Annotated in this window: 56 protein-coding genes (2 of these 56 running past the window's edge); 27 read left to right on the forward strand and 29 right to left on the reverse strand. The window is 75.4% G+C overall.

The annotated features are described in order from the left end of the window. Positions 1-170, forward strand: partial view of a heme ABC transporter ATP-binding protein gene (locus tag B9L22_RS04475; RefSeq protein ID WP_086149341.1) — the 3' end only. The gene continues 703 nt to the left of window position 1, outside the view; 170 of the gene's 873 nt are visible here — the last part of the coding sequence; the start codon falls outside the window, past its left edge; it ends in the stop codon at positions 168-170. A 116-nt stretch (positions 171-286) separates the two neighbouring features. On the opposite strand, the gene B9L22_RS04480 is transcribed toward B9L22_RS04475, so the two are convergent. The 8 genes from B9L22_RS04480 to B9L22_RS04510 form a co-directional block, all read right to left on the reverse strand. Further along, positions 287-2,383: an elongation factor G gene (locus B9L22_RS04480; protein WP_086149342.1), complete on the reverse strand. Its 2,097-nt coding sequence runs from the start codon at positions 2,381-2,383 to the stop codon at positions 287-289. Between the two features lie 105 nt (positions 2,384-2,488). Further along, positions 2,489-3,313, reverse strand: coding sequence for a MerR family transcriptional regulator (locus B9L22_RS04485; protein WP_086149673.1), 825 nt, complete (start codon positions 3,311-3,313; stop codon positions 2,489-2,491). A gap of 65 nt (positions 3,314-3,378) precedes the next feature. Further along, positions 3,379-4,533, reverse strand: a complete 1,155-nt coding sequence (locus tag B9L22_RS04490) for a glycosyltransferase family 2 protein (RefSeq protein WP_158097145.1) — start codon at positions 4,531-4,533, stop codon at positions 3,379-3,381. Beyond that, entirely contained in the window at positions 4,530-4,688 is a 159-nt protein-coding gene (locus tag B9L22_RS19915) for a hypothetical protein (RefSeq protein WP_009861736.1), read from the reverse strand. Before B9L22_RS19915 ends, B9L22_RS04490 begins: the two co-directional genes overlap by 4 nt. Positions 4,689-4,891: 203 nt before the next feature. Beyond that, positions 4,892-5,275 (reverse strand): hypothetical protein, encoded by a 384-nt coding sequence (locus tag B9L22_RS04495; RefSeq protein WP_143317070.1) that lies wholly within the window; start codon positions 5,273-5,275, stop codon positions 4,892-4,894. A gap of 47 nt (positions 5,276-5,322) precedes the next feature. Beyond that, the gene (locus B9L22_RS04500) at positions 5,323-5,853 is read right to left on the reverse strand and encodes a DinB family protein (protein WP_043652923.1); all 531 of its coding nucleotides are present in this window, start codon (positions 5,851-5,853) and stop codon (positions 5,323-5,325) included. A gap of 34 nt (positions 5,854-5,887) precedes the next feature. Then, entirely contained in the window at positions 5,888-6,232 is a 345-nt protein-coding gene (locus B9L22_RS04505) for a MazG nucleotide pyrophosphohydrolase domain-containing protein (RefSeq protein ID WP_198947197.1), read from the reverse strand. A gap of 101 nt (positions 6,233-6,333) precedes the next feature. After that, the gene (locus B9L22_RS04510; RefSeq protein WP_233139724.1) at positions 6,334-7,107 is read right to left on the reverse strand and encodes a YwiC-like family protein; all 774 of its coding nucleotides are present in this window, start codon (positions 7,105-7,107) and stop codon (positions 6,334-6,336) included. A gap of 256 nt (positions 7,108-7,363) precedes the next feature. Here B9L22_RS04510 and nrdD point away from each other — a divergent pair, with 256 nt between their 5' ends. Continuing rightward, entirely contained in the window at positions 7,364-9,562 is a 2,199-nt protein-coding gene (nrdD, locus tag B9L22_RS04515) for an anaerobic ribonucleoside-triphosphate reductase (protein WP_086149345.1), read from the forward strand. 2 nt (positions 9,563-9,564) lie between these two features. Next, the gene (nrdG, locus tag B9L22_RS04520; RefSeq protein ID WP_086149676.1) at positions 9,565-10,137 is read left to right on the forward strand and encodes an anaerobic ribonucleoside-triphosphate reductase activating protein; all 573 of its coding nucleotides are present in this window, start codon (positions 9,565-9,567) and stop codon (positions 10,135-10,137) included. 25 nt (positions 10,138-10,162) lie between these two features. Here the strand turns inward: nrdG and B9L22_RS04525 are convergent, their stop codons facing one another. Then, complete coding sequence (locus B9L22_RS04525; RefSeq protein WP_086149346.1) at positions 10,163-10,465, reverse strand: hypothetical protein; 303 nt, start codon at positions 10,463-10,465, stop codon at positions 10,163-10,165. Between the two features lie 245 nt (positions 10,466-10,710). Between B9L22_RS04525 and B9L22_RS04530 the strand changes: the two genes are divergently transcribed. Then, on the forward strand, positions 10,711-11,445 hold the full coding sequence (locus B9L22_RS04530; RefSeq protein WP_086149347.1) for a glutamine amidotransferase: 735 nt from the start codon (positions 10,711-10,713) through the stop codon (positions 11,443-11,445). Between the two features lie 4 nt (positions 11,446-11,449). Here the strand turns inward: B9L22_RS04530 and B9L22_RS04535 are convergent, their stop codons facing one another. Next, the gene (locus B9L22_RS04535) at positions 11,450-12,313 is read right to left on the reverse strand and encodes an ABC transporter permease (protein WP_369824794.1); all 864 of its coding nucleotides are present in this window, start codon (positions 12,311-12,313) and stop codon (positions 11,450-11,452) included. Beyond that, positions 12,310-13,320 (reverse strand): ABC transporter ATP-binding protein, encoded by a 1,011-nt coding sequence (locus B9L22_RS04540; RefSeq protein WP_198947237.1) that lies wholly within the window; start codon positions 13,318-13,320, stop codon positions 12,310-12,312. The genes B9L22_RS04535 and B9L22_RS04540 overlap by 4 nt, the downstream gene beginning before the upstream one ends. Before the next feature lie 133 nt (positions 13,321-13,453). Between B9L22_RS04540 and B9L22_RS04545 the strand changes: the two genes are divergently transcribed. Beyond that, positions 13,454-14,440 carry a TetR/AcrR family transcriptional regulator gene (locus tag B9L22_RS04545; RefSeq protein WP_086149349.1) on the forward strand — a complete coding sequence of 329 codons (987 nt, stop codon included), beginning with the start codon at positions 13,454-13,456 and terminating at the stop codon, positions 14,438-14,440. A 78-nt stretch (positions 14,441-14,518) separates the two neighbouring features. Next, a complete protein-coding gene (gene pgm / locus B9L22_RS04550; RefSeq protein ID WP_021482574.1) occupies positions 14,519-16,213 on the forward strand; it encodes a phosphoglucomutase (alpha-D-glucose-1,6-bisphosphate-dependent) in 1,695 nt (564 codons plus the stop codon). A 120-nt stretch (positions 16,214-16,333) separates the two neighbouring features. Here pgm and B9L22_RS19920 read toward each other — a convergent pair whose 3' ends face one another. Together B9L22_RS19920 and B9L22_RS04560 are read right to left on the reverse strand one after the other, a co-directional pair. Beyond that, positions 16,334-17,212, reverse strand: coding sequence for a 2Fe-2S iron-sulfur cluster-binding protein (locus B9L22_RS19920; protein ID WP_086149350.1), 879 nt, complete (start codon positions 17,210-17,212; stop codon positions 16,334-16,336). After that, positions 17,209-19,077, reverse strand: a complete 1,869-nt coding sequence (locus B9L22_RS04560) for an FAD-binding protein (RefSeq protein WP_198947199.1) — start codon at positions 19,075-19,077, stop codon at positions 17,209-17,211. The genes B9L22_RS19920 and B9L22_RS04560 overlap by 4 nt, the downstream gene beginning before the upstream one ends. A gap of 226 nt (positions 19,078-19,303) precedes the next feature. Between B9L22_RS04560 and B9L22_RS04565 the strand changes: the two genes are divergently transcribed. After that, on the forward strand, positions 19,304-20,032 hold the full coding sequence (locus tag B9L22_RS04565; protein ID WP_086149352.1) for a hypothetical protein: 729 nt from the start codon (positions 19,304-19,306) through the stop codon (positions 20,030-20,032). A 57-nt stretch (positions 20,033-20,089) separates the two neighbouring features. On the opposite strand, the gene B9L22_RS04570 is transcribed toward B9L22_RS04565, so the two are convergent. After that, positions 20,090-20,395, reverse strand: a complete 306-nt coding sequence (locus tag B9L22_RS04570) for a GNAT family N-acetyltransferase (RefSeq protein ID WP_061266992.1) — start codon at positions 20,393-20,395, stop codon at positions 20,090-20,092. A 127-nt stretch (positions 20,396-20,522) separates the two neighbouring features. On the opposite strand from B9L22_RS04570, the gene B9L22_RS04575 reads away from it, so the two are divergent. Then, positions 20,523-21,863 carry an MFS transporter gene (locus B9L22_RS04575; protein WP_369824795.1) on the forward strand — a complete coding sequence of 447 codons (1,341 nt, stop codon included), beginning with the start codon at positions 20,523-20,525 and terminating at the stop codon, positions 21,861-21,863. Between the two features lie 66 nt (positions 21,864-21,929). On the opposite strand, the gene B9L22_RS04580 is transcribed toward B9L22_RS04575, so the two are convergent. The 3 genes from B9L22_RS04580 to B9L22_RS04590 are packed head-to-tail and all read right to left on the reverse strand — an operon-like array spanning position 21,930 to position 23,194. Further along, positions 21,930-22,247, reverse strand: a complete 318-nt coding sequence (locus tag B9L22_RS04580; RefSeq protein WP_086149354.1) for a type II toxin-antitoxin system PemK/MazF family toxin — start codon at positions 22,245-22,247, stop codon at positions 21,930-21,932. Continuing rightward, complete coding sequence (locus B9L22_RS04585; protein ID WP_233139826.1) at positions 22,244-22,570, reverse strand: hypothetical protein; 327 nt, start codon at positions 22,568-22,570, stop codon at positions 22,244-22,246. The genes B9L22_RS04580 and B9L22_RS04585 overlap by 4 nt, the downstream gene beginning before the upstream one ends. 33 nt (positions 22,571-22,603) lie before the next feature. Beyond that, a complete protein-coding gene (locus tag B9L22_RS04590; protein WP_034655013.1) occupies positions 22,604-23,194 on the reverse strand; it encodes a helix-turn-helix domain-containing protein in 591 nt (196 codons plus the stop codon). 47 nt (positions 23,195-23,241) lie between these two features. Here B9L22_RS04590 and B9L22_RS04595 point away from each other — a divergent pair, with 47 nt between their 5' ends. The 7 genes from B9L22_RS04595 (at position 23,242) to B9L22_RS04625 (ending at position 31,991) form a co-directional block, all read left to right on the forward strand. Beyond that, complete coding sequence (locus B9L22_RS04595; protein WP_086149356.1) at positions 23,242-24,123, forward strand: trans-aconitate 2-methyltransferase; 882 nt, start codon at positions 23,242-23,244, stop codon at positions 24,121-24,123. A gap of 8 nt (positions 24,124-24,131) precedes the next feature. Then, positions 24,132-25,118, forward strand: a complete 987-nt coding sequence (locus B9L22_RS04600; protein ID WP_086149357.1) for an NAD(P)/FAD-dependent oxidoreductase — start codon at positions 24,132-24,134, stop codon at positions 25,116-25,118. 155 nt (positions 25,119-25,273) lie between these two features. Beyond that, on the forward strand, positions 25,274-27,082 hold the full coding sequence (locus B9L22_RS04605) for a pyruvate dehydrogenase (protein ID WP_086149358.1): 1,809 nt from the start codon (positions 25,274-25,276) through the stop codon (positions 27,080-27,082). Further along, complete coding sequence (locus B9L22_RS04610; protein WP_086149359.1) at positions 27,079-28,701, forward strand: ATP-dependent DNA helicase RecQ; 1,623 nt, start codon at positions 27,079-27,081, stop codon at positions 28,699-28,701. Before B9L22_RS04605 ends, B9L22_RS04610 begins: the two co-directional genes overlap by 4 nt. 65 nt (positions 28,702-28,766) lie before the next feature. Continuing rightward, positions 28,767-29,786, forward strand: a complete 1,020-nt coding sequence (locus tag B9L22_RS04615; RefSeq protein ID WP_086149360.1) for a phosphotransferase family protein — start codon at positions 28,767-28,769, stop codon at positions 29,784-29,786. A 144-nt stretch (positions 29,787-29,930) separates the two neighbouring features. After that, positions 29,931-30,401, forward strand: coding sequence for an NfeD family protein (locus B9L22_RS04620; RefSeq protein WP_021482495.1), 471 nt, complete (start codon positions 29,931-29,933; stop codon positions 30,399-30,401). A 120-nt stretch (positions 30,402-30,521) separates the two neighbouring features. Continuing rightward, complete coding sequence (locus tag B9L22_RS04625; protein ID WP_034652746.1) at positions 30,522-31,991, forward strand: flotillin family protein; 1,470 nt, start codon at positions 30,522-30,524, stop codon at positions 31,989-31,991. Between the two features lie 95 nt (positions 31,992-32,086). Here B9L22_RS04625 and B9L22_RS04630 read toward each other — a convergent pair whose 3' ends face one another. Then, entirely contained in the window at positions 32,087-32,995 is a 909-nt protein-coding gene (locus B9L22_RS04630; protein ID WP_086149361.1) for a GAP family protein, read from the reverse strand. 171 nt (positions 32,996-33,166) lie between these two features. On the opposite strand from B9L22_RS04630, the gene B9L22_RS04635 reads away from it, so the two are divergent. Together B9L22_RS04635 and B9L22_RS04640 are read left to right on the forward strand one after the other, a co-directional pair. Then, positions 33,167-34,543 (forward strand): sensor histidine kinase, encoded by a 1,377-nt coding sequence (locus tag B9L22_RS04635; RefSeq protein WP_086149362.1) that lies wholly within the window; start codon positions 33,167-33,169, stop codon positions 34,541-34,543. Next, on the forward strand, positions 34,540-35,283 hold the full coding sequence (locus B9L22_RS04640) for a response regulator transcription factor (RefSeq protein WP_086149363.1): 744 nt from the start codon (positions 34,540-34,542) through the stop codon (positions 35,281-35,283). The genes B9L22_RS04635 and B9L22_RS04640 overlap by 4 nt, the downstream gene beginning before the upstream one ends. Before the next feature lie 180 nt (positions 35,284-35,463). Here B9L22_RS04640 and B9L22_RS04645 read toward each other — a convergent pair whose 3' ends face one another. The 4 genes from B9L22_RS04645 to B9L22_RS04660 are packed head-to-tail and all read right to left on the reverse strand — an operon-like array spanning position 35,464 to position 39,349. Beyond that, positions 35,464-36,327: a carbohydrate kinase family protein gene (locus tag B9L22_RS04645; RefSeq protein WP_086149364.1), complete on the reverse strand. Its 864-nt coding sequence runs from the start codon at positions 36,325-36,327 to the stop codon at positions 35,464-35,466. Beyond that, positions 36,324-36,992, reverse strand: a complete 669-nt coding sequence (locus B9L22_RS04650) for a pentapeptide repeat-containing protein (RefSeq protein ID WP_086149365.1) — start codon at positions 36,990-36,992, stop codon at positions 36,324-36,326. The genes B9L22_RS04645 and B9L22_RS04650 overlap by 4 nt, the downstream gene beginning before the upstream one ends. A gap of 40 nt (positions 36,993-37,032) precedes the next feature. Beyond that, entirely contained in the window at positions 37,033-38,364 is a 1,332-nt protein-coding gene (locus B9L22_RS04655; RefSeq protein ID WP_086149366.1) for an MFS transporter, read from the reverse strand. A 16-nt stretch (positions 38,365-38,380) separates the two neighbouring features. Then, positions 38,381-39,349 carry a sugar phosphate isomerase/epimerase gene (locus B9L22_RS04660; RefSeq protein ID WP_086149678.1) on the reverse strand — a complete coding sequence of 323 codons (969 nt, stop codon included), beginning with the start codon at positions 39,347-39,349 and terminating at the stop codon, positions 38,381-38,383. 154 nt (positions 39,350-39,503) lie between these two features. Here B9L22_RS04660 and B9L22_RS04665 point away from each other — a divergent pair, with 154 nt between their 5' ends. Beyond that, entirely contained in the window at positions 39,504-39,773 is a 270-nt protein-coding gene (locus tag B9L22_RS04665; protein WP_034650738.1) for an HPr family phosphocarrier protein, read from the forward strand. A 44-nt stretch (positions 39,774-39,817) separates the two neighbouring features. Here the strand turns inward: B9L22_RS04665 and ptsP are convergent, their stop codons facing one another. Both ptsP and B9L22_RS04675 read right to left on the reverse strand, forming a co-directional pair. Then, positions 39,818-41,551 carry a phosphoenolpyruvate--protein phosphotransferase gene (gene ptsP / locus B9L22_RS04670; RefSeq protein ID WP_255376872.1) on the reverse strand — a complete coding sequence of 578 codons (1,734 nt, stop codon included), beginning with the start codon at positions 41,549-41,551 and terminating at the stop codon, positions 39,818-39,820. Continuing rightward, positions 41,548-42,942, reverse strand: a complete 1,395-nt coding sequence (locus tag B9L22_RS04675) for a PTS transporter subunit EIIC (RefSeq protein ID WP_086149367.1) — start codon at positions 42,940-42,942, stop codon at positions 41,548-41,550. Before B9L22_RS04675 ends, ptsP begins: the two co-directional genes overlap by 4 nt. A 360-nt stretch (positions 42,943-43,302) precedes the next feature. On the opposite strand from B9L22_RS04675, the gene B9L22_RS04680 reads away from it, so the two are divergent. The 5 genes from B9L22_RS04680 to B9L22_RS04700 all read left to right on the forward strand — a co-directional run bounded on the left by B9L22_RS04680 (position 43,303) and on the right by B9L22_RS04700 (position 45,619). Continuing rightward, on the forward strand, positions 43,303-44,157 hold the full coding sequence (locus B9L22_RS04680) for a GntR family transcriptional regulator (protein WP_086149368.1): 855 nt from the start codon (positions 43,303-43,305) through the stop codon (positions 44,155-44,157). Then, on the forward strand, positions 44,154-44,399 hold the full coding sequence (locus B9L22_RS04685) for a glucose PTS transporter subunit EIIB (protein ID WP_021482555.1): 246 nt from the start codon (positions 44,154-44,156) through the stop codon (positions 44,397-44,399). Before B9L22_RS04680 ends, B9L22_RS04685 begins: the two co-directional genes overlap by 4 nt. Positions 44,400-44,526: 127 nt before the next feature. Next, a complete protein-coding gene (locus B9L22_RS04690; protein WP_061267010.1) occupies positions 44,527-44,757 on the forward strand; it encodes a PTS transporter subunit EIIB in 231 nt (76 codons plus the stop codon). Then, positions 44,757-45,221 carry a PTS glucose transporter subunit IIA gene (locus B9L22_RS04695; RefSeq protein WP_086149369.1) on the forward strand — a complete coding sequence of 155 codons (465 nt, stop codon included), beginning with the start codon at positions 44,757-44,759 and terminating at the stop codon, positions 45,219-45,221. The genes B9L22_RS04690 and B9L22_RS04695 overlap by 1 nt, the downstream gene beginning before the upstream one ends. A gap of 149 nt (positions 45,222-45,370) precedes the next feature. Further along, positions 45,371-45,619 (forward strand): hypothetical protein, encoded by a 249-nt coding sequence (locus B9L22_RS04700; protein WP_086149370.1) that lies wholly within the window; start codon positions 45,371-45,373, stop codon positions 45,617-45,619. An 81-nt stretch (positions 45,620-45,700) separates the two neighbouring features. On the opposite strand, the gene B9L22_RS04705 is transcribed toward B9L22_RS04700, so the two are convergent. Together B9L22_RS04705 and B9L22_RS04710 are read right to left on the reverse strand one after the other, a co-directional pair. Continuing rightward, positions 45,701-47,731 (reverse strand): NHL domain-containing thioredoxin family protein, encoded by a 2,031-nt coding sequence (locus tag B9L22_RS04705; protein WP_086149371.1) that lies wholly within the window; start codon positions 47,729-47,731, stop codon positions 45,701-45,703. Between the two features lie 43 nt (positions 47,732-47,774). Continuing rightward, positions 47,775-48,953, reverse strand: coding sequence for an FAD-dependent oxidoreductase (locus B9L22_RS04710; RefSeq protein ID WP_086149372.1), 1,179 nt, complete (start codon positions 48,951-48,953; stop codon positions 47,775-47,777). Between the two features lie 124 nt (positions 48,954-49,077). Between B9L22_RS04710 and B9L22_RS04715 the strand changes: the two genes are divergently transcribed. The 4 genes from B9L22_RS04715 to B9L22_RS04730 are packed head-to-tail and all read left to right on the forward strand — an operon-like array spanning position 49,078 to position 52,924. Next, the gene (locus tag B9L22_RS04715; protein ID WP_034650939.1) at positions 49,078-49,260 is read left to right on the forward strand and encodes a heavy-metal-associated domain-containing protein; all 183 of its coding nucleotides are present in this window, start codon (positions 49,078-49,080) and stop codon (positions 49,258-49,260) included. Beyond that, positions 49,257-50,216 (forward strand): heavy metal-binding domain-containing protein, encoded by a 960-nt coding sequence (locus B9L22_RS04720; protein WP_086149373.1) that lies wholly within the window; start codon positions 49,257-49,259, stop codon positions 50,214-50,216. The genes B9L22_RS04715 and B9L22_RS04720 overlap by 4 nt, the downstream gene beginning before the upstream one ends. Before the next feature lie 46 nt (positions 50,217-50,262). Next, a complete protein-coding gene (locus tag B9L22_RS04725) occupies positions 50,263-52,581 on the forward strand; it encodes a cation-translocating P-type ATPase (protein WP_086149374.1) in 2,319 nt (772 codons plus the stop codon). Between the two features lie 31 nt (positions 52,582-52,612). Beyond that, entirely contained in the window at positions 52,613-52,924 is a 312-nt protein-coding gene (locus B9L22_RS04730; RefSeq protein WP_086149375.1) for a hypothetical protein, read from the forward strand. 112 nt (positions 52,925-53,036) lie between these two features. Here the strand turns inward: B9L22_RS04730 and B9L22_RS04735 are convergent, their stop codons facing one another. The 3 genes from B9L22_RS04735 to B9L22_RS04745 form a co-directional block, all read right to left on the reverse strand. Next, entirely contained in the window at positions 53,037-53,297 is a 261-nt protein-coding gene (locus tag B9L22_RS04735; RefSeq protein ID WP_228485195.1) for a hypothetical protein, read from the reverse strand. Between the two features lie 122 nt (positions 53,298-53,419). Then, positions 53,420-54,508 (reverse strand): hypothetical protein, encoded by a 1,089-nt coding sequence (locus B9L22_RS04740; RefSeq protein WP_086149376.1) that lies wholly within the window; start codon positions 54,506-54,508, stop codon positions 53,420-53,422. A 106-nt stretch (positions 54,509-54,614) separates the two neighbouring features. Further along, positions 54,615-55,978, reverse strand: the 3' portion of a protein-coding gene (locus B9L22_RS04745) for a YhgE/Pip domain-containing protein (RefSeq protein ID WP_086149377.1). The gene runs 1,054 nt beyond the window's last position; 1,364 of the gene's 2,418 nt are visible here — the last part of the coding sequence; the start codon falls outside the window, past its right edge; it ends in the stop codon at positions 54,615-54,617.

The raw sequence follows: 55,978 nt of genomic DNA on the forward strand, positions 1-55,978 counted from the left end.
CGGCCGCGTACGCCGACCAGGTCACCGTCCTCGCGGGCGGGCGCGTCGTCGCCGACGGCGGTCCGCGCGACGTCCTCACCGCCGAGCTGCTGAGCGGCGTCTACGACTATCCCGTCGAGGTCGTCGACCACCCCGGCGGCGGTGCGCCGATCGTCGTGCCGCGCCGCTGAGGACGACAGGGTCGTGAGCACGACATCCCCCACGCCTCTCCACGATGCGCAACCCGGGGGATCTTCTCTGCGCGGGGTCGAAGACCGTGGAGCACCGCCCGTCGAGAGGGCCCGGCCTAGCGACTCGCCCCGACGCCGCCCGGGAGCACCTCGTAGCGGTCGGGCGCGGCCGTGAACGACCCTCGCCCGCCGGTGATCGAGCGCAGGTCGAGGACGTAGCGGGTCAGCTCGGCCTCGGGCACGAGCGCGTCGACGCGCACGCGGCCGTCGGGCAGGGAGTCGGTCGCGGTGATGTGGCCGCGCCGCGCGGAGAGGTCGCCCATGACGTCGCCCTGCGCGTCGGGCGGGACGGTCACGGTCACCGCGGAGACGGGCTCGAGCACGACCGTCCCGGCCGTGGCGAGCGCCTCGCGCACCCCCACGCCGCCCGCGGTGCGGAACGCCATGTCGGACGAGTCGACGGAGTGCGCCTTGCCGTCGAGGACCTCGACGCGCAGGTCCACGACGGGGTAGCCGTGCGGCCCGCCGCTCTCCATGGCCTCGCGCGCGCCCCGCTCGACCGCGGGCAGGTACTGGCGCGGCACCGACCCGCCGACGACAGAGCTGACGAACGCGAACCCCTCGCCGCGCGGGAGCGGGGAGACGCGCAGCTGCACGACGGCGAACTGCCCGTGCCCGCCGGACTGCTTCTTCACGCGGCCCTCGACCTCGACGGCGCGCGTGATCGTCTCCCGGTACGCGACCTCGACGGGCTCGGTCGTGACGCGGACGCCGAAGGACCGTTCGAGCCGTTCGACGGCGACGGCGAGGTGCGTGTCCCCGAGGCCGCCGAGGACCGCCTGGGAGCCCGTGAGGTCGACGTGCAGCGTCGCGTCCTCGGCGCGCAGCCGGGTGAGCGCGGCGGACAGCTTGTCGTCGTCGGACTGCGACACGGGCCGCAGCGCGAGCGTGTACACCGGTGGCCGGGGTGGCAGGTCTCGCGCCGCGACGGGCATCCGGCGGCCCGCGAGGAGCGTGCCGGTCGACGCGGCGGAGAGCTTCGCGACGGCGGCGACGTCGCCCGCGACGACCCGGTCGACGGCCAGGTGCTCGCGGCCGCGCAGCCGGAAGAGGCCGTGGACGCGGTCGTCCGCGCCGGTCGCGGTGCTCACGAGCCGGTCGCCCGTCGCGACGGTCCCGGACAGCACCTTGAACACGGACACCTGCCCGACGAACGGGTCGACGACGGTCCGGAAGACGTGGACGAGCGCGTCGCCCGCGGGGTCGGCCACGATCTCGGACGTCACGGCCTCGCCCGACCCGGCGGCGTCGGGCAGCGCGACGACGGCCGGGCGGTCCGCGGGCGACGGCCCGAGCTCGCACACGAGGTCGAGGACGCGGTCCACCCCGACGCCGGTGACGGCGGACGCGAGCAGCACCGGCACGGCCTCGCCCGTCAGCACCTCGTGCGCGAGCGTGCGCTCCAGGTCGGCCGGGCCCGGTTCGTCGCCCCCGAGGTAGGCCTCGAGCTGGTCGTCGTCGTGCGTGACGATCTCCTCGACGACCTCGTCGTGCAGCGCGTGCTCCTCGTCGCGGACGTCGGCGGGGACCTCCTCGTCGTGGCCCTGCCAGACCCCCTGACCGCCGCCGCCGTACTCGCGGGCGCGCTCGGTGAGGACGTCAGCGACGCCGTGCAGCGTCTGCTCCTCCCCGAGCGGGAGCTCGAGCGGCGCGAACGGCGCGTCGAACGCGGCCCGGAGCGCGGCGAGGACGGTGCGGAAGCTCGCCCGCGCGCGGTCCTCCTGGGAGACGACGACGAGGCGGGGGATCCCCGCCTCGTCGCACCGTCGCCAGACCTCCTCCGTGCCCGACTGCACCCCGTCGACGGCGCTCACCACCACGACCGCGAGGTCCGCCACCGCGAGCGCCGCGTCCACGGACCCCGCGAAGTCGGGCGAGCCGGGGGTGTCGAGCAGCGTGACCTGGTAGGTCGCGCCGTCGGGCGCGCGCCAGTCGAGGTGCGCGACGCCGAGGCTCACGGAGATGCCGCGCGCGACCTCCTCGGGCTCGTGGTCGCACACGGTCGTGCCCTCCGCGACGGAGCCCGGGCGCGGGACGGCACCCGCACGGTGGAGGAACGCCTCGGCGAGCGTGGTCTTGCCCGATCCGCTGTGCCCGACGAGGGCGACGTTGCGGGTCGTGGCCGGGCCGGTGGACGTCGACGTCGTGGCCATGGCTGCCTCCTGGCGGGCGGCGGGGCGCCGTGTCCCGCCGGGGTTCCAGGCTAGTGACGTCGAACGGATCGTGCCCGGGCCGGAGGTCCCGGCCCGGGCCCGGGGCTACAGGTGGGCGTCCGCGTAGACGCGCAGGGCGTCGCGCACGAGCGTCGCACCCTCGACGCCGCCGTAGTTCTTCGCGAACCGCTCGTCCGCGACGTACATCTCGCCGAGGCCGACGACGTACTCCTTGACCGGCGCCGCGCCGGCACCCGGGGTGCCGGGGATGCCGCCGAGCCACTCGACGTGGCGGCGCGCGAGCTCCTGCGCCGCGTCGGACGTCGGGTCGACGCCCCGGGCGGCCGCGGCGGCCCAGTCCGCGCCGAGCGCGCGCGTGCGGTCCTGCCAGGCGGCGCGGTCGTCGTCGGACATCCCGCGCCACCAGGTGCCGCTCCGCGCGTACGCGTCCTTCCCCCAGCGGGCCTCGACCTCGTCGCGGTGCTGCGTGTGGTCGAACCCGTCGAACATGTCGTCCGCCATGAGCTCGCCGCCTCCTTCCATCGTGGTGATCGTCCGTTCGACCGACGCGATCTGCCGCGCCAGCCGCTGCCGCTCCGCCCGCAACCACTCGAGGTGGCCGCGCAGCGCCCGCACCTGGGCCTCGCGCCGCGCGGTGCCCGACGGCGGCCCGTCACCCTGCCGGGCGGGCGGGCCGTCGAGCGCCTCGCGGATCGCGGGGAGGCCGAGACCGAGGTCGCGCAGGAGCAGGATCCGCTGGAGCCGGACGAGCGCGTCGGCGTCGTAGTGGCGGTAGCCGTTCGCCGCGACGCGGCTCGGGGGCAGGAGCCCGACCGCGTCGTAGTGACGCAGCGTGCGGCTCGTCGTCCCGGCCAGGCGCGCGACCTCCTGGATGGACCAGTCGGCCGTGCGGGCGCCCGTCGCGCTCATCTCCCGCTCCTCCCGTGCGTCGGTGGTGCTCTCGTGCGGCACCGGGACCACGGTAGAAGTTGACGTCACGTCAAGGTCAACTGCTTCCGGCTCTCGGTGTTCTCGATGCCGCTCGCGGGGCCGGTCTCGGAGGTGTCCTCGGCCGCGCTCCCGGCGGCGGTCGCGTGCGCCACGTGGTGCCACCCGGCGTCGCGCGACGTCGCGGCGAGGAAGCACGCCCGGACGAACGCCGCCTGGAGGAACAGGTCGTAGAGCAGCTCGGGCAGCACGAGCACGGCGAGCAGCCGACCCCGCGGCCCGTTCCGCCACACGGTCACGACCCGTTCGAGCACGAGGACCGCGCCCACGGCGAGCCACGCCGGGACCACCCGGAACGTGCCCGCGACGACCGTCAGCGCGGTGAGCACGAGGAGGCTCGCGAGCATCAGCGTGCTCAGCACGAGCATCGCCTGCTGCCCGACGTACCGGGCGGTGACCCGCGTGAACCCGTACGCGCGCAGGTTGTCGAGCATCCCCTTGTACCAGCGGACGCGCTGGCGGTGCAGGTCGCGGCACGTCGGCATGAGTTCCGTCGTGCAGGACATCCGCACCGGCGACGCGAGCTCGTACCCGAGCGTGCGCAGCGCGAGGGTGAGCTCCGAGTCCTCGGTGATGGCGCCGACGTCGTACACGTCGCCGCGCCGCCCCGGGAGCCGGTCCCCGCGCGCGGCGGCGACCGCCCGCAGCGCCTCGGTCCGCACGAGCGCGGCCGTGCCCGTGAGGACGGACGTCCGCCCGGTCACGTCGATCTGCACGCCGTACCGCTCGTACTCGTCGGACTGGAGCTGCTCCAGCACCGAGCGCGGCGGGGTGCCGCGGAAGACGCCACCGACCGCGCCGAGCTCCGGGCGCGCGTCGAGCAGTGCGAGGCCGTCCTCGACGAACGTCGGGGCGATGGTCGTGTCCGCGTCGAGCACGAGGACGTTCTCCGCCTCCACCCCGCGCAGCGCCTGGTTCAGCGCCCCGGCCTTGCGGCCGGTGTTGCCCACCGTCTCGACGACGTCGGCGCCCAGGCGGCGCGCGGTCTCGACCGTCGCGTCGGTGCTGCGGTCGGACACGACGACGACCCGGTCGACCGGGCGCGTCTGCGCCCGGACCGACGCGAGCGTCGTCGGCAGGGCCGCGGCCTCGTCGTGCGCCGGGACCACGACCACCACCCGTGGGAGCGTCGCCGCGCTCATCGGTGCTCCGCGAGCCGCTTGCGCAGGACGCGCGCCGTCATGACGAGCGCGAGCCCCGCCACGACGAGCGTCCAGGCTCCCACCACGTAGAAGCCCGCGATCGCTCCCGTCGTCGCGAGCACGGTCCCTGCCTGAGTCGTACCGAGCTGGTACACGATCCACCTCCTGTCGTCGTCGGTGGTTCCACCGTCCGGCGCGGAGGCAGGTACCCATCCGGGCCCGGGCCGCGGTGGAGCACCGACCGGGACGTCGGGTGAGCACGCGGGGACCGCGGAGGAGTGCCCGGCCGTCGGGCGGTGGGTACACGACGACGCCCGGCCCCCGCGGCGTGCGGGGACCGGGCGTCGGAGGTGGCGCGTCAGGCGGTCGGCGCCGTCCCGCCGTCGGACGGGGCGGAGCCGGGGCCGGGGCCGGGGCCGTCGGACGGTGCCGGTGAGGGCGCGGAGCTCTGCTGCGCCGGGGCGCCGCGGCGCCGTCCGAGGACGAACCCGACCGCCCCTCCCACCAGCAGGGCGCCGGCTCCCGCGAGGAGCGCCGCGGCACCCGGCGGGTACGCGCCCACGGGGACGAACGTGGTCCCGGAGACCGGCGCGTACGCGAACCAGCCGAACGACGTCGGGCCGCTCGCGACCCAGAGCGCGGCGAGCAGCAGGCCCACCCCCAGCACGACGAGCGCCACCAGGACGACGGCGGCGCCGCGCGGACGGACCGGACGGGGCGCGGGCTGCTCGGGGGCGGTCACGTCCGCCATCGTCCCGGGCGACGGCGCCCGCGGCAACCGACGCCGGGCTACTCCCCCACGGTCCCGTCGATCGCCTCGCGCAGCAGGTCGGCGTGACCGTTGTGCCGCGCGTACTCCTCGACCAGGTGCACGAGGATCCAGCGCAGCGTCCAGCGCTCGCCCGTGTGCCGGTCGGCACGGGCGCTCAGCCGGTCGAGCCCACCGTCCGCGAGCGCCGCGTCGAGCACCGCGTCCGACGCCGCGACCGCGCGGTCGAACAGCATGCGCAGCTCCTCCGGCGAGTCGCCCGCCGCGGAGGTCCAGTCCCAGTCGCGGTCGTCGGCCCAGTCCGCCGTGTCGAACGGGGGCATGAGCTCCTCGCCGCGGAACACCTGCGAGAACCACTGCGACTCGACGAACGCGAGGTGCTTGAGCAGCCCGCCCAGCGTCATCGACGACGGCCGCAGCCGGTGCGCGAGCTCCGCGGCGTCGAGCCCGGCCGTCTTCCAGCGGAGCGTGTCGCGGTGAAAGTCGAGGAAGCCGCGCAGCGTGGTCACCTCGTCGGCGGCGACGGGCGGGTCGGTGCGGTGGTCGGTCACGGCGCCACCCTAGCGACCGCGCCGCTGCGCCCGCTCAGGGCAGGTCGGCCTCCCACGCGAGCCACTTCCGCCGTACCGCCGCCTCGACGTCGACGCCGTGGGAGCGCGCGAGCAGCAGCAGGTGCGCCAGGACGTCGGCGACCTCGTCCGCGAGCGGTGAGGCTCCGCCGTCGGGCCCGGGCGTCCCTGCGCCTCCGCGCGGGCGGGTGCGCCCCGTCGCGGCGAGGAACGCCTGGGTCAGCTCGCCGACCTCCTCGGTGAGCTTGAGCATGAACCAGTCCGGGTCGCGGTCGACGCCGAACTTGCGCGCGTACAGCGCCGATACCGCCTCGACGCGCTCGCCGAGCGCGGGCAGGGTGAGGGGTGCGTCGTCGTCCATCGCGCCAGTGAACCACCCGGCGCCCTCGACCGTTCGGCACCCACCGTCCCCGTTCGGCAACACGAGGTGCCGAACCCTGCACGACCTGCCGAACAGCGGACCTACCGCACGACGAGCGCGACGACGAGCAGCAGCACCGTCGCGACGATCTCCCCGATCCCGACGGCCCGCGGGCTCAGCCGTCGGCCCGGCAGCACCGCCGCCCGGACGGTCGCGGCGGCGAGGAACGCCGTCGCCCACCACCACGTGGGGTCGTGCACGACGGCGACGACGCCCGCCGCGACGGTGACCGCCGCGTGGTACGCGACCGAGGCGACGACGTACGACCGCACGCCGCGCTCGCGGATCATCGTCTTGACGTAGAGCACCGTGCCGAACAGGTACGCGAGGAGCAGCGCGGCGACCAGCCAGACGACGGCCGGGACGGCGAGCACGGACGCACACGCGGGCCGGCACGCGGCGTACGCGACGACCGTCATGAGCGACGCCGCGACCGTCAGGGCGCCGCCCGCGGCGACCGACCGCTCGGTGCGCCGCGCCGACGCCCACAGCCCGAGCGCGAGGAACGGCACGAACGCGGGCGCCCAGGCCGCGAGCGTCGGGTCGAGCGCGAGCACGACCGTCCCGAGCACGGCCGCAGCCGCGCCGTACGTGAGCATCGGGCGCCGGTAGCGCGGTCGGCGGCGGGACTTCAGCCACAGCCCGGCCGCGGAGTAGGCGAGGTACCCGACGAGCCAGAGCGCGCCGAGCGCGAGGGTCACCGGACGGAACCCGGCGTCCTGCACGCCGCGCACCGTGCCGACCACGAACGGCAGCAGGAGCATGGGCCACGCGCCGTGCTGGTTCGGCACCCAGCCGGGCGGACGTCGGGCCACCTCCCGAGGCTAGCGCCGCAGGGGCCGGCTCCGGCCGCGCGGAGTCCCCCGTGCGCGCGGCCGCACGTCCCGGCCGCGCGGGACCTTCGTCCTGACCTTCGACGGCGTCGCGCGGCGCGCCGTCGTCCGCCGTCACGCGCGGTCGTCGGACTAGATATGGTGGCGCAGCCGTGATTCACACCCCACATGTTGGGGTACGGTCCGTCGCGCAACCCCTGCGTGCCGGCGAGAACCCGGTGGGCAGAGGGGACGAGCGATGACCGCCATCGAGCTCGACCAGGCAGCACCGCACCGCACGACCGCCACGCTGGAGGTCCTCAAGCGCGACGGCCGGCGACGGCCGTTCGACGACGCCCGCATCCGCGCCGCCGTGACGAAGGCGTTCGCGGAGGTGCACGGCGACCTCACGGCGACGCACCGCCGCCGCGTGGCGGAGATCGTCGACCGGGTCGACGCGGAGATCGCCGCGCGGTTCGAGGCGACCGTGAAGATCTACGAGATCCAGGGCGTCGTCGAGCACGTGCTCCTCGAGTCGCACGAGTACGACGTCGCGCGCGCCTACATCGACTACCGCGTGCAGCGCGACTTCGCGCGCAGCCGGGCGACGGACCTCAACCACTCGATCGTGCGGCTGCTCGACAAGGACTCGACGGTCGTCAACGAGAACGCGAACAAGGACAGCGAGGTCTTCAACACCCAGCGCGACCTCACGGCCGGGACCGTGGGCAAGGCGATCGGGCTGCGGATGCTGCCGCCGCACGTCGCGAACGCGCACCAGAAGGGCGACCTGCACTACCACGACCTCGACTACCACCCCTACGCGCCCATGACGAACTGCTGCCTCATCGACTTCCGGTCGATGCTGTCGAGCGGCTTCCGGATCGGGAACGCGCAGGTGGAGCCGCCGCGCTCGATCCAGACCGCGACGGCGCAGATCAGCCAGATCATCGCGAACGTGTCCTCCAGCCAGTACGGCGGGTGCTCGGTCAACCGCATCGACGAGCTCCTCGCCCCGTACGCCGAGCGCAACCTGGAGAAGCACCTCGCGGACGCGCGCCGGTGGATCGCCGACGAGTCCGCGCACGAGGAGTACGCGCGCGAGAAGACGCGCAAGGACATCTACGACGCGATGCAGTCGCTGGAGTACGAGATCAACACCCTGTTCACGTCGAACGGGCAGACGCCGTTCACGTCGGTCGGGTTCGGGCTCGGCACGGGCTGGCTGGAGCGCGAGATCCAGCGCGCGATCCTCCAGATCCGCATCCGCGGTCTCGGCAGCGAGGGGCGCACCGCGATCTTCCCCAAGCTCATCTTCACGCTGCGCCGCGGGCTGAACCTCGACCCCGGCGACCCCAACCACGACCTCAAGCAGCTCGCGGTCGAGTGCGCGACGAAGCGCATGTACCCGGACGTGCTGTCGTACGACAAGATCGTCGAGCTCACCGGGTCGTTCAAGGTGCCCATGGGCTGCCGGTCGTTTCTTCAGGGCTGGCAGGACGAGCACGGCCGGGACGTCTCGGAGGGGCGCATGAACCTCGGCGTCGTGACGCTCAACCTCCCACGCATCGCGCTCGAGGCGGACGGCGACCTCGACGCGTTCTGGCGCCTGCTCGACGAGCGCCTGGAGACCGTGCACGACGCGCTCGTCTTCCGCATCGAGCGCTGCAAGGAGGCGACGCCGGGCAACGCGCCGATCCTCTACGTCCACGGCGCGTTCGGGGAGCGCCTCGCGCCGGGAGACGACGTCGACCGGCTCTTCCGCGACGGCCGCGCCACGGTGTCGCTCGGGTACATCGGGCTGTACGAGGTCGCCGCCGCGTTCTTCGGCGGCGCCTGGGAGCACGACCCGCGGGCGAAGGAGCTGACGCTCGACGTGCTGCGGTCCCTGCACGCGCACGCCGCCGGGTGGACGGCGCGGCTCGGCTACCGGATCAGCGTCTACGCGACGCCGAGCGAGAGCCTCACCGACCGGTTCTGCCGCCTCGACCGGGAGCGGTTCGGCGCGGTGCCCGACATCACCGACAAGGACTACTACACGAACAGCTTCCACTACGACGTCCGCAAGAGCCCGACGCCGTTCGAGAAGCTCGACTTCGAGGCCGAGTACGCGCGGTACACGTCGGGCGGGTTCATCCACTACTGCGAGTACCCCGTGCTCCAGCAGAACCCGCGGGCGCTGGAGGCCGTCTGGGACTACGCGTACGACCGGGTGGGCTACCTCGGCACGAACACGCCCATCGACCGCTGCTACGCGTGCGGGTTCACGGGCGACTTCGACCCGACCGCGCGCGGCTTCGCGTGCCCGTCGTGCGGCAACGCCGACCCGCGCACGTGCGACGTCGTGAAGCGCACGTGCGGGTACCTCGGCAACCCGCAGCAGCGCCCCATGGTGCACGGCCGCCACGCGGAGATCTCCGCGCGCGTGAAGCACCTGCCGGACCCGGCGTCGGCGTGACCGTGGCGCGCACCCCCGGCCCCGGCTGGCGCTCGGACCGCGTCAGCCGGGGGTACGTCGCGGACTACAAGCCGTTCGTCATGGTCGACGGCGAGGGCGTGCGCTGCTCCCTCTACGTGAGCGGGTGCCTGTTCGCGTGCGAGGGCTGCTTCAACGAGGCCGCGTGGAGCTTCCGCTACGGCCGCCCGTACGACGACGCCCTGGAGGACCGCGTCCTCGCCGACCTCGCGCACCCCGCCGTGCAGGGCCTGTCCCTGCTCGGCGGGGAGCCGTTCCTCAACACGGGCGTGTGCCTACGGCTCGTGCGCCGCCTGCGCGCCGAGCACGGCGACCGCCGGGACGTGTGGTGCTGGACGGGCTACACGTTCGAGGAGCTGCGTGCGGGGACCGCGGACCAGCGCGCGCTGCTCGCCGAGGTCGACGTGCTCGTCGACGGCCGGTTCGAGCTCGCGCGCCGCGACCTCACGCTCGCGTTCCGCGGCAGCACCAACCAGCGCGTGCTCGACGCGCGGGCCTCGCTCGCGACGGGGCGCGCCGTCCCGTGGGTGTCGGACCGCGCGACGACGAGCGCCTGACGACGGCAGCCCCGGGGCCACCGGGTCACCGGGACGCGCGGCGCCGGGGAGCAGGGTCGGGCTCGGCGGGGCGGCGGATGCTCCCGATCATCTCCCACGTCGCCGTCGTCATCCGGAAGGTTCCCCAGAGGAAGAGGACGAACCCGCAGACGTAGAGGGCGTTGAGCGCGCCGCGCGGGACAGGTGTGGTGACGTCGGGAGCGTCCGGGGCGACGACGACGGCGGTGAGGAAGGAACCCACGGCGGCGGCACTGAAGAAGATCACGCAGGCGATCACCGCGAGCACGAGCCCGGAGACCGCCTTCTTCGCCGGCGTGGTCCACGACATGTCGTCCTCCTGGTGGTCGGTTGCGCTCGACGATCTCATGGACGCCCCCGCCCCACCACGACGACCCGTGCGGCGCGGCGCGTCCGGCCCGGCGTCGGTCACCGCCCGTCAGGAGAGCGGACGATCGGGTACGTCTCCCGGACGATCGGGCACCCGCGGGCCGACGTCCGCGAGGAGGCTGGGCACGACTGCTGCTCGACCGCCCTCCCCCCGCCTCGCACCACCCACCCGAGAGGAGACGACCCGTGCCGTCGTCCCGGCCCCACGCCGCCCCGGCCTCGCGCCAGGCCGTCGCCGTCCGTCACGTGCACTTCGAGGACCTCGGGGTGCTCGCCCCGCTGCTCGAACGGCGCGGCTACCGGGTCTCGTACGTCGATGCCCCGAGCGACCCCCTCGCCGGGTCGCTCGACGACGCGGACCTCGTCGTCGTCCTCGGCGGCCCCGTCGGCGTCGGCGACGCACCCGCCTACCCGTTCCTCGCCCGCGAGATCGCCGCCGTGCAGGCGCGTCTCGCGACCGGCCGCCCGACGCTCGGCGTCTGCCTCGGCGCGCAGGTCCTCGCCACGGCGCTCGGCGCCGACGTCGCACCCACCGGGCGCACGGAGATCGGCTACGCACCGCTCGACCTCACCGACGACGGCCAGCGGTCCGTGCTGGCGCCCCTCGCGGGCGTCCCCGTCCTGCACTGGCACGGTGACGCCTTCGCGATACCGCAGGGCGCGAGGCGGCTGGCCGCGACGCCGGGGTTTCCGCACCAGGCCTTCTCCCACGGCCGCTCGACCCTCGCCCTCCAGTTCCACGTCGAGGCCGACCCCGCGCGGATCGAGCAGTGGCTCGTGGGCCACGCCCACGAGCTCGCCGGCGCGGGGATCGACCCGCGAGCGCTCCGCGAGGACGCCCGCCGGCACGGTGCGGCGCTCACGGCGGCGGCCACCGCCGTCCTCACGTCCTGGCTGGACGAGGTGGAGGACGACCGGTGAGGCGTCAGACGGTCTTGCGGGTGCGGCGGATGCCGACCCACAGCCCGACGGCGCACGTCACCGCCGCGGCGACGAATCCCCACAGCACGTCGGGGTCGGCGAACGACCCGGCGAGCAGCGCGCGCTCCGCGTCGACGATGTAGGTCAGCGGGTTGAAGAGCGCCGCGGTGCGCATCCACGCCGGCCCGGCCTCGAGCGGCAGCATCATGCCGGAGAGGATGAGCAGCGGGAACAGCAGCGACTGCTGCACTCCCCAGAACAGCCACTCGCGGTTCTTCGCGGCGAGCGCGAGCGCGATCGACAGCGCGCCCACCCCGATGCCGAACAGCCCGAGCAGCAGCAGCCCGACGAGCAGGTGCAGCGGGTAGAGCGTGAAGCCGAACGGGACGCACACGAGCGCGATGAGCAGCCCCTGCACGACGAGCGGCGCGAACTCCTTGAGCGAGCGCCCGACGAGGATCGCGGAGCGGTCGAGCGGCGTCGCGAGCACGCGCTCGTAGGAGCCGGTCATCATCTCGTAGAGCAGGTTCGACCCGCTCATGGACGTGCCGAACAGCGAGATCATGACGATCACGCCCGGGACGAACCACTGCAGCGTCTCGGCCGTCGACCCGCCGCCCCCGGGGGCCCCGCCGCCGAACCCGCCGACCGCGCCCGTGAGGAGCGGACCGAACAGGCCGAGGAAGATCAGCGGCTGCAGCAGCGAGAAGATCAGCGTGAACGGGTCGCGCAGCACGAGCAGGATCTCGCGCGTGAAGACGGCCCACGTGTCGCCGACGAACTTCGCGACGCCGGTCCGCATCGCCGTGTCGGCACCGGCGGCCGGTGCCCCGACGCGCGCGCCCGCCAGGTCGGTCCGCGTGCTCATGCGGCCTCCTCTCGCAGGCTGCGACCGGTGAGGTTGAGGAAGACGTCGTCGAGGCTCGCCTGCTTGAGCTCCGCCGAGCGCACGGCCAGCCCCGCGACGCGCAGCGCCTCGATGGCCTCCGGGAGCCGGTCGGCGCCGTGCGTCGTCGAGATGCGGACCGTCACGACGCCGTCCGGGCCGGTCGTGGTCGCGACCTCGCCCGCGTCCTCGGCGAGGGACGCGCGGACGCGGCCGACGACGTCGGGCACCGCTCCCGGAGACGACTCCCCCGGGGCGCCGCCACCGGGTGCCGGGACCACGGCGAGCGTGATGACGTCGTCCGCGTGGTCGTGCTTGAGGGAGTCCGGCGTGGCGTCGGCGATGATCTCGCCGTGGTCGATGACGACGACGCGCTCCGCCATGCTGTCGGCCTCGTCGAGGTAGTGGGTCGTGAGCACGATCGTCATGCCGTAGCGCTCGCGCATCGCCGCGATGTGCTCCCAGAGGTTCGCGCGGGCGTGGGGGTCGAGGCCCGTCGTCGGCTCGTCGAGGAAGAGCAGCGGCGGGTGGTTCATCAGCCCCAGCGCGACGTCGAGGCGGCGGCGCTGGCCGCCGGACAGCGACTGGACGGTCCGCTTCTCGAGCCCACCGAGGTCGAGGGCGTCGAGGAGCTCGGCGGCGCGCCGCGTGTACTCGGAGGGCGGCAGCCCGTAGAAGCGGCCCTGGTTGTGGAGCTCGTCGAGCACGCGGTAGGAGAACCCGCCGCCGTTGCCCTGGCCGATGAAGCCGATGCGCGAGCGGACCCGCGCCGGGTCGCGCGCGACGTCGTACCCGGCGACCTCCGCGGTCCCCGCGGTCGGTGCGAGGAGGCTCGTCAGCATCCTCAGGGTCGTGGACTTGCCGGCCCCGTTCGGGCCGAGGAAGGCGACGAGCTCGCCCTCCCGGACGTCGACGTCGATGCCCTTGACGGCCTCGACGGTCTCTTTCTTGCGGTGGAAGGTCTTGGTCAGGCCGCGGGCTCGGATCACCGGAGCCACCCTCTCGTACGCCGTACCGAAATGGAGCGACCACGCTAGCATACGGTGTACGGGAAAAGGCAAGCCTTCGTCGCACGCTCGCACCGGAGGCGAGATCCCGCGGGAAGTCGGGGAGGATACGCACGTGACGACCGACCCGACCGACGCCCGCGCGGCCGACCGTGCGCCGTCGGCCACCGCGCCGACCCCGCCCGCGACCCCGGACCCCGAGGACGCCGCGGGCAACGACGACGCCGTGCGTCCGCGCGGCGTCGCGGCCGCCGCGGACGCCGGGGTCGCCTCCGCGGTGCAGGCGGCCGAGCACGCGCGCGCGCAGTTCACCGAGATCGTCCGCACCCCCGAGATCACGCGCCGCCTCGCGCTCCTGTGGGACCCGCCGGCCCCCGCGACGCGCGGCCGCAAGCCGCGCCTCACGCTCGACGACGTCGTGCGGGCGGGGATCGCCGTCGCGCAGGAGGGCGGCCTCGACGCGCTGTCCATGCGCCGCGTCGCGACCGAGCTCGGCGTCGGGGCGATGTCGCTCTACACCTACGTGCCCGGCCGCACCGAGCTCGTGGACCTCATGATCGACCGCGCGTACGCCGAGCTCGACCTGCCCGCCGCGGGAGCCCCGTGGCGCCCCGCGCTCGCGCAGTACGCGCACGAGCTGTGGAACCTCTACCTGCGCCACCCGTGGATCCTGCAGACCAACATGTGGCGCGCCCCGCTCGCGCCGCACGTGCTCGACGCCCAGGAGGCCGGGCTGCGGACCATCGTCGACACCGGTCTCTCCGAGCTCCAGGTCGTCGACACGCTCGGCCTCGTCGACAACTACGTCCAGGGCCTCGCGCGCGCCACGATCGCCGAGCGGACCGAGCGCGACGCGACCGGCGTGGGCAACGACGAGTACTGGACGACGCTCGGCAGCTTCTGGGAGGACTGGTTCGACGTCGAGCGCTACCCCGTCATGACGCGCGTCTACGTCGCGGGCGGCTTCGACGCGCCGCAGGGGCCCTTCGACGCGAGCCTCGACCGCCTGCTCGACGCCGTCGAGCTGGCCATCGACAGCGCGAGCGCCGACCGGTCCGACGACCCCGCCGCCGCGCCGGAGGACCCCGACCCCGCAGGCTAGGGAGGTCGTGCCGAAGGTCCCGCGGCACGACGTCCGTCCCGGCTGACGTGCGGGCGCCACCCCTGGCAGGATCGACCCATGGATCCCCGCGCCGGCACGCCCGCCCAGCCCAGCGACCTCATCGACGTCGACGCCGTGGTCGGCGCCTACTACGACCTCGCGCCCGACGTCGACGACCCCGCCCAGAAGGTCGTGTTCGGCACGTCGGGCCACCGGGGGTCGAGCCTGGACCACGCGTTCAACGAGGCGCACATCATCGCGATCACGGCCGCGATCGTCGAGTACCGGCGCTCGCAGGGCACCGACGGGCCGCTGTTCATCGGGCGCGACACCCACGCGCTGTCGCTCCCGGCGTGGCAGACCGCGCTCGAGGTCCTCGTCGCGGCGGGCGTCCAGACGTACGTCGACGCGCGCGACTCGTTCACCCCGACCCCCGCCGTCTCGCAGTCGATCCTCCTGCACAACGAGGCGACGACGGTCGACGGCGTCCGCACCACCGGCCCCGGCCTCGCGGACGGGATCGTCGTCACGCCGTCGCACAACCCCCCGCGCGACGGCGGCTTCAAGTACAACCCGCCGCACGGCGGCCCCGCCGGGTCCGAGGCGACCGGCTGGATCGCGGACCGTGCGAACGAGATCCTGCGCACCGGCGTCGGCAGCGTGCCGCGCGTGCCGCTGACCCAGGCGCTCACGTCCGAGCACGTGCACAAGCACGACTTCCTCACCACGTACGTCGACGACCTGGCGAACGTCCTCGACCTCGACGCGATCCGCGACTCCGGCGTGCGGATCGGCGCCGACCCGCTGGGCGGCGCGTCGGTCGAGTACTGGGGCGAGATCGGCGAGCGGTACGGGCTCGACCTCACGGTCGTCAACCCGCAGGTCGACCCCCGCTGGGCGTTCATGACCCTCGACTGGGACGGCAAGATCCGCATGGACTGCTCCTCGCCGTACGCGATGGCGTCCCTCGTCGCGGGCATGACCGGGGAGTCCGGGAACGCCGAGGGCGGCGCACCGTTCGACGTCGCCACCGGGAACGACGCCGACTCCGACCGCCACGGGATCGTCACGCCCGACGCCGGGCTCATGAACCCCAACCACTACCTCGCCGTCGCGATCCAGTACCTCTACGGCGGCGCGCGCGCGGGCTGGCGCGACGACGCCGCGATCGGCAAGACGCTCGTGTCGTCCGCGCTCATCGACCGTGTCGCGGGCGGGCTGGGCCGTCGGCTCGTCGAGGTCCCCGTCGGGTTCAAGTGGTTCGTGCCCGGGCTGCTCGACGGCTCGGTCGGGTTCGGCGGCGAGGAGTCCGCGGGGGCGTCGTTCCTCCGCAAGGACGGCCGCGTCTGGTCCACGGACAAGGACGGCCTGCTCCTCGCGCTGCTCGCGTCGGAGATCATCGCGACCACGGGCCGCACGCCGTCCGAGCACCACCGCGACCTCGTCGAGCGCTACGGCGAGTCCTGGTACGCGCGCGTCGACGCGCCCGCGACGCTCGAGGAGAAGGCGACGCTCGGCAAGCTCTCGCCCGAGCAGGTCACCGCCACCGAGCTCGCGGGCGAGCCGATCACCGCGAAGCTCACGAACGCGCCCGGCAACGACGCCCCGATCGGAGGGCTCAAGGTGACGACCGAGAACGCGTGGTTCGCGGCCCGGCCGTCGGGCACGGAGAACGTCTACAAGATCTACGCCGAGTCGTTCGTCTCCGCGGAGCACCTGACCCAGGTCCAGGCCGAGGCGAAGGACGTCGTCTCCGCGGCCCTCGGGAGCTGACGACCCCGCCGAGGTAGAGGCGTGGTCACGACCACGCCTCTACCTCGCGAAACCGGGGCTCGACCTCGCGGGACCACGCCTCTACCTCGCGGGACCAGGGCTCTACCTCGCGAGAAGGGGCTACGTCGTCCGACGGCGCTCGCGGGCGTCCCACGTGTCCGTCGCGACGCGCTGGGCGTCGCGGAGCGCGCGGGCCGGGTCGACGCCCTTGGGGCAGACCTGCGTGCACGCACCGACCTGGATGCACGGCCAGGCGCCGAACTCGGTGTCGAGGACGTCGGCGCGGTCGAGCTCGCCCGCGTCGCGCGAGTCCTCGTCCCAGCGGCGCGCGGTCGCGACGACGGCCGGGCCGAGGAAGTCGGGCGCGACGTCGAGCTGCGGGCACGCCGCGTAGCAGAGCATGCAGTCGATGCACTCGGCGAAGCCCTTGAACGCGGCGAGCTCGCCCGGCGTCTGCCGGTGGCCCGACGCCGGCCCGACCGCCCGCAGCACGTCGTCGCCGGCCGGCGTCCGCGAGCCGTCGACGTCCTCGCCCCCCTCGACCCCGACGCCGGCCCCCGCCCCGGCTCCGGCTTCGGCCCCGAGTCCGGCCGAGGGAGGGTCGGCGAGCGGGAGGCGCGTGGCGCCGTCGGGCACGAGCCAGGGCTGCACGGTGGCGAGCTTGCCGAGGAACGTGTCGGTGTCCACGACGAGGTCGCGGAGCACCTCGGCGTGCGCGAGCGGCTCGACGACGAGGCCGGACGTGCGGTAGCCGCGCACGAACGTCTCGCACCCGAGCGCCGGGCGGCCGTTGACCATGACGCCGCAGCTCCCGCAGACCGCCATCTTGCACGACCACCGGAACGTCAGCGTGGGGTCGGCGTGGTCCTTGACCCACTGGAGCGCGTCGAGCACGGACGTGCGGTCGTCGTAGGGCACGTCGAACACGTCCCGCCTGCCGGTGGCCGCGCCGTCGGGCGACGTGCGCGCGACCTCCAGCCGCACCGTCTGCTCGCTCACGCGCCCTCTCCCTCCTCCGCCGAGAACGACGTTGTCGTCGTCTCCGAGCCCTTCCCGACAGCAACCTCGTGCTCGGCGGGGGTCCCGGCGCCCACCGGGACGTGCGCCACCTCGATGGTGCCGCCAGCGCCGAGGCGGACCTCGGAGTGGCGCGCCACCCCGTCCGGCGCCGGGAAGTCCAGCCGCTGGTGGGCGCCGCGCGACTCCTCGCGCGCGAGCGCGGCGGCGACGGTCGCGTGCGCGACGAGCAGCGTCGCGCCGAGCTCGACCGTGGTCGCCCAGTCGGTGTTGAGCACGGCGCTCGTGTCGGCGACGCGCACGTCGTCGTACCGGGCCCGCAGGTCCTCGACGGCCGCGAGCGCCCGCCGCAGGCCGTCGGCGTCGCGGTAGATCCCGGCGTCTGCGTCGAGCAAGCGCCCGAGCTCGGCCCGGATCGCGGCGGGCGGCTCGGTCCCCCGGCCGCGCATCGCGAGGTAGCCGTCGGCGATCTCGGCGGCCCGGTCCACGACCGCGGGACCCGTCCGGACGGCCGGGGGCCCGCCGTCGGCCCCGGGCGGGCCCATCTCCCGCGACCACGCGAGCGCCGCCTCGCCCGCCGCGCGCCCGACGACGAGCGTCTCGACGAGCGAGTTGGACCCGAGCCGGTTGGCGCCGTGCAGGCCGGTGGAGGCGCACTCCCCCGCGGCGAACAGCCCGGCGACGCCGGTCGTGCCGCGCGCGTCGGTGCGGATGCCGCCCATCGTGTAGTGCGCCGTCGGGCGGACGGGGACGGGCTCCGCCGCCGGGTCGACGCCCGCGAACTGCTTGGCCAGGCCGGTCACGAGCGGCAGGCGCTCGGCGAGCCGCTCCTTGCCGAGGTGGCGCAGGTCGAGCAGGACGACGCCGCCGTCGGGCGTGGCGATCGTGCGGCCGTCGCGGTCGGCGTGCCAGAACGCCTGCGACAGGCGGTCGCGCGGCCCGAGCTCCATGGTGCGCGGCACGGGCGCCCCGACGGGCGACTCGGGCCCGAGGCCGTAGTCGGCGAGGTAGCGACGGCCGTCAGCGTCGAGCAGCACCCCGCCCTCGCCGCGCGCGGCCTCGGTGAGGAGGATGCCGCTGCCCGGGAGGCCGGTCGGGTGGAACTGGAGGAACTCCATGTCGCGCAGCGGCACGCCCGCCCGCAGCGCCATCGCGGTGCCGTCGCCCGTGCAGATGCCCGCGTTCGTGCTGGTCCCCCACGCGCGCGCCGAGCCACCCGTCGCGAGGACCACGGCAGGCGCCTCCAGGAGCAGCGGCTCGCCGCGGTGCTGATCGTGCACGACGACGCCGCGCACCCGCGCGTCCGGCCCGCTCGGGTCGTCGACCAGGAGGTCGAGCACGTGGTGCTCGTCGTACCGGCGGACAGGACCGTCGGGGCCGGAGTGCCGCAGCGACGTCTGGAACAGGGTGTGCAGGAGGTGGAAGCCGGTCTTGTCGGCGGCGAACCAGGTGCGCGCGCGGCTCATGCCGCCGAACCGGCGGACGGCCACGTCGCCGGCGTCGGTGCGCGACCACGGCAGTCCCCACCGCTCGAGCCGGTAGAGCTCGCCGGCCGCCCGCTCCACGACGAACCGGACGGCGTCGTCCTCGCACAGCCCGGCGCCGCCCGCGAGGGTGTCGCCGACGTGCTGCTCGAGCGAGTCGTCGTCCCCGACGACGCCCGCCGCCCCGCCCTCGGCGGCGACCGTGTGCGAGCGCATCGGGTACACCTTCGACACGAGCGCGACCACGGGGGCGCGACCGTCGTCGCGGGCCGCCGCCTCGGCGACGGCGAGCGCCGCGCTCAGCCCGGCGGCGCCGCCCCCGACCACGACCACGTCGGCGCGCTCGACGCGCAGCGCGGTCACCGGCGTCCTCGGGGCGTGCGGGAGGGGGCGGCCGGTGCCGGGGGTGCAGGGCGGAGCGGGGGGGAGAGCGTGCCGAGGCATAGGGGAAGGGTCCCCGCGCCGCCGGGGCAGCGCAACAGGCGAAGGTCCCGGTCCGGGGCCCCATGGGCACCGCTCCCCATCGAGCCCGCGGCCCGTCTGTGGGTAGGGTCCGTGCGGAACCCCTCCCCGAACCACCGGAGCACTCATGCGTCCCGCCCGTACCGCCGCCCGCCTGACCGTCGCCGCCGCGCTCGCGCTCGGCCTCACCGCGTGCACCGTCGCCGTCGACGGCGGGGACGCCCCGAAGACGTCGGCCCCCGAGGAGACGACGACGGAGGAGTCCGCGCCCGCCGAGGACGCCGAGGAGACCGACGACGCGGCGGCGGAGACCGGCTCGGACGGCGAGCTCCCCGACTGGGCCAACCCCGTCGCGACGCCGGGCGAGCAGATCTCGACGTTCACGGTCGGCGACGTGCGCGTCGACGTCTACCAGGTGGGCGTCACGCAGGCCTCGAAGGACGGCCTGTTCGTCGACCCCGACACCAACCAGCCGCTCATCGCCGCGGGCGACGACATCGTCTTCATCAACTACGTCATCACGAACGAGGGTGCCCCGATCGACCTCGGCTCGAGCCTCGTGAGCATCGACGAGCGCTACGACGACTGGCCGTACATGCAGGGCATGGACACGATCGTCGACGACACGCTGTACGAGGCGCAGGGCGTGCACGACGACGCGATGCACAACCAGGCGTACCGCGAGCCGTCGGTGTACCCGTTCGCGACGGGCCAGTCGTACTCGTACGCCACGAACTTCCGCTACCAGCCCGGCTCGCCGATCACGTTCGACGCCGTGATCACGCCCGTGGACGCGGAGGGCGAGCTCCTGCACGACGAGCGCATCGAGGGCGAGGGCACCGGCACGATCTCCTGACGCCGCCCGCGCCTGCCGCGAGAGCCCCGGTCCCGACGGACCGGGGCTCTCGTGCGCTCAGCGCCGGGTCAGGTCCTCGTACTCCGGGTGCCGCTCGACGTACGCGCGGATGAAGGGGCACAGCGCGACGACGCGCTCGCCCGACTCCCGCACGCTGTCGAGCGCGCCCGCGGCGAGCGCGGACCCGACCCCGCGCCCCTCGAACGCGGGGTCGACCTCGGTGTGCGTGAAGATCACCGCGCCCGGCTCCCGCACGTAGGCGGCGAAGCCGGCGACGACGCCGTCGTCGGTGCGGGCCTCGAAGCGGTCGCCCTCGTCGGTGACGGTGACGGTGGGCGTGCGGGGTGCGGGGCTGTCGGTCATGCCGCCATCGTCGTCGGCCCGGCGCCCCCGGACAACCGCGGCGCGACGCCTGAGACGGCCGTCACGTCGGGCGTCGCGACGCGAATTCGCTACCGGCCGGACGGCTTCCGGGTGCGACACTGGGACGGTGGTCCAGGATTCCCCGTCGCGCGCTGACGACCCCGAGAACCCCGAGCACCGGCGGGACGACCTGACGACCGAGGGGACGACGTCGGGCACCGCGCCCGAGGCCACCGTCCGGGCCTCGCGCAACCCCTACCGCGCCGTGCTCACGCTGCCCGGCGCGTGGCGGTTCTCCGCCGCGGCGCTCGTCGCGCGCCTGCCGATGTCGATGGTCGGCATCGGCACGATCCTCATGATCCAGGGCATCTACGGCGAGTACGCGCTCGCGGGACGCGTCGCGGCCGCGCTCGTCGTCGCGCAGGCGGTCGTGTCGCCGCAGATCGCGCGCCTCGTGGACCGCACGGGGCAGCGCGTCGTCATGCTGCCGCTGCTCGCCGCCGCGACGCTCGGGCTCGGCGGGCTCATCCTGTGCGCCGTGCTCCGCGCGCCCGAGTGGACGCTCTACGTGTTCGCCGCCGTCTCCGGCGCGACGCAGGGGTCGTACGGCTCGATGGTCCGCGCGCGCTGGACGCACGTCGTGCCCGACGCGCGGCGCCTGCACACCGCCTACTCGCTCGAGTCCGCGCTCGACGAGCTCGTGTTCGTCGTCGGGCCCGTGCTCGCGACCGTGCTCGCCACGAGCGTGTCGCCGTCGGCCGGTCTGGTCGTCCCCCTGGTCGCGGCGGTCGTGGGCGGCCTGTGGTTCCTGTCCCAGCGCGCGACCGAGCCGCCCGTCGTCGTGCCCGAGGCCGGCGTCAAGCAGCGCTCGGCCATGCGGTCGACGGGCATGATCGTGCTCGCCGTGATCTTCGTGGCGATGGGCATCGTGTTCGGCGCGACCGACGTCTCGACCATCGCGTTCGCCGAGGAGGAGGGCCAGAAGGGCGCCGCCGGCGTCATCCTCGCCGTGTTCGCCCTGGGGTCGCTCATCTCCGGCCTCGTCTACGGCGCCCGCCACTGGGTGTCCCCGCTGTGGCGCCGGTTCGTCATCGGGATCGTCGCGCTCGCCGCGGGCGTCTCGCTGTTCTTCTTCGTCACGTCGATCCCCGTCCTCGCGGCGGTCATGTTCGTCACCGGGTTCGCCATCGCCCCGACGCTCATCAACGGCAACAACCTCGTGCAGAACCTCGTGGCGCCGACCCAGCTCACCGAGGGCCTCGCGTGGGTCGGGACGTCGCTCGGCGTCGGGGTGTCGATCGGGTCGTCCGTCGCCGGGTCGCGCATCGACGCGGGCGGCGCGCACGCCGGGTTCGAGGTCGTCGTCGCGGCGGCCGCGCTCGCCGTCGTGCTGGTGCTCGTGGCCCTGCGGTCGCTGCGGCGCAGCGCCGACCGCGAGGACGTCGCGGACGGCACGCCGGCCCACTGACGCGGGGCACGCCGCGCGACGGTCGACGTCGAGCCGCTTGAGGACGACGGACGGGACGGCTCGGCGTCAGATGATGCCGAGGTAGCTCTGCACGGCCCGCTCGAGCGCGTCCAGGTCGTCTCGAAGAAGGAAGTCGACCGGCTCCCCGACGACGTCGTCGGTGTCGATCACACGGAGCTGGTCGACGAGGAGCACGGTCTCCTGGCCGACGATCTCGAGGACGGGCCGGAAGATCGCACGCTGCGCGCTCGTCGAGGTCGGCACGATCGTCGCGACGGACCACGGCATGTTCGTCGGGGACAGAACCACCCCGTACCGCCGACCGCCCTGCTCGTGGCCCCGGGGGTCACCGAGGTCGACGCGGTAGACGGCGCCGCGGATCACCAGGCGTCCGGCTCGTCGTCGAGGTGCTCGTGGGCGAGACTCTCCGCATCGAGGCGGGCCTGGTCGACCCACTTCTCGTGCGCGACCAGGTGCAGGCCACGGCGGACGGCATCGCTGGCGGTGACGCCTTCGTCGCGGAGGCGGTCGAGGATCCGGCGCTCCTCGGGGGTGGGTCGGAACGTGACGGAGTCGCGCTTCGTCGAGGCGCCCTCGCCCTTCTCGCCCCGAGGGGTCCCCCCGGCAGGCACGTCCTTCCCGCCCCGCGAGGTCGAGCCTCGGGGGGTCGTTCTCTCGTGCGTGGTGCTGCGGGTTCTCGTCGCCATGGTCACGACACTACGCCGCGTGTCCCACATTTGTCAGACACGGCCCGGCGCGGCTGACGCCGCGCCCGAGAGGTGGGCCCGCTCGCCCTCCTGGTCGAAGATCGTGAGGATCTCGACCGGGCCGTCGTGCGCGCCGAACGAGTGCGGCACCATCGTCGAGAACTCCGCCGCCTGGCCCTCGTGGACGAGGATCCGGCGGTCCGCGAGGTAGACGACGGCCGTCCCGGACAGCACGGTGAACCACTCGTGCCCCGGGTGGACGCGCTGGTGCTCCGGCCCGACGGCGCGCTCGGGCGTGAGGCGCATCTTCGCGACCATCGTCCCGGTCCGCTCGCGCGACAGCAGCCATGTGGTCTCCCCGGGGCGACGCTGCGGCTCGGGCCGGATCACGACGTCCTCGTCGTCGACGGGCTCGACGAGCTGGTCGAGGGTCGTGCCGAGCGCGCGGGCGATCGGCACGAGCTGGTCGAGCGCGATGCGCCGGTGCCCGGTCTCGATCCGGCTGAGCGTGGACGGGCTGAGGAAGCAGCGCGCGGCGAGCGCGTCGAGCGTCCAGCCGCGCGCGAGCCGCAGCCCGCGGATGCGCTGCCGCACGACGGCGTCGAGATCCGGTTCTTGCGTCATGAGCAAGATCCTATGCTCAGCGCGCACGGTCGTCCTACGGTGGAGTCATGGACCTCCCCGCCCCCGGGCACCCCGCGCCCACCCCCGCCGACGCGCCCGGGCACGGCCACACTCACACCCACGGCCACGCCCACGGCCCGCACGACGGCGCCGGGCTGGCCGAGCTGCTCGAGCTCGACGCGCTGGTCTTCGACGGTCTCCTCGACGAGGCCGTCGCGGTCGCCGTCGGGCACGCCCCGGCCCCGACGCGCGCCGTCGTCGACCTCGGCGCGGGGACCGGCACCGGCACCCGGGCGCTCGCGCGGGCGTTCCCGGACGCCGAGGTCGTCGCGGTCGACGCGGACGCCGCGATGCTCGACCGCCTGCGCGCCCGGCTCGCCGGGACCGGTCTCGCGGACCGCGTGCGCGCCGTCGAGGCCGACCTCGACGCCGGCTGGCCTCCGGTCGGCGTCGCGGACGTCGTGTGGGCGTCGGCCTCGCTGCACCACGTCGCCGACCCGGCGCGCGTCCTGCACGACGCCCGCGACGCGCTCGCCCCGGGCGGCCTGCTCGTCGTCGTCGAGATGACCGCGACGTCGCCGGTCCTGCCCGACGACGCGGACCACGCCGACCTCGCCGCGCACCTCGAGCGCGCCATGGCGCACGCCGGCTGGAACCGCTACCCCGACTGGACCTCGTACCTGACCGACGCCGGGCTGGAGGTGGTGGACCGGCGCGAGCCGACCGCCGTCGTGCCGCCGGGGCCGGACACGTCCCGCTGGGCGCACGCGACCGCGCTGCGCCAGCGCGAGCACCTGGCGGACCGGCTGGAGCCCGCCGACCTCGCCGCGCTCGACGCCGTGCTCGCGGCGACCGCGCCCGGCACCCCCGACCACACCGTCCGCGCCCGGGGCGGCCGCGTCGTCTGGGCCGCCCGCCGCCCCCGCTGAGGAGAGTCATGGACACCACCACCGAGAAGAACGCCCCCTACGACGTCGCGATCGTCGGCGGCGGCCCCGCCGGGCTGAGCGCCGCGGTGACGCTCGCGCGGTCGCTGCGGTCCGTCGTCGTGCTCGACGCCGGCGAGCCGCGCAACGCGCCCGCGGAGGGCGCGCACAACCTGCTCGGGCGCGAGGGCGTGCCGCCGCGCGAGCTGCTGGCCACCGGCCGCGCCGAGGCCGAGGGCTACGGCGCCGAGGTCCGCGACGCGCGCGTCGCCCGCGCCGACGGCGACGCCGGGTCCGGCTTCACGCTCACGCTCGACGACGGCGGGACGGTCCGCGCGCGCCGCGTGCTGCTCGCGACCGGCCTCGTCGACGAGCTGCCCGACGTCCCCGGGGTCCGCGAGGGCTGGGGGTCGAGCGTGCTGCACTGCCCGTTCTGCCACGGGTGGGAGGTGCGGGGGCAGCGGATCGCGGTGCTCGCGACCGGGCCCGCCGCGGCGCACCAGGTGCTGCTGTTCCGCCAGCTCACCCCGCACGTCACGCTGTTCCAGCACACCGCCCCCGAGCCCGACGACGCCACGTGGGAGCAGCTCTCGGCGCTCGGCGTGCGCGTGGTCGAGGGGGAGGTCGCGCGGCTCGACGTCGACGGCCGGTCGGTGCGGTCGGTCGTGCTCGCCGACGAGACGTCGTTCCCGGTGGACGCGGTCGTCGTCGGGCCGCGGTTCGTCGCGCGCGGCGAGCTGTTCGAGCAGCTCGGCGGGACGCTCGAGGAGCACCCGGCGGGCCGGTTCGTGCCCGCCGACCCGCGCGGCGCGACCGCCGTGCCGGGCGTGTGGGCCGCGGGCAACTCGAGCGACCTCATGGCGCAGGTCGGCGCGTCGGCGGCGGCCGGGGTCATGGCCGGCGCGGGGATCCACGGGGAGCTCGCGCAGGCCGACGCGGCGGCGGCCGTCGCACGACGCCGGACGCCGTTCGCGGCGCACGCCGAGCCCGCGGTCTGAGGCGGCGGCCCGAGACACCGGGCCGGGCCCGCGGCCGGGAACGACCGCGGGCCCGGCCGCGCGGAGGGTGACGCACGAGACGCCCGCTCGCGCTGCGCGGCCGGGCGGCCCGTCGCACGATGGAGGACGACCCCAGCCCACCGTGGAGGTACGTCATGCCGTTCGGAATCGGTCGCTCCCCGCAGGACAAGCGCAACCGCACGGTCGCCGACCTGCTCGTCGCGCAGCTCATCGAGGCGGGGGTGCGCCGGATCTACGGCATCGTCGGCGACAGCCTCAACCCCGTGGTCGACGCCGTGCACCGGTCCAACGCGGGCGAGAACGCCGGCAAGGGGATCGAGTGGATCCACGTGCGCCACGAGGAGGCCGCCGCGTTCGCCGCGGCTGCCGAGGCCGAGGTCACGGGCAGCCTCGCGGTGTGCGCGGGGTCGTGCGGGCCGGGCAACCTCCACCTCATCAACGGCCTGTACGACGCCAACCGGTCGCGCGTGCCCGTGCTCGCCATCGCGAGCCACATCCCGAGCAAGCAGATCGGCACCGGGTTCTTCCAGGAGACCCACCCCGACCGCCTGTTCACCGAGTGCTCCGTCTACTCGGAGATGATCTCGAGCGCCGAGCAGGCGCCGCGCGTCATCAACTCCGCGATCCACCACGCGTACGGCGCCCGCGGCGTCTCCGTCCTCACGCTCCCGGGCGACGTCGCCGACCTCGACGCCCCGGCCGCCGTGCCCGACGTCGCGTGCCGACCCGCGCCCCCGCGCGTCGTCCCCGACGCGACCGCCGTCCAGCAGCTCGCGGACGCGATCGACGCCGCGAAGAAGGTCACGATCTTCGCCGGCGCGGGCGTGCGCGGCGCGCACGACGACGTGATCGCGCTCGCCGACAAGATCGCCGCGCCCGTGGGCCACTCGCTGCGCGGCAAGGAGTTCATCCAGTACGACAACCCGTTCGACGTCGGCATGTCCGGCCTCCTCGGCTACGGCGCCGCGTTCGACGCCATGCACGACTGCGACCTCCTCGTGCTGCTCGGCACCGACTTCCCGTACGACCAGTTCCTCCCGGAGTCGGTCCGTACGGCGCAGGTCGACGTCGACCCGACCCACCTCGGGCGGCGCACGCGCCTGGACCTCGCCGTCGTGGGTGACGTCGGCGAGACGGTGCGCGCGCTCCTGCCGCTCGTGAAGAAGGCGCGGTCCCGCAAGTTCCTCGACTCGATGGTTGCCAAGCACGAGAAGGCGATGACCGGCGTCGTCGGGGCGTACACGAAGAAGGTCGAGCGCACGACGCCGATCCACCCCGAGTTCGTCGCCGACACGCTCGACCAGGTCGCCGCCGACGACGCGGTGTTCACCGTCGACACGGGCATGTGCAACGTGTGGGCCGCGCGGTACATCACGCCCAACGGGAAGCGCCGCGTCATCGGGTCGTTCATCCACGGGTCGATGGCCAACGCGCTCCCCCACGCCATCGGCGCCGCGGCCGCCGGGCGTGACGGGGGCCGTGAACGCCAGGTCGTCGCCATGGCCGGTGACGGCGGCCTCTCGATGCTGCTCGGCGAGCTCGTGACGCTCAAGCACTACGACCTGCCGGTCAAGGTCGTCCTGTTCGACAACGCGAGCCTCGGCATGGTGCGCCTCGAGATGCTCGTCGACGGCCTGCCGATGTTCGGCACCGAGTCGCCGCACGTGGACTACGCCGCGGTCGCGAACGCGATCGGCATCCCGGCGGTGCGCGTCGAGAAGCCGAAGGACCTGCGCCGCGCGCTCCAGGAGGCGCTGAACCGGCCCGGCCCGGCGCTCGTCGACGTCGTCACCGACCCCCGGGCGCTCTCGATCCCGCCGAACATCACCGCGGGCCAGGTCCGCGGGTTCGCGGTCGCGATGAGCAAGGAGGTCCTCGGCGGCGGCATGGGCGAGGTCGTCTCGATGGCCCGCGCCAACCTGCGCAACGTGCCCCGCCCGTGACCGACGAGCCCACCCTCGCCGACGTCCGCGACACCGCCCGGGAGGTCTTCGGCTACCGCGACCTGCGCCCCGGGCAGCGCGAGGCGATCACCGCGCTCCTCGACGGCCGCGACGTCCTGCTCGTGCTGCCCACGGGTGCCGGCAAGTCCGCGGTCTACCAGCTCCCCGGCCTCGAGCTGCCCGGGCCGACGCTCGTCGTCTCGCCGCTCATCGCGCTCCAGCAGGACCAGGTGCGCTCCCTCCTCGAGCTCGGCGACGACGACGCGCGGGCCGCCGCCGTGAGCTCGGCCGTCCCCGCGGCCGAGCGCCGCGCCGCGCTCGAGGCCGCCGCGGCGGGCGAGCTGGAGTTCCTCTTCCTCTCGCCCGAGCAGCTCGCCAACGAGGAGGTGCTCGACGCCGTCCGCGCGGCCCGGCCCAGCCTCGTCGCGGTCGACGAGGCGCACTGCGTCTCGACCTGGGGGCACGACTTCCGGCCCGAGTACCTGCGCGTCGGCGAGCGCCTCGACACGCTCGACCCGCGACCGCCCGTGCTCGCGCTCACCGCGACGGCGTCCCCGCCCGTGCGCGAGGACGTCGCCGAGCGCCTGCACCTGCGCGACGCCGCGGTGATCGTCCGCGGGTTCGCCCGCCCGGGGATCGCGCTGGAGGTCGTGCGCACCGTCGAGGCGGCGGACAAGGACCGCGCGGTCGTCGAGCGCGTGCGCGCGGAGGCCGAGCACGGCGTCGGGATCGTCTACGTGGGCACGCGGCGCCGCACGACCGAGGTCGCCGACGCGCTCGCGGAGGCGGGCCTGCGCACCGCGGCCTACCACGGCGGGCTGCGGCGGGCCGAGCGCGACGAGGCCCAGCGGCGGTTCACGGACGACGAGGTGGACGTGGTCGTCGCGACGTCCGCGTTCGGCATGGGCATCGACAAGCCGGACGTGCGGTTCGTCGTGCACGCGGACGTCCCCGGTTCCCCGGACTCCTACTACCAGGAGGTCGGCCGCGCGGGCCGCGACGGTGAGCCCGCCGTCGCGGTGCTGTTCTACCGGCCGGAGGACCTGGGCCTGCAGCGCTACTTCGCGGTCGGCGTGCCCGACCGCGACGACCTCCGCGAGGTCGCGCGCGCCCTGGGCCGGGGCGGCCCGGCGTCGGGCTCGTCGTCGTCAGGAGGGCGGGCCCGGTTGCCCCGGCGCCTCGCACGCCTGCGCGCTCTCGTGGAGGACGCGCGGGCTCTCGCCGGCGAGGACGCGCGCCCGGGTGCGGTGGCCGACGTCGCGCACGAGCTCGCGGAGGCCCGACGCCGGGTCGACGACTCGCGCCTGCAGATGATGCGCGCGTACGCCGAGACCCCGCAGTGCCGCCGCCAGTTCCTGCTCGCCTACCTCGGCGAAGAGCTGCCCGAGCCGTGCGGGCGCTGCGACACCTGCTGGGCTGGCACCGCGGAGGAGAGGGTGGCCGACGACGCGTCCGCGCCGTGGTCGACGGGCACGACGGTGCGGCACCCGGAGTTCGGCGAGGGGACCGTCATGGGCTACGAGGGCGACGACCGCGTGACGGTGCTCTTCGAGACGCACGGGTACCGGACCCTGAGCCTCGACGCGGTGACGGACCAGGGCCTGCTCACGGCGTCCTGACCCGCCGCCGGCGGCCGGCGCGGGCGCGCGTCCGGCGCCGCCGCCCCGGCCGGTAGCATCGCCGCGTGCTCACCAGGACGACGGTCACGGACGACCAGCTCGCGGCGCTCGTGGCGCCGCTCGGCGAGGCGCTGCGGTCCGAGCCGCTGAGCGGCGGGATGTTCGCGAGCGTCTTCGCGGTCGACCTCGCCCCGCGGCCCGGCGCGACGCCCGACGACGTCCCGGGCCGCGTCGTCGTCAAGGTCACGGGCGCCGACACGTCCCGGCTCCTGCGCTACGAGCACGGCATCCCCGGCACCGAGGCGGCGGCCTACCGGGCCGCCCACGCCGCGGGCCTGCCCGTCCCGGAGGTGCTGCACGCCGACCTCACGCGCGAGCACGTGGACGGCGACGCGCTCGTCGTGACGTTCCTCGACGGGACCCTGTGGAGCGCGCGCGAGGCCGACGCGGCGGAGTCCGCCGCCGTCCGCCGCGGGCTCGGGTCGTTCATGGCGCGGCTGCACCGGATCGCGGGCGACCGGTTCGGCTACCCGGCGCCCGCGTCGGGCCTCGCGGCGGCGACCTGGCCCGACGCGCTCACGCGCATGGTCGACGCCGTGCTCGACGACGCGCGCACGTGGGAGGTCGAGCTCCCGGAGGCCCGGGTGCGTGACGCCGTCGCGCGGCACCGCGACGTCCTCGCCCGCGTCGAGGTCCCCCGGCTCGTGCACGCGGACCTGTGGCCGGGGAACGTGCTGCTCGCCCCGGACGCCCCGCGGATCGTCGGCGTGCTCGACGCCGAGCGGTCCCTCTGGGGCGACCCGCTGTTCGAGCTCGCGGGGGCCGACCAGCTCGGGTCCGGCCCCGTCGACGCGGACCTCCTCGCGGGCTACGCCGCCGAGGGCGGCGACCTGGGGCTCGGCGACGGCACGCCCGGCAGCGGTGACCCCGCCGCGTGGACGCGCCTGCGCCTGTACCGCACCTACCTGTCGTGCCTCCTCGCCGTCGAGGTGGTGCCGCGGGGGTACGAGGGCGACTGGGTCGAGGGGTACGCCGGCACCGCCCGCGCCAACCTGCTGCGGATGCTGGACGAGCTGGGCGTCTGAGACTCCCGCGTGGGGAGTCCTCCCCATGTGACGTACCTCCTGATCGCCCCACGGCATGGTCGAGTCACGGTAAGGTGTGCGTACGTTCACGACAACTCCACACGCCACTCCCGCGCCGTGGCCACCCGTCCGAGGGGACCTCGCATGATCGCGTTCATCGTCATCGGCATCGCCGGACTCGCCCTCCTGCTCCTCTCGCTGCTCGTCGGCGAGATCGTCGACCTGGGTGACGGCGCGGTGTCGGGGACGACGCTCGGCGTCGGTGGCGTGGTGTTCGGCGCCGTCGGCGTGATCGTGGCGTCCAACGACCTGCCGACGTGGCTCGCGTACGTCGGGTCCCTCGTCGTGGCGCTCGTCGTCATGGTGCTCGTCCAGCTGCTGGTCAAGAACCTGCGCGCGTCGGAGGACGGCGTCCCCGTGTCCCTCGTGGGCGTCCAGGGCACCGCGACCACCGCGATCGACCCCGCGCGCGGCGAGGTCTCGCTCGACGCGGCGCACGAGCTCGAGCGCCGCCTCGCGTGGTCCGACGAACCGATCCCGGAGGGCGCGCGCGTCGTCGTGCTCGAGCAGTCCGGGAGCCGCGTGCGCGTCCAGCGGCACTACCCCAACGACTGAGGTCCGACGGACCGACCACGACGCCCCGCGCGTCGTCCCGTGGGTGCCGCGCACCCGCACGACTGCCGCACGTCCTGACCTGCCCGCACCCACGGAAGGAGACGCGCCCCGGCGCGGACCATGTTCGACGACACGAACCTCATCACGACCCTGGCGATCGTCGCCCTGGTCATCGCGTTCTTCGCGGTGGTCATCTTCATCAGCAAGCGCATCCGCCGCGTCCCGCCGAACGAGGCCCTGGTCATCGTCGGCCGCGGCGCAGGCCGCAAGGAGGCCGGGGGCAGCGGGCAGAAGGTCGTCGTCGGCGGCCGCACGTTCGTCTGGCCGATCCTCCAGCAGGGCTTCTCCATCTCGCTCGAGCAGCGCCAGATCGGCATCACGGTCGAGGGCGTGGACAAGAACCGCATCAAGATCGCCATCAAGGCGTCGATCAACTTCAAGGTGCGGGGCGACGAGGAGGGCGTGCGCCGCGCGGCCCAGCGCTTCCTCTCCCAGCAGGGCACGCTCACCGAGATCATCAAGGAGTCGCTCGAGGGCTCGCTGCGCTCCATCGTCGGCGACATGACGATCGAGCAGATCATCTCCGACCGCAAGGGCCTGTCCGACCGCGTCGTCGAGTCCACGAAGGCCGACCTCTCGGAGCAGGGCCTCCAGGTCGACCTGCTCAACATCTCCGACATCTCGACGCCCGGGTCGGACTACCTCGCGAACCTCGGCCGCGCCGAGTCGGCCCGCGCCCGCCAGGTCGCCGAGGTCTCCGAGGCCGAGGCACAGCGCGCGTCGGAGTTCGCCGTCATCGAGGCGGCCGAGCAGATCGCCGAGCGCCAGAAGGCCCTCGACCTCAAGCGCGCCGCGATCAAGGCCGACACCGACCGCGCCAACGCCGAGGCCGAGGCCGCGGGCCAGCTCGCGCGCGCCGAGCAGGACCGCCTCGTCGCGCAGCAGGAGCGCGAGGCGCTCGCCGAGCAGGCGCGCGTGACGCAGGAGCGCCTCGACATCGAGGTCCGCAAGCCCGCCGAGGCCAAGGCGTACGCGGAGGTCCAGGAGGCCAACGCGCGTCGTGACGCCGCGAACGCCGCCACCGAGGCCGACGCGTACAAGCGCACCGTCATCGCCGAGGCGAACAAGACCGCGGCCATCCAGGACGCCGAGGCGTCCGCGCAGGCCGTGCGTCGTGCCGGTGAGGCCGAGCGCGACCGCCAGGTCGCCCTCGCGGCCGGTATCCGGGCCGAGGGTGAGGCCCGCGCCGCGGCGATCGAGGCCGAGGGTCGCGCCGAGGCGGCGGCGACCGACGCCAAGGCCGACGCGCTCCAGAAGTACGGCGAGGCGGCCCTGGTGCAGGAGCTCATCGAGCGCCTGCCCGAGATCGTGCGGGCCGCGGCCGAGCCGATCGGCAACATCCAGGGCATGACCGTCGTCTCGACCGACGGCGCGTCCGCGCTCACGAAGAACGTCGCGTCCGTCCTGGGCGAGGGCCAGGGCGTCATCAAGCAGCTCACCGGCGTCGACATCAACCAGCTCATCGCCAACCTCGCGGGCACGCAGCTCGCGGGCTCGGGCGACGCGCCGACCAACGGCACGTCGCACTGACCCACCCCGCCGAGCATGCGGCCGTGGCCCGTCCGGACCTCCGGGCGGGCCACAGCCGCATGGTCGGCGAGCCGGCCGGCAGAACCGGGGGCCGGTCAGGCCCAGCCGAGGCGGCCGAACGCGTTGAGCGCGAGCAGCACGCCCAGCGCCCCGAGCACCCAGCCCGTCATGTCCGTCGCGTTCTTCGTGAGCCACCGGTCGAGACGGTGCAGCACCGGGTCGACGGCGCGCGCCGCGACGAGCCGGCCGAGCAGCAGCAGGAGCGCGGGCGCGACCATGACGACGCAGTACGCGGCGAGGATCGCACCGTTCCCGGGCCAGCCGACGTCCGACGTCGTGACGATCCCGATCGCGGCGAGGTACGGCAGCATCGTCCCCACCTCGATCGCGACGGCCCCGAGGGCCAGCCCCATGAGCGGCAGCACCGACGAGCGCGTCCGGACCACCCCGGTCCCGACGGCGTCCGCCTCGATCCCGAGCGCACGCTCGCGCCACCGCGAGAGCCTCCCCGGGCGCGGGGGCGACGACGGCGCGCCCGGCCCGGCGGTCTCGGCACCGGCACCGGCACCGGCACCGGTCCACGGGCTGACCCCCACGGCGTCGGCCCGGCCGGCGGCGGACGGGGCGGCATCGGACTGCGCGGCCTTGCGCGCCGCGCGCTTGCTGTCGAACCGGAAGCTCAGCGCGAAGAGCCCGATGCCCAGGAGCAGCTGCACGATCGCGGCGGCGCGTGTGTCGAGCGCGTCGCCGAACCGGTCGAGGAACGCGCCCGCGCCGAGCAGCACGACGATCCCGACGGCGAGGTAGAACCCCGCCACCGTGCCGAGGTACACGAGCACGCGCCCCGCGCGCAGCCGCCCGGGCGCGAGCAGGAGCCACACGGGGATGAGCAGCGTGCCGAAGCTCGTGGAGTCGATGAGCGCCAGCACGACGAGCACGCCGGCCATCGCGGCCAGGCCGAGGCCCGGACCGCCGACGGCGTCGAGGTCGAGAGGGAGGTCCATGCCCCCGAGCCTCCCGTCCGGCGACCGGCGCGTCGTCCGGCGAACGACCGATCCGTGCGCCCCGTCGCGGGGCCGCGGAGGCGCGAGGGGGGCGTGGTGCCGGAGGCGGGCGCGGGCGTCGTACACCGTTCGACCGATCCGTCTCCGGGCGCGCTGTGCTGGGATGGAGGCGTGAGCACGCACGACGGCGGGACGCAGGACGCGCGCGCGGCCGCGCCCGGGCGCACCGGGCGCTGGCGCGCGGCGGCCGGTTCCCTGCGCGGGGTGTGGCGCATCGAGGACCGGCGCAACGACCTGTTCTCCGCCGTGACGACGTTCGTCCTCGGGTGGGTGCTCCTCGAGGTCGGGCTCGTCGGCATCGTCCGCGCGTCGTTCGTCGTCGAGCCCCCGCACGCCTGGTGGCGGGTCGCGCTGCTCGGCGTCGGGTGCCTCCTCATCCTCGTCAAGCGCGCGCACCCGATCCTCGCGCTCCTCGGCGGGGTCGTCGTCACCGCCGTCGACCTGCGGTGGGGCGGGAGCCTCGCCCTCATGCTCGTCCTGTGGGACCTGCTCTACGCCGCGGCCCTCTGGTCGCGGCCCCGGGCGCGCGCGTGGCTCTGGGGCGTCGCGGCGACGGTCGTGGCGGTGGGCGCCGTCGGGGCGGGCGAGGCCGCGCGCGACGTGCGGGAGTTCGTCTACATGGGGCTCCAGCTCAGCGCGCTGCTCCTCGTGCCGATGTGGTGGGCCACCAACGTGCGCACCACGAGCGAGCTCGCCGAGGTCGCGAGCGAGCGCGCCGACCTCGCCGCGCGCGAGGCCGAGGCGTCGGCCCGCACGGCCGACCTCGAGCGCCAGCGCGCGAGCGACCTCGAGCGCATCGCGCAGCTCGACCGGCACGAGGCCGTCCGTGCGGAGCGGGCCGCGATGGCGCGCGACCTGCACGACGTCATCGCGTCGCACCTGTCGACCATCGCCATCCACTCCGGCGCCGCGCTCGCCCTCCCGCCCGACGCCGCGAAGGACCGGGCGGCGCTCGAGCAGGTGCGCGCGAGCGCCGTCGCCTCGCTCGACGAGATGCGGTCCATGATCCTGCTGCTGCGCACGGAGGGGCGGCGCGAGGACGGCGGCGCGTCCGACGCCGTCGTCGCCCCCGGCCGCCTCGCCGGCCTCGACACGCTCCTCGACGCCGCGCGCGCGACGACGACCGTCACGCTCCGCGACCCGGACGGCGTCGCGGCGTCGCGCCTGCCCGCGGCGGCGGACCAGGCGCTGTTCCGCATCGCGCAAGAGGCCGTGACGAACGCGCTCAAGCACGCGCCCAGCGCCCCGGTCGTCGTCGATCTCTCCCGGCACGGGGCGGCCGTCGTGCTGGAGGTGCGCGACGACGGCGCCCCCGGTTCCGGGACGGTCGAGGCGCCGCTGAGCGCGGGCACCGGCCTGCTCACGATGCGCGAGCGCGCCGACGGTCTCGGCGGCACGTGCAGCGCCGGCCCGCTGCCCGCGGGCGGGTGGTCCGTGCGCGCCGAGATCCCCGTGGCCGGGCTCCCCGTCGAGAGGCAGGACGCGTGACGCGACGACCGGTCCGGGTGCTCCTCGCCGACGACCACGCCGCCATCCGGGCGGGCCTGCGCCTCCTGCTCGACGCCGCGCCCGACGTCGAGGTGGTCGGCGAGGCCGCGGACGGCACCGCCGCCGTCACGAACGCCCGGGCGCTGCGGCCCGACGTCGTGCTCATGGACCTGCGGATGCCGGGCGTCGACGGCATCGAGGCCACGCGCGTCATCACCGGCGAGCGCCTCGCCGAGGTCCTCGTGCTCACGACGTTCGACCTCGACGAGTACGTGGACGGGGCGCTGCGCGCCGGGGCCGCGGGGTTCCTCCTCAAGTCCGCCGAGCCCGCCGCGCTGATCGACGCCGTGCGGCGCGTCGCCGACGGAGACGGCGTCCTCGCACCCGAGGTCACTCGCCGGCTCCTCGCCGCGTTCGCGCGCGACCCCGTGCCCGACGCCGCCCCCCGGCTCCCCGCGGGATCGCGCCCGGGCGGCACGGACGGTCCCGGGGACCCCGCGGCGTCGGGTGGCGGAGGCGTCGTCGACGACCGGCCCGACCCGCGGCTCGCCGACCTCACGCCGCGCGAGGTCGACGTGCTCGCGGCGCTCGGCCGCGGCCTGTCCAACCAGGGCATCGCGACCGACCTCTACATCACCGAGGCCACGGCCAAGACGCACGTCTCGCGCGTGCTCGCGAAGCTCGGCGTCGCGACCCGCATGCAGGCGGCGATCGTCGCGCGGGACTCCGGCCTCGCCTGACCGCCCCCCTGCACCCGACCGCCGACCAGCGCCCGCCGCCCAGCGCCCAGCCCCCGTCGCCCAGCCCCCGTCGACCACGGGGTCACCGACCGGAACCCGCCCGATCCGGTCGCCGACCCCGTGCTCGCCGGGTGGGCGGGGGGTTGGCCGGGGGCCGCAGGCAAGCCAGGTCGGGCGAGGTCAGGCCGGGGCGAGGTCCGGGCTCTGCACGACGAGGGCGGCGTGCCGGGCGCCCGCGCGCATCGCCTCCTCGACGCCTGCCCCGCGCAGGTGCGCGTCGAGGAACCCGGCGAAGAATCCGTCGCCGGCGCCGTTCGTGTCGACGACGTGCGGTACGGGCTGTGCCGGGACCTCGACGAAGCCGCCCTCCGGCGTGAGCGCGACCGCGCCGCGCGAGCCGTGCGTGCAGACCACCAGGCGCGCGCCCGCCGCGACCCGGGCGGCCATGAAGCCGCGCCAGTCGTCGAGCCGGTCCCCGCTGAGGAACACGTGCGTGCCCGCGTCGACCCAGGGCCGGTGGAACGCGGACTCGCCGTCGTAGTCGTGCAGGTCGACCCAGACGTCGCGACCGCGCGCCACGGCGAGGTCGAGCACCGGGAGCGCGGGCACGGCGAGGTCGACGACGACGGCCCGCGCCGCGTCGAGCGCCGCGACCGTGGCGTCCCACGCCTCGCCCTGGGCCGGGACCTCGCCCGGTGCGCGCAGGTAGACCGAGACCCGGCCGCCGTCGTCGTCCATGAGGTTGAGGTGGCTCTCGGTGCGGCCGTCGGGCGACGGCTCCGCGAGCACCCGCACGCCCGCGCCCTCGAGCACGGACCGGACGCGCGCGGCGTCGTCGTCCGTCCCGAGCACGGTGCGCAGGAGCACCGACCGGCCGAGGCGTGCGAGGTTGAGCGCCTTGCCCGCGGACGTGCCGCCGACCGTGTGCCGGTGCGACCGCGCGAACACGGTGTGCGGCGTGGGAGCGGGCAGCTCGTCGAGCTGGACGAGGAGGTTCCACGACGCCGGCCCGGCGACGAGGACCTCGGCCTGCGGGGGCGTCATCGGTCCGTCACCGTGATGCCGAGGCTGTGGGCGAACGTCGCGGCGAGGCGGGCGAGCTGCATCGAGTCGATGGTCGAGCCGCGCAGCGACTCGATGCCGCCGAGCTCGTCGATCTCCGCGCCGCGCAGGTCCACGTGGGCGAGCGTGGCGCCCTGCACGTCGAGCCGGCGCACGCGCGTGCCCTCGAACGCGACGCGCAGCGCGTCGGACGCGACGAGGTCGAGCTCGTCGATCGTGCAGTCGGTGAACACCACGTCGCGCAGCGACGCGCCCCGCAGGTTGACGAACCCGAGCTTGCAGCCGACGAACCGCACCCCGGCCCACGACGACTCGTAGAGCTCGGCGGACCCGAGGCGCGCGCCCCGCACCTCGACCTCGCGCCACCGGCCGCGCGTCCCGCGCACCACCGGGACGTCGAGGCGCCCCAGCACGACCTCCGTGAGCGTCACCGCCCCCAGGTCGGCCTCGTCGGCGCGCACCTGGTCGAGCCGCGTGGAGAACACGGTCGCGCCGTGCAGGTCGAGCCGGTCGAGGCGCAGGTCGGTGATCTCGAACCCCTCGAGGTCGGCCTCCGCCTCGAGGTCGTAGGCGTCACCGGGCTGGAGGTCGTCCAGGACGACCGGGTCGATCGCGGGTGGTTCGGTCGTCGGCTTCTTCGGGGGCACGCCCCGAGCCTAGGCCGGGCCGCCCACGCGGCGAGGAGCCTCAGGGCTCCGGGTGCAGGGCGTCGTAGCGCCAGAACCGGCGCTGGGCCCGCACGACGAGCCACAGCACGACGACGCACGCGACACCCCCCGCGACGGCGGCCCACGCCTCCCCCACCCAGGTGGCCTGCGCCCCGAGCACGAGCTCGCCGAGGCGGGGCCCGCCCGCGACGACGACGATGAACACGCCCTGGAGGCGGCCGCGCATGTCGTCGGGCGTCGCGGTCTGGAGGATCGTCTGGCGGAACACCGCGCTCACGGCATCGGACGCGCCCGCGAGCGCCAGCGCGACGCTCGCCGCGACGACGCCGCCCACGAGGACGGTCGTCGGGGTCGTCGCGCCCACGCCGAGGAGCACGACGCCGAACAGCACGATCGACAGCCCGTAGGCCGTGATCGCCCACACGATGACGCGGCCCTGCCACCGCACGCGGGACAGGCCGCCGGAGAACACGCCCGCGAGCACCGCCCCGACGGCGAACGCCGCGGTGAGGACGCCCGTCGTCGCCTCGCCGCCCCCGAGGAACACGACGCCGGCGGCGGGCAGGAGCACGCGCGGCGAGGCGAGCACCATCGCGGCGAGGTCGACGAGGAACGTCGTGCGGACGTTGGGCTGGGTCGCGAGGTACCGCAGGCCGTCCACGACGGACCGCCACCCCACGACGCGGCGTCGGCGCCCCGCGGGAGCGGCGGCGACCGCGGCCGGGGCGCCGGGACCGGCGGGCAGCGGCGGGATGTCGGGGAGCCGCCACACCGCCCACAGCGCAGCCGTGAACAGGACGGCGTCGATCGTGTACGCGACCTGGTAGCCCCACAGCGCGACGAGGAACGCGCCGCCCAGCGGGCCGACGGTGAGCGCGACGTTCCACGCGATCGTCTGGAGCGCGTTCGCCGCGGGCAGGAGCCGGGGCTCGACGAGGCGCGGGATGATCGCGGAGCGCGCCGGGTTGTTGATCGCGAACGCGGCGGACTGCGCCGCGACGAGCGCGTAGAGCACGCCGACGGAGTTCAGGTGCAGCCACGCCTGGACGGCGATGAGCGCGGTGACCACCCACAGCGCCGTCGAGGCCGCGAGCGCGACCTTGCGGCGGTCGTACGCGTCGACGAGCGCGCCGCCGTAGAGCCCGAGCACCACGAGCGGCACGAGCGCGCAGAGGCCGAGCACGCCGACCGCGAGCGACGAGCCCGTGAGCGCGTACACCTGCAGGCCGACGGCGACGACCGTGAGCTGCGAGCCGAGGTTGGAGATGCCGAGCCCCCACCACAGGCGGCGGAACGGCGGGGAGATGCGCAGCGGGGTCGTGTCGGCGAGAAGACCGTTGACTCGAGCCACGACCGCCGAGCCTACGTCAGCCGGCGGGTGGGCCCGTCCTCGTGGTGCCGGGCTCGTCCGCGTCCGCGAGGGCGCTGTCGCGCGCCTCCGCCTCGCCCCACGCGTCGACGTGGCGGTGCGGAGGTCCGGGCGGCGGCGAGTACCCGGGGTGCGGCCCGGGCGTGAGGTAGGTGCGCGCGAAGAACAGCGAGGCGGCGAGGTCCTCGCGCCGCTCGGCCGCGGTGCGGGCGCGCCGCGTCGAGATCTCGACGACGACGTCCCCCTCCCAGCCGCGGCGCACGAGCTCGGCCAGGACGAGGTCGCACGGCTGGTCGCCGCGCCCGGGGACGAGGTGCTCGTCCGTGATGGACGACGACCCGTCCGCGAGGTGCACGTGCGCGAGGCGGCCGTCGAACACGTCGAGCAGCGCGAGCGCGTCCTGCTGCGCGACGGCGGCGTGCGACAGGTCGAGCGTGACGTGCTCGTAGCCGTGCTCGGACGGGTCCCAGCCGGGCAGGTACGCCTGCATCTCGCGCTTGCGGCTGCGCCACGGGTACATGTTCTCGACCGCGATGGTGACGCCCTCGGTCTCGTCGAGCTCGCCGACGAGGTCCTCGAACTCGCGCGCGTACCGGTACTGCCAGCGGAACGGCGGGTGCACGACGACGGTGCTCGCCCCGACCTCCTGCGCCAGCTCGACGCTGCGCCGCAGCTTGGGTCCGGGCGATCGTCCCCACACGCGCTGGCTCACGAGGAGCGTGGGCGCGTGGATGCTGCGGATCGGCACGTCGTGCTCGGCGGAGAGCCGGCGCAGCGCCGCGGCGTCCTGCGTCGTCTCGTCGGACCACACCATGACCTCGACGCCGTCGTACCCGAGGTCGGCCGCCGCCTCGAAGGCGTACTGGGCCTTGCGCGGGTAGACGCTCGCCGTGGACAGCGTGACGTGGATGCGCGGCGGCTCCCCCGGTGACGGTGGGGCCTCTCGCGGCGTCGTCGCGTCTGACATGCCGGTCACCCTAGACCCGTCCGCTGTGGCCCACACCAGCGGGCGGTCGGCGCCGACGACGCCGCGCCGCGCGGAGGGCTTCCGACCCTCCCCTTTCCGGGCCGGATCGCCTAGGATGCACTGGTCCAGACCACTTGTCTGCCGGAGGAACACCATGGACCGTGCCGTCGTCGTCGCGATCACCGAGGGCCTGCACGCCCGCCCGGCCGCGCTCTTCGTCAAGACCGCCGCCGCCCAGCCCGCGCCCGTGCGCATCGCCAAGCCCGGCGGCGACGCCGTCGAGGCGGCGAGCATCCTCGGGGTCATGACGCTCGGCGTCTCGGCCGGGGACGAGGTCGTGCTGTCGACCGACGCCGACGGCGACGACGCGAGCGCCTCGATCGACGCGCTCGTCGCCTTCCTGGAGCAGACCGAGGTCGCCTGACGCCGTGCCCGGCCCCGCCGTCGCGGGGCCGGGCACGGCCCTCGTCACAGGCCCAGCTCGTCGAGCACGGGGAGCCGGGCGCGCACCGCCGCGCGCGCGGCGTCGGGCGTGGGCTGCTGCAGCGCGAGGAACGCGAGCTCCTCGCACTCCTCCGACGTCGTGGCCGCCAGCACCGCGGCGACGTCCGGGAGCGCGCGCGGCGTCATGGACAACGACGTCACGCCGAGCCCGACGAGCACCGGGGCGAGCACCGGGTCGGCCGCCGCCTCCCCGCACACGCCGAGCGGTCGCCCGTTGAGCGCCGCGCCCGAGCCCGTGGCCCCGACGAGCGCGAGGACCGTCGGCTGCCACCCGGTGGACAGGCGCGCGAGGTCGGAGACCTCGCGGTCGGCCGCCATCGTGTACTGCGTGAGGTCGTTCGTGCCGATGCTCGCGAACGCCGCCCTGGCCAGCACCCAGCGCGCGCCGAGGGCCGCGGCCGGCACCTCGATCATCACGCCCGCCGTCGCGAGGCCGTGGTCCGCGCACAGCGCGACGAACGACTCCGCCTCGTCCGGCGTCGCGATCATCGGCGCCATGACCCACACGTCCGCCGCCTCCGCCTCCGCCGCGCGCGCGACGGCGGTGAGCTGGCGGTCGAGCACCTCGGGGTGGCGGCGCGCGGTCCGCAGTCCGCGCACCCCGAGCGCCGGGTTCGGCTCGGCGTCGGGCGTGACGAACGGGAGCGGCTTGTCGGCGCCCGCGTCGAGCGTGCGCACGACGACCTTGCGGTCCGGGAACGCGGCGAGCACCTCCCGATAGGCCGCGACCTGCTCGTCGACCGTCGGCTCGACGGTGCGGCCGAGGAAGCAGACCTCGGTGCGGAACAGGCCGACACCCTCCGCGCCCGCCTCGGCGGCGGCGCGCGCGTCCGCGCCGTCCGCGACGTTGGCGAGCAGCTCCACGCGGCGGCCGTCCGCCGTCCGCCCCGGGCCGTCGAGGCGCCGCCGGGCGCGGCGCGCGCCCCGGGCCGCGACGACCGCCGCCACGTCGTGCTCCGACGGGTCGCGCTCCACCGTGCCGAGGCCGCCGTCCACGAGCACGGTCTCGCCGTCGCGCAGCGCGAGCGCGCCCTCGACCGCGACGACGGCCGGGATGCCCAGGGCGCGCGCGAGGATCGCGGTGTGCGACGTCGGCCCGCCGCCCCGCGTGACGACCGCGAGCACGCGCTCGGGGTCGAGCTGTGCCGTGTCCGCGGGCGCGAGGTCGTCGGCCACGAGCACGAAGGGATGGCCCGGGTCGGGCACACCCGGCACGGGGAGGCCGAGCAGGGTCGCGACGATCCGGTCGCGCACGTCCCGCACGTCGCGCGCCCGCTCGGCGAGGAGGCCGCCCAGCGCCTCGAGCCGCCCGACGACGACCCCCGCCGCGTCCCACACGGCCCGGGCCGGGGTGGCCCGCTGCTCCCGCACCCGCCCGACGGCGTCGCGCGCCAGGGCGGGGTCGGCCGCCATCGCGGCGGTCACGCCCAGGACCTCCGCCGCGGTGCCCTCGGCCCGCGCCGCGCGGGCCGTGAGGTCCTCCTGGACCGTCGTCGCCGCCGCGAGGACCTGCGTCACCGCGAGGTCGACGTCGGCGTCCGACGCGTCGGCGGGCAGCGGCGCCGGGTCCGGCTCCGCGACCGAGCCGGGCATCCGGGCCACCGGCCCCGCCCCCCGCCCGGGGCTGACCGGCACGCCGGTCAGCCCCGGGTCGGCGGCCCGCGCCGGGGCGCGCGTCGCGTCGTCGGCGAGCGTCACGCCGTGCCCCCGCTGCCGGACGCGCCCGCCCGGCCCCGGGCGCCCGCCTCCGCCGCGTCGGCGTCGCGTCGCACCGGCGAGACCTCCGCCGCCGAGGCGTCGGGCCGCGCGTCCTCGGTGGTGTCGACGGCGCCGGTCGCCTGGACGGCACCCTCCGCGTCGTCGTCCTCACGACCCGGCGTCCGCAGGTTCCAGCGGGTGATGACGAAGCGGAAGAGGACGTAGTAGAGCACCGCGTACCCGAGCCCGATGGGGATGAGGAGCAGCGGCATCTCGGCGATCCGGAAGTTCAGCAGGTAGTCGATCGCGCCGGCGGAGAAGCCGAACCCGTCGCGGATGCCGAGCGCGTTGACGAGCGCCATCGACGTGCCGGTGAGCACCGCGTGGATGACGTACAGCGGGTAGGCGACGAACACGAACGCGAACTCGAGCGGCTCAGTGACGCCCGTGACGAACGAGACGAGCGCGGCCGAGCCCATGATGCCCGCGACGACCTTGCGCTGCGCCGGCTTGGCGGTGTGGACGATCGCGAGCGCGGCGGCCGGGAGCGCGAACATCATGATGGGGAAGAACCCGGTGAGGAAGGTGCCCGCCGTGGGGTCGCCCGCGAGGAAGCGGAAGATGTCGCCCTGCGCGACCGTGCCGTCGGCGGCGGTGTACTCGCCGAACTGGAACCACGGCAGCGAGTTGAGCAGGTGGTGCAGGCCGATCGGCACGAGGAGGCGGTTGAGCGTGCCGAAGACGAACGCGCCGAGGATGGTCGAGCCCGTGACGAACCCGCCGATCTGCTCGTTGATGAGCCAGTCGAAGGCAGGGTAGATCAGCGCGGCCACCACGGCGATGAGCACCGAGACGCCCGCCGTGACGATCGGCACGAACCGTCGCCCGCCGAAGAACGCGAGGTACGGCGGCAGCTTGATCCGGTAGTACTTCTGGTACAGCAGCGCGGCCGTCAGGCCGATGACGATGCCCCCGAGCACGCCGTAGTTGATGAGCGCCTGCGTCTCGCCCTCTGCCGCCTCGCCGAGCACGTAGGGCGAGAGCGAGTCGGTGACGCCGGAGAACACGAGGTAGCCGATGAGGGCCGCGAGACCCGTCGTCCCGTCGGCCTTCTTGGCGTACCCGACAGCGACGCCGAGGGCGAAGATGATCGGCAGGTTGCTGAAGAGCGCGTTCCCCGCGGCGCCGAGGACGTCGGCGACGGGCTGCATCCACGCGAAGGTCCCGGCGGCGCCCTGGGCTCCGAGCATGTCCGGCTGACCGAGACGCATCAGCAGCGCGGCGGCGGGCAGCGACGCGATGGGCAGCATGAGCGAGCGCCCGACGCGCTGGAGCTGCGCGAAGCCGGGCACCCCCCTCTTGGTCCTCGTCGGTTCGGCGACGGTCGTCATGTCCTTCTCCTCCTGGGCAGGCCTGGGGCGCAGGCGAGGTGCGTCGAGCGGCGGCTGTGGCGCGACGTCGTGCGGCGTCGTTGCCGGTCCCGGGGCGCGACGAGAAGACCTGGGGTCGTCGTGCCCGGGCTGTCGGTCCAGGTTGTCTGGACCACTTGCAGGAAGAGTGGTCTAGACCTCATGATGTGTCAACCCCCGAGGGTGACCCGGGACACACGGCAGGCCCCGCGGGGCGCGTCGTCGCAGGTCGCACGACGGCCGGGCGACGACAATGCAGCCGTGGAGAACGCGGCACCGGAGCAGGGCGGTCGGGGACGACTGGGACCAGGGACGGCACGAGGACGAGGACGCGGCACGACGATGAGCAGGTCACGATCGCAGGCGAGCGAGCACAAGTACCTCACGGTGCGCGCCTACCTCGCCGACCTCGTGGCGAGCGAGCTCTCCGTCGGCGACGCGGTGCCGTCCGAGCGCAGCCTCACCGAGAAGTTCGGCGTCTCGCGCATGACCGTGCGCCAGGCCGTCGACGCGCTCGTCACGGAGGGTGTGCTGGAGCGCGCGCAGGGGCGGGGCACCTTCGTCGCGCCGCCGCGCGCCGACTTCGAGATGCGCCTCACGACGTTCGGCGAGGAGGCACGACGGCGCGGCATGGAGCCGGGCACCGAGGTGCTGGAGGTCGGGACCGTCCCCGCGCCCGCGTCCGTCGCCGAGTCGCTCGGCCGCGCGACCGGCGACCCGATGCACCACGTCGTGCGCCTGCGCACCGCGGACGGGTCGCCCATGAGCGTCGAGGAGGCCTGGATCCCCGTGGACCTCGCCCCCGACCTGCTCGACGACGGCGTGCCCGAGAGCCTGTACGGCGCCCTGCGCGAGCGCGGCCTCGCGCCGACGTGGGGCGAGGACACGATCACCGCGTCCGACGCCACCGTCCAGGAGCAGAAGCTGCTCGGGCTCCGCGCCTCGCGAGCCGTCATGCGCACCGTGCGGCGCACGTTCGCGGGCGACTCGCCCCTCATGTACTCCCGCTCCAGCTACCGCGGCGACCGGTACAGCGTCTTCGTCCCGCTCCGCGAGGCGCGCCCGACGCTCGTCCCGCGCAGCACCACCGCCGACGACGCCGCCGCGGACGGGGGCGCCGTCACCGACGACGCGCCGACCGACCAGCTCGCCCCCGTGCCGGTGCCGGCACGGGCGACCGAAGGGAACGACCGATGACACAGTCCGACGCGGAACGCGCCGCGACGATCCTCGCCGGCCTCGGCGGGGTGGGGAACATCGAGGAGATCGACCCGTGCACCACGCGGCTCCGGTCGCTCGTCAAGGACCCCGCGCTCGTCGACGCCGCGCTCCTGCGCCGCGCCGGCGCGTTCGGCGTCATGGTGAACGGGCGGGTCGTGCAGGTGGTGGTCGGCCCGCAGGTCGACACCATCGCGTCCGACCTCGCCGACCTCATGTGAGGAACCCGGCCCGGGCGCGACCCGGGCCACCGCCCTTCCCCGCGCACCCCGCGCACCCCGACCGGCACGGTTGCCGGCCGGGCCCCCCGACCCGGCCCCGGCCGGACCCCGACCACGAGGAGCACCCGTGAGCAAGGCAGAGCAGATCCTCCGAGGCCTCGGCGGCGACGCGAACGTCCTCGACCTGGAGGCGTGCATCACGCGCCTGCGCGTCGAGGTCGAGGACCCGGCGCTCGTCGACGACGCCACGCTGACCGCGGCCGGGGCGATCGCCGTCGTGCGGTCGGGCGCCGCGATCCAGGTCATCGTCGGCCCCGAGGCGGACAACATCGCCTCCGACATCGAGGACCTCCGCTGATGGCGGCGACGCTCACGGTGCTCGTCCCCGTCACGGGCACGGTCGTGGACGTCGGCGACGTCGACGACCCCGTCTTCTCCGCCGGGCTCGTCGGCCCCGGGCTCGCGGTCGAGCCCGACGACGCGCAGGGGGGCGAGGCCGTCGCGCCCATCACGGGCACGGTCGTCAAGCTGCACCCGCACGCGTTCGTCGTCCAGCACGACGACGGCCGCGCGGTCCTCGTCCACCTCGGCATCAACACCGTCCAGCTCGGCGGCGAGGGCTTCACGACCCACGTCGCGCAGGGCGACCACGTCCAGCGCGGCACGGTGCTCGTCACGTGGGACCCGAAGGCCGTGCGCGCCGGCGGCCGCTCGGCCGTGTGCCCGGTCGTCGCGCTCGAGGCGGCGCCCGACGACGTGACCTCGCTCGCCGAGGTCGGGGCGTGGGCCGCCCACGGCGAGGAGCTGCTCACCTGGGGCTGATGCGTCGGGCCCCGATCGGCCGAGAGGGCCCACGGCGAGCGATTGTGCGGACCCCTTCCATATGCGAGGCTTCGATACTGACGCCACGTCCACAGGGGGCGAGCACGGCGTCAGGATGCTCGCGCATCACACCCGATGAAGGGGGAACGATGAAGTTCACGAAGCTCGTCGCCGTCGTCGCCGCCGCTGCGGCGCTGGCCCTCGCCACGCCGACCGTCGCGAACGCGGCGGAGACGCGGACGTACACCAACACGTTCGGCAGCTGCCGGGTCCTCGTGATCTCCTACGCCAACGCCGGCGGGGCGAAGACGACGGCCACCTACCGGCTCCTGGGCGGGCAGTCCAAGACCTTCAGCACCGCGGGCCACATCCTCGGCCACTCCTGGACCGCCTGCTGACGATCATGCGTCACCGGGGTCGGGCTCCGTCGGAGCCCGACCCCGCGCACGTCCACCGAGGGTCCCGGTGCGGGCCGTGGTCTAGCCGCGCAGCGGGAGCGTGAGGGCAGGGACGTCGCCCGGCTCGCCGCGGTCGACCACGCGGACCGGCACGCCCCAGTCCTGCTGCGCGAGGTGGCACGCGGGGAACACGTCCGGGTCGGGCTCGCCGTCGGGGCCGAGCGGGACGACGTCGCACGACGCCGCCCGGGCCGTCACGTGCAGCACGCCCTCCCCGACCGCGGGGTTGATGACCAGGTCGCGGCCGAGCTCGACGCCGACGCCCTCCCCGGACAGCAGCAGCTCGGGCGGCGTCGCGCTCACGCGCAGCTCCGTCGACGGGCCGAACCGGTCGTCGAGCTTCTGCCCCGGCGCCGGGACGAACGGGACGTCGAGCCACAGCGGCCCGGCCCCGATGTCGGTGACGGGGCGCTGCGTGCGGTGCGCGCCGCCGTCGAGCACCTCGCCCGCGAGCGACGCCGGGAGCGCGACGCGCGTCAGGCGGTGCGCCGCGGACTCCACGACGAGCAGGTGGACCTGCGGCTCGCCGCCCGGCCCCTCGCTCACCTGCACGACGACGCCGCTCGGCTCCGCGAGGCCCGTCGCCAGGGTCGTGACCTCGCCCGCGAGCCGCGTCCCCTGGGCGTCGTCCCCGACGCTCCCGGCGTCACCGGCCGCGGGCGCGAACCGGCGCAGCGCGCCGTCGTAGGTGTCGGCGACGACGACGCTCCCGTCGGGCAGCGTCGCGACCCCGAGCGGGTGCTGCATCAGCGCCTGCTCGGCCGGGCCGTCGCGGTGGCCGAAGTCGAACAGCCCCTGCCCGACGGCGGTCCGCACCTCGACGCCCTCGGGCACCACGGCGACGCCACCGCCCAGCCCGGACACGCGGCGCAGCGCCGAGGTCTCGGCGTCGGCGACCCAGACGGCGCCGTCGGGTGCGACCGCCAGCCCGGACGGCTGGGCGAACCAGGCCGACGCCCCCGGCCCGTCCTCCAGACCCTCGTTCATCGTCCCGGCCAGCAGCCCGAGCTTCCACCCGTCGAAGGCCCACAACGTGTGATGGCCCGCCATCGCCACGACGAAGCCGGCCAGCTCGTCCGACCAGGCGACGTCCCACGGCGAGGAGAGCCGCACGTCGCGCGGGTCGTAGGTGGAGCCCGGGTCGAACGGTCCGAACCGGGGCGTGCCCTCGTCGTCAGGGACCACGACGTTCTCGACCCCGCCCACCATGAACTGCTCGCCCGTGCCCGCGACCGTCGTCACGTGCCCGTCGGCGAGCCGTACCCCGCGGAGCGCATGGTTCGCGGTGTCCGCCACGAGGACGTCGAACCCGTACGTCGCACGCTCCCGCTCCGGGACGAGGCACAGCCCGTTCGGCTCGGCGAACCGCGCGTCCTCGGGGCCGCCATCAACGAGCCCGCGCTCGCCGGACCCGATGCGCCGGACGAGCGTCTCGCCGTCGGGCAGGAGCTCGGCGAGCGCGTGGTGCCCGGCGTCCGCGACGAGGAGGTTGCCGCCCGGGAGCTCGATCGCCTTCGCGGGGAAGCGCAGCGTGCCCGACGACGGCGCGGGCGCCACGTACGGGCCGTCGCCCCGGTGCAGCGTGCCCTTCGCGTCGTGCTCCGCGACGAGCTCCTCGACGAGGGCGGCGATCGCGGACGCGTGCCCCTCCCCCGCCATCTGCGCGACGACGTAGCCCTCGGGGTCGACGACCACGAGCGTCGGCCAGGCGCGCGCCGCGTACGCGGACCAGGTGACGAGCTCCGGGTCGTCGAGCACCGGATGGTGGACCTCGTACCGCTCGACCGCGGCCGCGAGCGCCGCCGGGTCCGCCTCGTGCTCGAACTTCGGCGAGTGCACGCCGACGACGACCAGCACGTCGCGGTGCCGCTCCTCGAGCTCGCGCAGCTCGTCGAGGACGTGCAGGCAGTTGACGCAGCAGAAGGTCCAGAAGTCGACCAGGACGATCTTGCCGCGCAGGTCGGCGAGGGTCAGGTCGCGGTCCCCGGTGTTGAGCCAGCCGCGCCCGACGAGCTCGGACGCGCGGACACGGGGAAGTCGCTCGGTGGTCACGCGGCCATTCTCGCGCGCCGGCGCGCTGTGGACCGACGACGCCTCAGGGGCGGCGCAGGTCTCGGCGCAGCGCGTGGAGCTCCCGCGTCGCGCCGAGGCCGACCACGGCGACCAGGTCGCCCCCGACGCGCAGCTCGGTGAGCAGCCCGCCGCCGTCGAGCGTGCGGTGCTCCGGGGTGGCGCCGGGCACGGCGACGCCGAACCCGGCGACCTGGGCGCCGTGCAGCACGAGGGTGAACCCGGCGTCGGGCACGTACGGGCCGGGGTCCGGGCCGCCGACGAGACGGCGCAGGACGGCGCGTGCCGCGTGGGCGCCCTGCGCGACGGCGGCGTCCCAGTGGTCGGTCCGGAACCGTCGTCCGCGCCGGTCCCGGTGGACGGCGACCGCCCCGGCCGCGAACAGGCCGGGCGCGCCGGGGACGGCGAGGCGGTCGTCGACGTCGACGCCGCCGCCGGTGCCGGGTGCGGCGGGCGCGGTGCCGTGCGCGACGACCGCGAGGTCGGACTCCAGGACCGTCCCGCCCGCGAGGCGCACCGTGACGCCGCCCGGGTGCTCGATCACCGCCTCGACCCGGCGGCCGAGATGGGCGTCGAGGTGCTCCTCGTGGCGCAGGGCGGCGGCGCGCGCGACCGCGGTCCCGAGCGCCCCCGCGAGCGGGAGCCGGGAGCGGGCGACGAGGTGGACGGTCGCGCCGACCTCGGCGAGCCAGGCGGCGGTCTCGGAACCGACGAACCCGGCGCCGAGCACGGTGACCGTGCGGCGCGCGGGATCGGGGCCGAGCAGGGCACGCATCCGCTCGGCGTCCCGCGCGGTGTGCAGGTGCACCACGCGGGACTCCCCGCCGTCGGCGCCCGCGAGCGCCGGGACGCGGTCCACGGCCGGACCGGGGCGAGGCACCGCCCCGGTCGCGAGGACGACGGCGGCGGCGGTGAGCTCGCGCCCGTCCGCGAGGACGACGGCCCGCCGCGCGGGGCCCAGCCCGGTCGCGCGCGCCCGCACGAGCTCGACGTCGGGCGGCACCGGCAGGGCGGCCTGCTCCGCGGTGAGCAGACCCTGGAGGATCGCCTTGTCGACGAGGGTGCGCAGGTACGGCTCCCCCTCCTCGCCGTGCACGAGGGCGACGCGACCGTCGAACCCCTCGCCGAGCAGCGTCGTCACGGCTGCGAGCCCGGCTGCTCCGCCGCCGACCACCACCACGTCCGGCCTGTCCACGTCGCCCATCTCTCCTCCTTGACCTCCATACCCCCTGTGGGTATATTCGCCATCCTAGCCATACCCCACGGGGGTATCAGCACCGAGGAGGAGCGTCGTGAGCATCGTCGAGATCGAGTACCAGGTGACCGGGATGACGTGCGGCCACTGCGAGATGTCGGTGCGCGAGGAGGTCGGGCAGGTGCCCGGCGTCACCGCGATCGACGTGAGCGCGACCACCGGTCGGCTGGTCGTCACGGCCGACCAGCCCCTCGACGACGCCGCGGTCCTCGCCGCCGTCGACGAGGCCGGCTACACGGCGGAGCGGACGCGATGAGAGCCCCCGCCCGGATCGCGCTCTACGTCGCCGGGCTCGGGGTCGTGTTCGTGGCCTCGGCCGCGGTCGCGGGCGCCGTCGTCCCCGAGGGGGCGCTGTCGGAGCCGCCCGCCGCGCACGCGCCGGAGCAGCACGTCGCCACGAGCGACGACCCCTCGCAGGAGACCACGAGAGGAGCGGACATGGTCGGCGGACTGTCCTTGGAGCAGGGCGGCTACACGCTCGGCGAGATCGAGGCGCCGCAGTCGCCGGGCACGCCCGGCGAGCTCGCCTTCACCCTGACCGACCCGACGGGCGCGCCGGTGACCGACTTCGCCGTCGCGCACGAGCAGCGCCTGCACCTCGTCGTCGTGCGCTCCGACGGGGCGCACTACCGCCACGCCCACCCCGAGCTGGACGACGCCGGCCGCTGGTCGGTGCCCTGGACGTGGGACGCCGCGGGCACCTACCGCGTGTACGCCGACGCCGTCCCCGCCGGCGGCGACCCGATCACCCTGAGCCGCACCGTCGAGGTCGCGGGCGACGTCGTGCCCGTCCGGGCGGGAGCCCCCACGACCACGGCGTCCGTCGACGGGTACGACGTCACGCTCGACGGGAGCCTCCAGGTCGGCACGGCCTCGCGCCTGACGCTCGAGGTCACGCGGGACGGCGAGCCGGTCACGACGCTCGAGCCGTACCTCGGCGCGTTCGGCCACCTCGTCGCGCTCCGCGACGGCGACCTCGCCTACCTGCACGCCCACCCCGAGGGCGCGGAGGCCGCGCCCGGCGAGGTCTCGGGCCCGACCGTGGCGTTCGCCGTCGAGGCACCCACCGCGGGCCGGTACCTCCTGTACCTCGACTTCCAGGTCGAGGGCCAGGTGCGCACCGCGGCCTTCACCGTCGAGGCCACCGGCGCCACGTCGACCCCGGCCGACGCCCCGGCCGACGACGACCCCGCCGCGCACGACGACCACTGACCACCCTGCACCGGGCAGCCCGCTGCCCGGCCGGAAGGAGAACCTCATGACGGCATCGGCCGCCCCGTCGCCGGGGACGTTCGTCGAGCTCGAGATCGGGGGGATGACCTGCGCCTCGTGCGCCATGCGGATCGAGAAGAAGCTCAACCGGCTCGACGGCGTCACCGCGACCGTGAACTACGCGACGGAGAAGGCGAGGGTCACCGTCCCGGACGGCGTCGACACGGCCACGCTCATCGCGGAGGTCGAGAAGACGGGCTACACGGCGCAGGTCCCGCGCGCCGAGGCCCCCGCCGCCAAGGAGGACGCGGGCACGGACGCGGACGACCCCGAGCTCACCGCGCTGCGGCACCGGCTGATCGGCGCCGTCGTGCTGTCGGTGCCGGTCATCGCCATGGCGATGATCCCCGCGCTCCAGTTCACGTACTGGCAGTGGGCGAGCCTCGTGCTCACCGCGCCCGTCGTGGTGTGGGCGGCGTGGCCGTTCCACCGCGCCGCGTGGACCAACCTGCGCCACGGCGCGGCCACCATGGACACCCTGATCTCCGTCGGGACCAGCGCCGCGTTCCTCTGGTCGCTGTACGCGCTCTTCCTCGGCACGGCCGGGGAGCCGGGCATGACGCACCCGTTCACGCTCTCGGTCGCCCGGACCGACGGCGCGGCGAACATCTACCTCGAGGTCGCCGCGGGCGTCACGACGTTCATCCTCGCGGGCCGCTACTTCGAGAAGCGGTCCAAGCGGCAGGCGGGCGCCGCGCTGCGCGCCCTGCTCGAGCTCGGCGCGAAGGACGTCGCGGTGCTGCGCGACGGCGCGGAGACCCGCATCCCGATCACCGACCTCGCCGTGGGCGACGAGTTCGTCGTGCGCCCGGGCGAGAAGATCGCGACGGACGGCACGGTCGTGGCCGGCACGTCCGCCGTCGACGCCTCGATGCTCACGGGCGAGTCCGTGCCCGTCGAGGTCGGGGAGGGCGACGCCGTCACCGGGGCGACCGTCAACGCCGGGGGGCGGCTCGTCGTCCGCGCGACGCGCGTCGGCGGCGACACCCAGCTCGCGCAGATGGCGCGCCTCGTCGAGGACGCGCAGTCCGGCAAGGCGCAGGTCCAGCGCCTCGCCGACCGGGTCTCCGCGATCTTCGTCCCCATCGCCATCGCGATCGCCGTCGGCGCGCTGGGCGCGTGGCTCGGGGCGGGCGCCCCGGCCTCGGCGGCGTTCACGGCCGCCGTCGCGGTCCTCATCATCGCGTGCCCGTGCGCCCTGGGCCTCGCCACCCCGACGGCGCTGCTCGTCGGGACGGGGCGCGGCGCGCAGATGGGCGTCCTCATCAAGGGGCCGGAGGTCCTGGAGTCCACGCGTTCCGTGGACACCGTCGTGCTCGACAAGACGGGCACCGTGACGACGGGCGTCATGACGCTCACCGACGTCGTCACCGGGACGGGCACCGACCGCGCGGAGCTCCTGCGCCTCGCGGGCGCGCTCGAGGACGCCTCCGAGCACCCCGTCGCCCGGGCGATCGCCCGCGGCGCGGTCCAGGAGGTCGGCCCGCTGCCCGTGCCCACGGAGTTCACCAACGTCGAGGGCAAGGGCGTGCAGGGCGTCGTGGACGGGCACGCCGTCCTCGTCGGCCGCGAGTCGCTCCTCGCCGAGTGGGCGCAGCACCTCCCGCGCGAGCTCGCCGACGCCAAGGCGCGCGCCGAGGAGCAGGGCGGCACGGCCGTCGTCGTCGGCTGGGACGGGCAGGCCCGCGGCATCCTCGTGGTGGCCGACGCGGTCAAGCCCACGAGCGCCGAGGCGATCCGCCAGCTCCGCGCCCTCGGCCTCACCCCGGTGCTCCTCACCGGGGACAACGCGACCGTCGCCCGACGGATCGCGGCCGAGGTCGGCATCGACGAGGTGATCGCGGAGGTCATGCCGCGCGACAAGGTCGACGTCGTCAGCCGGCTCCAGGGCGAGGGCAAGGTCGTCGCGATGGTCGGCGACGGCGTGAACGACGCCGCCGCGCTCGCCCAGGCGGACCTGGGCCTCGCCATGGGGACAGGCACGGACGTCGCGATCGAGGCCGCCGACATCACGCTCGTGCGGGGCGACCTCCGCTCCGCGGCCGACGCGATCCGGCTCGCGCGCCGGACGCTCGGGACGATCAAGGTGAACCTCTTCTGGGCCTTCGCCTACAACGTCGCCGCGATCCCGCTCGCCGCGCTCGGCCTGCTCAACCCCATGCTCGCCGGTGCCGCGATGGCGTTCTCGAGCGTCTTCGTGGTGGGCAACAGCCTGCGGCTGCGCTCGTTCTCCAGCCGCGCGACCGGCACGCAGCCCGGCACGCCCGCCCCGACCGCGCCGACGGCCCGGCTCGCCGGCGTCTGACCCCGACCCCGACCCTCCAGGAGGACCCCGCATGTGCCAGCACCACGACGACACGCATCCCGGCCACGACGACCACCCGCACGACGGCGGGCACCACGGTGCGCACGACACGGCGCACCACCACGCGCCCGCGACCGCCGCGGGGGTCGCGCCTGCGAGGGGTGAGACGGCGGACGACGACCTCGCCGAGTGCCCCGTGATGCGCGGGAGCATGGTCGCGAAGGCCCACGCCGAGGCGGCCGGGCTCGTGCGCGACCACGAGGGCGTGCGCTACTGGCTGTGCTGCTCGTCGTGCGGCCCGCTGTTCGACGCCGACCCGGCCCGGTACGCGCGCGCCGCCTGACCGCACGGATCACCGGCCGCGCGTCGTCCCGGCACCCTCGTGCCCGGTGCCGCACCCTCCCGGTGCGGTGCCGGGCACGCGTCGTGCGACGGACGGGCGGTGGGACGGAGGCTCAGGCGCGCGACGCCGTCACGTCGCCGACGACGCGCACCTCCACGTCGACGCCGTCCACGGTCTCGGGGACCGCGACGTCGTCGGACGTCACGTTCACGCGCAGCAGCCAGTCGTCGCCGACGCCGGACGTCCCGGCCCCGCGCACCGGGGCGCCAGTCAGGTCGGCGCGCGCGATGCCGACGCCGGTCACGCCGTCGAGGCCCGCGAGCTCGTCGCGCAGCGCGGCCTTGGCCTCCCGGGCTCGTTCGAGGGTCGCCACGGCAACCACCTCCCGCACCCATTGTGCGCCCGACGGCGGCCGGAAGGCAGGGCCGAGCGTCCCGCCCCCGAGGGGTCGGGCGAGCAGACCCGTCCGGACGGCCCGGGCAGCGTCGCGCCGGCTCAGCCGAGCAGCGTCGCGCCCAGCCGATCGAGCACGGTCCCGATCGGGTTGCAGTACGTGAGCCCGGTGCCGTTCGCGCCGCCGGTCTCCGACCCCGCGAACAGCAGCCCCAGCGCCACGCCGTCCTCGCGGTACACGAGCGACCCGGAGTCGCCGCCGCGCGAGAAGGGCCCGTCTCCCGTGGACTCGACCTCGATCTGGTCGTCGAAGCGCAGCGCGCCGAGCCCGTCGCCGTACCCGACGACGACGTCGTCGAGCTCGATCGCCGTGACCCGGCCCGCGGTGACGCCCGTGGTCCGGCCCGACTTGCCCACGACCTCGCCGCCCAGCGCGACCGCCGCCGTCGTGATCCGGCCGACCGGGTACTCCGGGTCGACCTCCGGGTCGTCGAGCAGCGCGACCGCGGCGTCCACGGTCTGCGTGCCCCCCGCCTCCAGGGGGACCAGCCCGGCGAGGGTCCCCACGCGGTCGTCGGGCGCGCGACCGCCGTCGGCCGGGCCGGGCTGCACGACGACGTCCCCCACCCGCGCGGCCGGCGAGCCGACGAGCACGTGCCAGTTGGACAGCGCGTAGACCGAGGCCTCGTCGGCGCCGTCGACGGCGGGCGGCGCGACGCGCACGAACGCCCCGAGCGTCCCCGCGGTGACGTCGACGTGCGCGACGGAGACCCCGGGCCGCAGCGGCCGGACACGGCCGGTCTCGCCGGTCGCGTACGCGGTGACGACGGGCGGGCGCACGCCCGGGCCGTCGTTACGGGCACGCCCGGCGCCCGGCGCGGCGGTGAGCGGACGGATGCGGCCCGTGCGCCGCACGTCCACCGTGTCGCCCGCCTCCGAGGCGACCTTGCGCGCGATGCTGCGCGCGGTGGGCACCCCGAGGCGGTACCGGACCGCGATCGCGTACCCGCCGTCGTCGTGCGGGGCGAGCCCGATCGCGAGCGTGGGGGCGCGCACGGCCTCCGCGGCGTCGGGCACGTCGCGCGCCTCGATCGCCGTGTCCGACCGGCCCGGCAGGCCCGACCGCTCGGCGAGCTCGCGCGCGTAGTCCGCGAGCTGCGACTTGATCTCCCGTGCCTTCTGCTGGTCCATCGGTGCACCGTCCCCTCGCCCGGCGGACGGCTCCCGCCGCCCGCGTCCTGCCGAGCGAGTCTGGCGGCAGCCGCCCACACGCGCACCGCGGCGCGCCGCACCCGCGTCAGGCGCGCAGGAGCTGCTCCACCCGGACGGACCGGCGGCGCGCGACGACGAGCGTCGTCACCGCGACGGACACGAGGCCCCACAGGACCAGGGCCACGGCGTCGCCCGCTCCCCCGGCCGCGCCGGGGTCGACGATCGACGTGAGCAGGCGGAGCGCCGAGCCCACCGGCAGGACGTCCCGCAGGCTCGTGAGCGCGACCGGGACGGTCGCGACGATGCCGGTCGCGACGAGCAGCACCGCGACGAGCAGGCCGATCGCGCGCCCCACGTTCCCGAGGAGCGCGGCGAGCGCCTGGTTGAGCGCGACGAACACGACCGACGCGAGCGCCCCGGCCGCGAGCAGACCGATCCAGCCGCCCACGCTCGCCCCCTCGACCGCGGCGAGGACGCCGCCGACCACGAGACCGGTCGCCGCGGCGATCCCGGCCGGGAGCGCGAGCGCCGCGAGCGCGAGCCGGCCGGGGCCGCGCGTCGACCCGAGGAGCCGTGCCGGGACCGGCGGGAACGCGACGAAGATCGCGAGCGCGCCCAGCCACAGCGCGAGCACCGCGAACAGCGGGCCGGTCGAGCCGGTCCCGAGGTCGTCGACGCCGGGCGCGGCCACGGGGTCGGCCACGACGCTCGCGAGGTTCTCGCGCTCCGCGTCGGTGTACGAGGGGATCTGCCCGGTCGCCTCGCCCAGACCGTCGGCGAGGTCGGACGTGCCGCCCGCGAGCTGCCCGACGCCGCCCGCGAGGTCGCCCGCGCCCGTCGCCAGCTCCTGGGTGCCGGTCGCGAGCTGGTCCGCGCCGGTCCCGAGGGCGCCGACGCCGTCGGCGAGCCGGTCCGCGCCGCTGCCGAGTGCCCCGACGCCGGCGGCCAGGCCGTCGGCCCCGGTGGACAGCTGGCCCGCGCCGCCGGAGAGCTGCGCCGCGCCGTCCGCGACCTGGCCCGCCCCGGGCGCGAGCTGCCCGAGCCCGGCGGAGAGCGCGGCCGCGCCCTGGGCCACTCCGGCGGCCCCGGTCGACGCCTGCGCCGCGCCCGCGGCCAGGTCGTCGGCGCCCGTAGCGAGCCGGTCGACGCCCGCCGCGAGCGCGTACAGACCGGTCGGGGCGCCACCCTGGCCCGACGGCGAGCCCGCCAGGGCCTCGTTCCCCGCGGCGACGCCCGCCGCGCCCGCGGCGAGCGGGCGCAGCGCGGCGAGCTGCTGGTCGAGCGCCTGGCACGTCGGGCTCGCCGGGTCCTGCGCGCACCCGGCGGCGACCTTCTGCTGCTCGAGACCGGCGACGACCTGGGCGAGGCCGCCCGCCACGTCGCGCGAGCCCGTCGCGAGCGCGGTCGCGGTCTCGGGGAGCGACCGGCCCGTCGACGTGCCGTCGGGCA

The organism is Cellulosimicrobium sp. KWT-B (assembly GCF_002127155.1).
Taxonomy (GTDB): Bacteria; Actinomycetota; Actinomycetes; order Actinomycetales; family Cellulomonadaceae; genus Cellulosimicrobium; species Cellulosimicrobium funkei.

Bases quoted from the DNA above. Each gene is read 5' to 3' on its own strand.
- B9L22_RS04480 (WP_086149342.1), bottom strand. From the start codon at position 2,383: ATGGCCACGACGTCGACGTCCACCGGCCCGGCCACGACCCGCAACGTC.
- B9L22_RS04485 (WP_086149673.1), bottom strand. From the start codon at position 3,313: ATGAGCGCGACGGGCGCCCGCACGGCCGACTGGTCCATCCAGGAGGTC.
- B9L22_RS04490 (WP_158097145.1), bottom strand. From the start codon at position 4,533: ATGAGCGCGGCGACGCTCCCACGGGTGGTGGTCGTGGTCCCGGCGCAC.
- B9L22_RS04505 (WP_198947197.1), bottom strand. From the start codon at position 6,232: ATGGACGACGACGCACCCCTCACCCTGCCCGCGCTCGGCGAGCGCGTC.
- nrdD (WP_086149345.1), top strand. From the start codon at position 7,364: ATGACCGCCATCGAGCTCGACCAGGCAGCACCGCACCGCACGACCGCC.
- B9L22_RS04525 (WP_086149346.1), bottom strand. From the start codon at position 10,465: ATGTCGTGGACCACGCCGGCGAAGAAGGCGGTCTCCGGGCTCGTGCTC.
- B9L22_RS04535 (WP_369824794.1), bottom strand. From the start codon at position 12,313: ATGAGCACGCGGACCGACCTGGCGGGCGCGCGCGTCGGGGCACCGGCC.
- pgm (WP_021482574.1), top strand. From the start codon at position 14,519: ATGGATCCCCGCGCCGGCACGCCCGCCCAGCCCAGCGACCTCATCGAC.
- B9L22_RS04565 (WP_086149352.1), top strand. From the start codon at position 19,304: ATGCGTCCCGCCCGTACCGCCGCCCGCCTGACCGTCGCCGCCGCGCTC.
- B9L22_RS04570 (WP_061266992.1), bottom strand. From the start codon at position 20,395: ATGACCGACAGCCCCGCACCCCGCACGCCCACCGTCACCGTCACCGAC.
- B9L22_RS04585 (WP_233139826.1), bottom strand. From the start codon at position 22,570: ATGGCGACGAGAACCCGCAGCACCACGCACGAGAGAACGACCCCCCGA.
- B9L22_RS04590 (WP_034655013.1), bottom strand. From the start codon at position 23,194: ATGACGCAAGAACCGGATCTCGACGCCGTCGTGCGGCAGCGCATCCGC.
- B9L22_RS04595 (WP_086149356.1), top strand. From the start codon at position 23,242: ATGGACCTCCCCGCCCCCGGGCACCCCGCGCCCACCCCCGCCGACGCG.
- B9L22_RS04600 (WP_086149357.1), top strand. From the start codon at position 24,132: ATGGACACCACCACCGAGAAGAACGCCCCCTACGACGTCGCGATCGTC.
- B9L22_RS04605 (WP_086149358.1), top strand. From the start codon at position 25,274: ATGCCGTTCGGAATCGGTCGCTCCCCGCAGGACAAGCGCAACCGCACG.
- B9L22_RS04620 (WP_021482495.1), top strand. From the start codon at position 29,931: ATGATCGCGTTCATCGTCATCGGCATCGCCGGACTCGCCCTCCTGCTC.
- B9L22_RS04625 (WP_034652746.1), top strand. From the start codon at position 30,522: ATGTTCGACGACACGAACCTCATCACGACCCTGGCGATCGTCGCCCTG.
- B9L22_RS04630 (WP_086149361.1), bottom strand. From the start codon at position 32,995: ATGGACCTCCCTCTCGACCTCGACGCCGTCGGCGGTCCGGGCCTCGGC.
- B9L22_RS04645 (WP_086149364.1), bottom strand. From the start codon at position 36,327: ATGACGCCCCCGCAGGCCGAGGTCCTCGTCGCCGGGCCGGCGTCGTGG.
- B9L22_RS04660 (WP_086149678.1), bottom strand. From the start codon at position 39,349: ATGTCAGACGCGACGACGCCGCGAGAGGCCCCACCGTCACCGGGGGAG.
- B9L22_RS04665 (WP_034650738.1), top strand. From the start codon at position 39,504: ATGGACCGTGCCGTCGTCGTCGCGATCACCGAGGGCCTGCACGCCCGC.
- B9L22_RS04675 (WP_086149367.1), bottom strand. From the start codon at position 42,942: ATGACGACCGTCGCCGAACCGACGAGGACCAAGAGGGGGGTGCCCGGC.
- B9L22_RS04680 (WP_086149368.1), top strand. From the start codon at position 43,303: ATGAGCAGGTCACGATCGCAGGCGAGCGAGCACAAGTACCTCACGGTG.
- B9L22_RS04685 (WP_021482555.1), top strand. From the start codon at position 44,154: ATGACACAGTCCGACGCGGAACGCGCCGCGACGATCCTCGCCGGCCTC.
- B9L22_RS04695 (WP_086149369.1), top strand. From the start codon at position 44,757: ATGGCGGCGACGCTCACGGTGCTCGTCCCCGTCACGGGCACGGTCGTG.
- B9L22_RS04700 (WP_086149370.1), top strand. From the start codon at position 45,371: ATGAAGTTCACGAAGCTCGTCGCCGTCGTCGCCGCCGCTGCGGCGCTG.
- B9L22_RS04710 (WP_086149372.1), bottom strand. From the start codon at position 48,953: ATGGGCGACGTGGACAGGCCGGACGTGGTGGTGGTCGGCGGCGGAGCA.
- B9L22_RS04715 (WP_034650939.1), top strand. From the start codon at position 49,078: ATGACGTGCGGCCACTGCGAGATGTCGGTGCGCGAGGAGGTCGGGCAG.
- B9L22_RS04720 (WP_086149373.1), top strand. From the start codon at position 49,257: ATGAGAGCCCCCGCCCGGATCGCGCTCTACGTCGCCGGGCTCGGGGTC.
- B9L22_RS04725 (WP_086149374.1), top strand. From the start codon at position 50,263: ATGACGGCATCGGCCGCCCCGTCGCCGGGGACGTTCGTCGAGCTCGAG.
- B9L22_RS04730 (WP_086149375.1), top strand. From the start codon at position 52,613: ATGTGCCAGCACCACGACGACACGCATCCCGGCCACGACGACCACCCG.
- B9L22_RS04740 (WP_086149376.1), bottom strand. From the start codon at position 54,508: ATGGACCAGCAGAAGGCACGGGAGATCAAGTCGCAGCTCGCGGACTAC.